The sequence below is a fragment of the Actinoallomurus rhizosphaericola genome, from assembly GCF_024055675.1.
In the GTDB taxonomy this organism is placed as follows: Bacteria; Actinomycetota; Actinomycetes; order Streptosporangiales; family Streptosporangiaceae; genus Actinoallomurus; species Actinoallomurus soli.
In genome coordinates, this window is the sequence record NZ_JAMXMW010000002.1 from 1 (window position 1) to 56,124 (window position 56,124).

Genomic DNA, 56,124 nt, shown 5'->3' on the forward strand with positions numbered 1-56,124 from the left:
AGGCACTGCTGGCTCTCGCGCGTCGACGCCTCAACGTCCTGTGGGCGATGATCCGTGACGGACAGTGCTATCAAGAGTCACCTCCCGTCACACTCGCGGCTTGACAACACGATTGGGAAGTTCCTTCCGATCGAGGAAAGGGGAGGCTTCGAGCGAGCAGGCCGCATGACGCCGAGGAAGGTGCGCCGCTCGGGTGCCTCGCAACTCCTAGAGAAGCAGACCGGGTAGAAAAGTGCAACAAGTCAACTTAGTAATCAACACAACCAGTGAACTCGCTGCGGCCTTGGTGGGATTGGTCGTGGCCTGTCGACGGCGCCGGCAGTGCCGGGCTTCGCTACGACGCGGTGAGCGTCCACTCGACGTGCGAAGGGCCGGGCACATCGGCCTGTGTGTTGATCACCAGGTGATGTGAGCCCGGCGCGAGACCGGGAAGCAACACCCAGAACCCGCGATCGGTGACGCTCTCCTCGTCGGCCACTCCGCTCAAGGCGCCACCACGGACCGCCTTGAGGGTGTACGGCCGGGAGTTGTCCACTCCGGTCGGCTTCAGGGACTCGCCGTCGAGCCGTACGTCCATGGACCTTACGGCCAAGGGCAGCATCGGTCGCGGGCCGTGGGATATCAGCTCGTTCACGACCGGCGCGAGGATCGGCCGGTGTGCGGGTACGGCACACCGGCGTTGGGTCCGCCCCTTGGGCGCACCTCCCCCGAGCAGCCAGACATCGGCCGGTTGCTGCGATCCGCAGCGCTTCGGGTCGAAATACTCACTCGCCGGGATCGCAGCGGCTCGCCGATACCACCGGCGAACGGCGAGTTGAAGATCCACGGTCGGCGTCGAGGCGACGGTGGCCGGCGTGTGGACCGCTTTGGACGTCGCGGTCCGCGCAGGCCCGTCGGCCTCGTGCCGCGAGCACCCGGCCACCACGATGAGCATCGTCGCGACCGCCGCATGGCGCGACACGACCCGGGCGGCCCTCCACCGCGGACTCCACCACCGGTTCGACATCCTGCCCCGCTCTTCGGAGATCCCGCGCCCGCGCGCGGACGGCACTGTCCGCAGGGAAGGACGCGCACAGCGGGAGTCCGGTCTACCGCACTCGCGATCACGTTCCCGCATCGGACGGCTCCCGCGCCGGTGGGAGGCTTCGCCGCCGGAAGCGCCGAGACTGTTGAACATCTGGCAGGAAGAGTGATCAGGGGCTGGTCGCGAATACCCAGCGGTTGGCGGCCAGGGCGTCGGGGCGGTCGGGCTCGGCAAGAGGGCCGCGGCCGTATTCACGGGTGAAGTCGAACGCGGTGTGGACCGACGTGTGCCAGCCCCGGGCGGTCAGGTCCGCGGCGGAGTCGGGCCGTGGCCCCCGGGCGAACAGGGCGAGGAGGTCGATGCCGGTCCGTTCGGCCACCGAGTAGATCGGGCTCTCGCGGACGGCCGTCGACTCGGGGCTGAGCTTGACCTCGTAGGCGAGGGCGCTCCCGGGCGCGCTCAGCGCGTCCACCGCCGCGATGAGAGCACGCTCGGCGGCGTCGGGCAGGTAGAGCAGCAGTCCCTCGGCGAACCAGACGGCCGGTGCGGCCGGGTCGAAGCCCGCGCCGGTCAGCGCCGAGGTCCATTCGAGGCGCAGGTCGCACGCGATCGTGACGCGCTCGGTCTTCGGCACGGCGCCCAGCCCCTCGAGCACGCGGGCCTTGAACGCGAGGACACCCCTCTGGTCGATCTCGAAGATCCTGCAGCCGGGCGGCCAGTCCAGCCGGTACGCCCGCGTGTCGAGGCCGGCCCCGAGCAGCACCACCTGCCGGATCCCCGCGCCGGTCCGCCGCAGGACGAAGTCGTCGAAGACCCGCGTCCGCAGGCCGAAGTAACGCCCCAGCCGGCCCCACAGGGGATCGACCTCGCCGTCCGGGACCTGCCGCGGACGCACCGGCCAGTCCGCGGACGCCCGGGCCGCGCGCACGAAGTGCTCGGCGTAGACGTCCTGCGCCAGCGTGTCGTGGCGGTGCGTCTCGATCGCCCGTGCCGCGGCGACCATGAGGGCGGTCAGCCCGACGCCTTCCTCCACACCGGTGATGTCGGCCATGGGTGCTCCTCTCCGAGTCCTCCGCGCGGTCGACTCGCCGCCGAGCCGCGAAATGACGGCCGGTACGTACGTCGGGCCGATATCCGCCTCGGACATCGGCCCGACGTCGACCGGGCGCGGCGCGCGTCAGACCAACGTGTCGCCGACGGCGTGGCCGCCTCGGGCGAGGAAGTACTCCTCGATGGCCGTCCGCCACTCGCCGACGGCGACCCGGCCGGTCCCGTGGGGGTCGAACGCCCGGAAGAGCGCCTCGACGTTCTCCTCGGGGAATCCGACGGCCCGAAGGCCCCGGACGAAGTCGGCGTGCTGGACGAAGCCGTCGTCGTCCCGGTCGCAGATCCCGGTCAGCGCCTCCGCGTACGGCCGGACGTTCACCTCGTAGCCGGCCGGTTCGTGGAACCGGGCGTACTCCTCGTAGGTCAGCTTTCCGTCGTTGTTCTGGTCGAGGGCGCCGACCAGGCCCTGCCAGTAGCGCCGGCAGCCCGTGCGGAGCGCCTGGGCCTTGGCCGAGTTCTCCGGCACGTCCAGGGCGTGGGTGATCCGGTGCGCGAGCCGGTCGAAGTCGTCCGCCTCCAGGTAGCCGTTCGCGTCCGTGTCGAGCGCGTTGAACGCGGCCTTGATCCGATCCAGACGTGCATCCATCGGGAACCTCCAGGGAGGGTGTGATGCCATGACGCGGACAGTGAGACCATAGCTACATAAAGTGATCAATCACATGTCTTCCGGCTTGGTCGGCCGACATCGGCCACCCGAGGCCGTACGGCCGCCGTCGACCCAGCCGGTCACCGCCACGACCTCGCGGGCGATGTCGATCACCGACCGCTCGTCGGTCGTGACCCGCACGGTGTCCGGGGGCGCCCCCGCGTCGAGCAGCCGTGACCTGCGGGAACTCGCCGCCAGGCCCTCCTGCAACTCGGATCCGAGTTCCCGGCCCGTCAGGCGCCGGGCGGCCGTGGCGTCGGAGGCGGTGAGCAGGACCCGGATCATCCGCACGTCCGCCCCCATGGCGCGCTCGAACATGCCCGCCGTCTCCGGCAGCACGCACACGGTGTTGACGTAGATGAGGCGGCGATGGCCGAGCGCGGCGAAATTGCCCCACACCGCGGTCAGATTGCGCTCCGTCAGCCGCGACCGGTCGGGGTCGTCCTCGGGCGCCGGATGCACCTGCCCCATGAAGTCCCCGTCGATGACGGCGTGGGCGACCGCCGCGGCGCGCAGCCGCGCCGAGACCTCCCATCCCACCGTGGTCTTGCCGACGCCCGAGCGTCCTCCGATGAGCAGCACCTCCGCGTGACCCATGCCCGGAGCATGACGGCCACCGGCCGCGTCACGCCAACGCTTTCCCCGCCTCGGTCGCGGTCAGCGGTAGAAGATCGCCACTCCGCCGTGGTGGGAGCAGGCGCCCTGGTGGTGGGCGGCGTACGAGTAGGTGCCGTCGTTGCAGCGCGCCGTCGCGCCGGCCGGGTGGTCGGGCGGCTTCGGGGCCGCCGGGCGCCGCTTCGGCCGGCTCGGTACCCGATGCGGCTTCGGCACATGGGTCCGGTGCGTGGGGATCCCCCGGGCGCCCGCCCGTACGGTCGGCGTGGACGAGTTCTTCGGCGTCGGAGACGGCGGGAGGACCGTGGAGGGCGAGTCGGCCGGCGTCGCGGACACGCTGGGCCCGTCAGAGGGCGCGGCCGCCCCGCCGGCGTCGGTCGCGGTCGTGCGGCATCCGCCGAGCAGCAGTGCCGCGCCGAGGATCAGGGCCGGTGTCCGATGGCGCATCGCCGTCTCCCGTCGTAGAGGACGCGAGTTGGACGGCCGCATACTGGGGCAGGTTGCCCTGAAACCGGTAGATGGCGGCATACGGCCAATTACGCGCGATACGTAACGTGTGCGATCGGACACCGATGGACGCCGCGTTTCGCGCGCCCTCGCGTCGGGGCGGCCGGTGACGGGTGGGCGTGCGTCAGGCGGTGGTGGCGACGTCGCGGTAGTACTGGATCTTTCCGCGGAGGTGCTCCCGCTGGGAGCGCAGCGTCTCGAGCTGCCGGTCGATGCGCTCGTCGTGCGCCTCCAGCAGGGCGATGCGCTCGTCGAGCGTCGCGTCGCCGCCACGGGCCAGCTCGGCGTAGCGCCGCATCTCCGCGATCGGCATGCCGGTGTCGCGGAGGCAGCGCAGGACGCCGAGGAACCCCAGGTCGTCGGAGCTGAAGCGGCGCCGGCCCGCGGCCGTGCGGTCGATCCGGTCGAGCAGGCCGATCTTCTCGTAGTAGCGGAGCGTGTCGATGCTGAAGCCGGTCTTCTCGGCCGTCTGTGCCGGTGAGTAGAACGTCACGCCCCGATGATCACACCTGGAGCGCACTCCAGGTCAAGCTCCAGGAAACGCTCCGGCTTGACCTGGAGCGCGCTCCAGATCGCAGAGTGTGTCGCGTCCCCGATCACCTTCACGAGAGGACGCGATCATGCGGCAACGGACCCTTGCCGACGGAACGGCCGTCAGCGCGCTCTGCCTCGGTGCCATGTGGTTCGGCACCCGGACCGACGAGGCGACGTCGTTCGCCATCCTCGACCGGTTCGTCGAGGCCGGCGGCACCCTCATCGACACCGCCGACAACTACGCCTTCTGGGCGGACAACGGCGCCGGCGGGGAGAGCGAGGCGGTCCTCGGCCGCTGGCTGGCCGACCGCGGCGCGCGCGACCAGGTGGTGATCAGCACCAAGGTGGGGGCGCAGCCGACCGTCCCCGGCACGACCTGGCGGGAGAGCGGCGAAGGGCTGTCCGCCACGGCGATCCGGTCGGCGGTCGAGGGCAGCCTCCGCCGGCTGGGCACCGACCACGTCGACGTGTACTGGGCGCACGTCGAGGACCGTACGGTGCCGATCGAGGAGACGGTGGACGCGTTCGCGTCGCTCGTCGAGCAGGGCACGGCCGCCGTCGTCGGCGCCAGCAACTTCGCCCTGTGGAAGGTCGAACGGGCGCGGGCGGTCGCGCGGGGTCAGGGGCGTCCCGGCTACACCTGCCTGCAGCTCCGCCACTCCTACCTGCGGCCGCGGCTCGACGTCATCCGCCCGGACGACCACGTGTTCGGGAACGTCGACGCCGAGACCCTGGACTACGTCCGCAGCGAGCCGGACATGAGCCTGTGGGCCTACAGCCCGCTCCTCAGCGGCACCTACGCGCGTACGGACCGGCCGCTGCACCCGGTGTACGACCACCCGGGAACGCCGGCGCGGCGGGCCGCGCTGCGGGAGGTCGCGGACAAGGTCGGCGCCACGCCCAACCAGGTGGTGCTGGCCTGGCTGATGGGCGGCGACCCGCCGATCATCCCGGTCGTCGGCGTCAGCTCCGTCGAACAGCTCGACGAGGTCCTGGGAGCGGCCGACCTCGAACTCGACGACGAACTGCGCCGCAACCTCAACGCCGCGGGCGGCTTCGACCGGTGACGCCGGACGGGGCGCCCGGGTCCCCTTCGGCTCCAACGAGCCCGACCGGGTCCACGCCATGCGGCCCGTCTTCCGGCTGACCGATCTGAGCGCTTCGGCCCGGCGAGGCGACCGCGCCGCCGTGCGGGCCGGAGCGTCCGTCCGAGCCACGCCCCCGAACAGCACCGCGATCACCCGGGGATCCACGGGTCAACGACGCGGGATCGCGACCACGGTGTAGGGGGTCTCCGGGGTCGGCGTCGTGTCGAACCGGGCGTTCGGTAGGTACAACCGCGAGCCGAAGGCCATCACGGTCGACGGGACGTCGAACCGTTCGTCGCGCAACCGGCGCACCACGTGGCCCTCTGTGCCCTCCGCGTTCAGCCGCAGGACTGCCACGGCGTTCCACCGGTTCTGCACGGCGTACAGCGTCCGGCCGCGCAGGAGCAGGCCGTCACCCTCCACCAGCGTCTCACCGTGCAGGTTCACGCGACGGGTCGCGCCGGACGGCTCGACGCGGAACAGGTCCCCGGTGTTCGACTGCACGACGAGCAGGCCCCGGCCGTCCGGGGTCGGGGTGATCCCGTTGGCGTTGAAGCCGGAGCCGTACTTCATCTCGCCGGTGAGCGGGATCCGGACCGGCGGGCCAGGCATGCGATCACCGCGCAGCGGCACCTTGTAGAGGACGGGGTTGGTCGAGTCGGTGATCCACGCCGCGCCCTGGCAGAAGGCGATGTCGTTGACGAACGCCGGGCCTGTGGTCAGCCGGTCGGACGCCAGTACCCGTCCGGTGCGGGCGTCCACGATCCGCAGGTCGCCGCCCGTGCCGCCCGCCACGAACAGGTGACCGTGCCCGTCGGCGTGCAGGCCGAGCGACGGGGTGCCGGGCCCCCGGCTGAACATCGCGCCGCGTCCGGTGCGCAGGTCGGCACGGTAGATCGAGCCGTCGGCCATGGAGGTGACGTAGGCGAATGGCCCGGGCCCCGTAAGGATGCCCTCGGGCTGGAACCCGTCCGGAAGGCGGATCGTGCTCGGGAACGCGGAGGCGGTGGCGGGCGCGCTCGTCGAGGCGATCAGGCCGAGCGCGAGCAGCACGGAGGCGAGATGACGTCGCATGGTCGAAACCTCTCAACGTTGAAATGTTCAATGTTGATCGTAAGGCGGCTGATAGCTTTACGTCAAACAGTTCAACATTGAGGGGTTGTCATGGACCGCGACGCCGTCGACCGGATCGTCGAGCAGTGGGCGCGCGCCCGGCCGGATCTCGACGCGGCCCCGATGCGGGTGCTCGGCCGCCTGTCCCGGCTGACGCGGATCACCGAGCGCGAGCTCAAGGCGCTGTTCGCCCGCTTCGGGCTGGAGCGCGGTGAGTTCGACGTCCTCGCCACGCTGCGCCGGGCGGGCGCACCGGACGGCATGACCGCGGGCGAACTCGCCCGAGCGTCCATGGTGACCTCCGGAGCCGTCACCAACCGGCTCGACCGGCTGGTCGCCAAGGGCTACGTCACACGCGAAGTGGATCCGGACAACAGGCGCACCGTCGTCGTCGCGCTCACGGCCACTGGGCGCGCGTTGATCGATCGCGCGGTCACCGCGCACCTGGAGAACGAGCGGCGCATCCTGGCCGCACTCGACCAGGGCGAGCAGGACCGACTCGCCGCGACACTGCGGACCCTGCTGCTCAGCCTCGGCGACGAGGCATCCGACTAGCCCGGTCGCCGTGATCACGTGTCGGGCCCCAGAGACGAGGCCCGAGCCGGCCGCCAGGCTCCTCGGCCCCCGCGGTTCGAACGCTCGCTCAGACGGCGGGGATCGCCTCGAGAAGGGCGGCGAGGCCGTCGGCGTCGAGGAGGTCGGCGGGGCGGATCGTCCGGTTCGCCGCGACGTAGTGGAACGCGGCGCTGACCCGCTCGACCGGGACGCCGGCGAGCTCGGCCCAGGCGATGCGGTACGCCGCGAGCTGCACCGACACCACCCGCGCCTCGTCGCCGGTCGGTGGGCGGCCGGTCTTCCAGTCGACGACCTCGTACCCCCCGTCGTCCGTACGGAAGACCGCGTCCATCCGGCCCCGGATCAGGCGGTCGCCGATGGTCGTCTCGAAGGGCACCTCGACGTCGTGGGGTTCGCGGTCGGCCCAGGCGCTGCGTTCGAACGCGGCCCGCAGCGTGTCCAGCTCGTCGTCGCCTCCGGCACCCTCGTCGGAGGCGCCGGGAAGGTCGTCGAGGTCGAGCAGCCGTTGCTGGCCCCAGCGGGACTCCAGCCAGCGGTGGAACGCGGTGCCGCGCCGGGCGTACGGCGCCGGGGGCCGGGGCAGCGGCCGGCGGATCTGGCGGGCCAGGGCCGCCGGGTCGCGGGCCAGGGTGACCAGCGAGGACACCGACAGGTGGGCGGGCAGGTCGACCGCCAGGCCGTCGACGCCGCGGGAGCGGTCGCGTTCGGCCAGCAGCAGCTCGACGTCGCGGGCCCAGGCGGCCGCCCGGCGACGGTCGCGCGGGGCCAGCGGGAGGTAGCCGAGGCGGAGCCTGCCCTGCATGGCGTCCTCGACCATCCGGGCGCCCTCGGCGACCGCGTCGTACCGCTCGCCTTCGGGCAGGGCGGGCCAGGACGCGGTGTCCTGCTCGGCGAGCAGCGGGTTCTCCTCGCCCAAGGGCTCGTCGGCCCAGTAGCCGACCTGGCCGGCGCCGGCCTCGCACGCCTCCCGGATCTCCGCCAGGAACGGTGACGGCTGCAGCGGGCGGCTCGCGGTGCCCCAGCGGTATCCCGTCGCGATGAGCAGGTGCCGGGCCCGGGTGACCGCGACGTACGCCAGGCGGCGTTCCTCGCGCAGGTCGCGTTCGGAGGTCGCGGCGTTGAACGTCTCGACGTCGTCCTTCTGCAGGCCGTTCAGCGGCGGCAGGTCGGCGTGGTCGCCGCGCAGCGGGTACGGCAGGGCGCGGGCGTTCTCCGTCCAGCGGGAGGAGTTCTGCGGTTTGGCAGGGAAGACCGAGCCGGAGTTCGGAGTGTCGTTCCTGGTCGGGTTCCAGACCAGGCCGGGGATGGCGACGACGTCCCACTCCAGGCCCTTGGCGGCGTGCACGGTCAGCAGCTTGACGCTGTTGGTCTCGCCGACCCGGCCCGCCTCCAAGCCGAACTCCTCCGTCTCGGCGGCCTTCAGGTAGGCGAGGAACGCGCCCAGCGTCGGATCCTCCGCGTCGCCCGCGAAGGACGCCGCCGCGTCGACGAACGCGTCCAGGTCGGCGCGGGCGGTCACCGGGTCCAGGCCGGGCCGGGAGGCGACCTCGATGTCCAGGCCGAGGGTGCGTTCGACCTCCGTCACCAGGTCGGGCAGCGGCAGGCCGACGTGGCGGCGCAGGACGCGCAGCTCGTCGCGGAGGCGTTCGAGCCGGGCGTACCCCTCGGCGCTGAACTGCTCCGCCGGGCCCAGGTCGTCGAGGGCGTCGACGAGGCTGCCGTGCTCGTCGTTCAGCTCCTGGACGACCTGCCGGAGCGGGTCGGCGCCCGCCGGCTCCGCATCTTCGAGGGATGCGGTCTCGTGCGGATCCGCGGCGGGGCCGGCGTCGGGGTGCAGGTCGCGGGCCGCCTCGCGGGCGAGTTCGCGGGCGCGGCGGCCGAGGGCGACCAGGTCACGGGGGCCCAGGCGCCAGCGCGGCCCGGTGAGCAGCCGGGCCAGTGAGGCGCCCGCCGTCGGGTCGTGCACGACGCGGAGGGTCGCGACGACGTCCTGGACCTCCGGGACGGTGAGCAGCCCGCCGAGGCCGACGACCTCGACCGGGACGCCCCGCGCCTCCAGCGCCGCCCGGATCAGCGGGAACTGCGCCCGCTTGCGGGCGAGGACGGCGACGTCGGACGGCTGCAGGCCGGGTCCGAACCGGCTGGTCTTCTCCCAGGGCTCCCCGTCGGGCGCGAGGTCCTTCGGCTGCCGCAGCAGGCGCACGATGCGGTCGGCGAGCCGCTCGGCCTCGTCCTCGACGGTGTCCAGCAGCGCGCACTCGACCCGCCCGCGGCCCTGCTGCGCGGCGCCGGGCCACAGCCGGGGGACGTCCTTGGCCTCCTCGCGCAGCTCGCCCTGGATGCGGGCGGCCGCGTCGAGCACGCGTTCGCCGTTGCGGAAGCTGGTCGACAGCTGCCGCATCGGCGCGGGTCGTTCGCCGTTCGGGAAGTCGCGGACGAACCCGAGGAGGTTCCCGGCGCTCGCGCCCCGCCAGCCGTAGATCGACTGGCACGGGTCGCCGACGGCCGTGACCGGGTGGCCGCCGCCGAACAGCGACTTCAGCAGGACGAGCTGGGCGTGGCTGGTGTCCTGGTACTCGTCCAGGAGCACGGCGGCGTAGCGCGAGCGCTCGATCTGGCCGACCTCCGGGTGCTCGGCGGCGATCCGCGCCGCGAGCGCCATCTGGTCGCCGTGGTCGAGGACCTCCCGCCGGGCCTTGGCCCGCTGGTACGCCTCGACCAGCGGCATCAGCTGTTCGCGTGTCGCCTGGGCGTCGGTGATGCGGCCCTGGTGCTTCTTGGTGGGCTTCTTCACCTCGGCGACCCGCTCGTTCAGCCAACGGCCGATCTTCCGCACGTCCTCGGGCGTGCGCAGGTGCTCGGACAGCTCCCCCGACAGTGCGATCACGGCCTTGGTGACGGTGTCGGGCCCCCAGTCGACGGCGTCCATCGGCCCGTCGTACGCGTCGACGACCCGCGCCGCGATCTGCCAGGCCACCGCCGGGGTGACGAGCCGCATCGTGGGCTCCAGCGCCGCCCGCAGCGCGTGGTCGCCGAAGAGCCGGGCGGCGTACGCGTGGTACGTCGAGACCGTCGGCTCGCCGTCGAGGATCTCCGGGTCGATGAGGTCGTCGTGCTCGCGGAGCTGGTCGAGCCGGCGGCGTACGCGGTCGGCCAGCTCCGCCGCGGCCTTGCGGGTGAACGTCAGGCCCAGCACCCGCTCGGGCCGGATCAGGCCGTTCGCGACGAGCCACACGACGCGGGCCGCCATGGTCTCGCTCTTGCCGGAGCCCGCCCCCGCGATGACCGCCATCGGGGCGAGCGGCGCCTCGATCACGGCGGCCTGGTCCGGCGTCGGCTCGGGCACGCCGAGCCGCTGCGCCAGCTCCTGCGGACTGATCACGGCGTTCCCTCGTCGTACGGGCCGGTCACCGCGCGCCCGTCGCGGGGGACGTCACGGCGCCACCTGGCCGCCGTCGTCGTGGGCCGGGCACGACCCGCGTACGGGGCAGGTGCGGCAGTGGTTGTCGTCGCGGCGGGCCTCGAACACCGGGCTGGCCATGCCCTCGGCGACGCGATCGACGAGTTTACGCGGCCACTGGGGATCCTCGTCGGCCGACGGGGGCGGCTGGGTCTGGACGCGCACCCGCGCGGTCAGGGACGCCTTGCCGACCTGGACGAGCTCCGCGCCGCCCGGCTCGATCAGGCCCTTCTCCGCGAACGCGCCCAGCATCACGGCCAGCTGGTAGACGCCGAGCTGCGGGTGGCGGGCGAGGTCGTCCTCGGGCACCTTGGTGCCGGAGGTCTTGATGTCGACGATCCAGGCGCGGCCGTCGCCGTCGCGCTCGGCGCGGTCGATCCGGCCCCGGATCACCACCCGGCCCAGGTCGATGCTGAACGGCTCCTCGATGGAGACCAGCTCGCGGGCGTCGGCGCGCCGGTGCCAGGCCAGGAACTTGTCGATCATCTCCTGGGCCTGCTCGCGCTGCTTGTCGGAGTACCAGGCGCTGCGGAAGTCCAGGTCGTCCCAGATCTCGTCGAGCCGCTTGTCGATGTCGGCGTCGCTCACCGCCTCGTCGGTGCCGACGAGCTCGGCGACCGCGTGGATGACCCGGCCCATCGTCGCGAACTCCCCCGCGCCGCCGTCCTCCGCGCCCACGCAGGAGGCGAGCAGCCAGCGCAGCCCGCACTTCTCGAACGTGTCCACCTGCGACGGCGACAGCACCAGCTGCTCGTCCTCCCGGAACGCCGGGCCGGGGTCGGACAGCTCCGTCAGGGGGTACCAGTCGCGCGGGTCGGCGCCCTGGACCCCGGCGCGGGCGAGCCGGGCCAGGTGACCGGCCGCCGCCCGGCGAAGGGACACGGGGGTCTTCGGGTCGGCGACGGCGGAGCGCAGGTCGGCCACGAGGGCGCGCAGGGACAGCCACCGGGTCCGCTCGTCGAGCTGGGCGTGCTCGGCGTCGTCGGGGACCAGCTCGCGCAGGAACCGCGACGGCCGGTCCTCGGCGTCCTCCCCGCCGACGGCGGTCACGACGAGCCGCCTCTTGGCCCGCGTCACGGCGACGTAGAACAGCCGCCGCTCCTCCTCCAGCATCTTCGCCGCGAGGGACGCCCCTGCTTCCACCCCCGTGGCTGCGCCCCACCGCCCCCCTGTTTCCACCCCCGTGGCTGCGCCCCACCGCCCCCCGCTGCCAGGGTCGGCGACGCCGGTGGCGGCCTCGATCAGCTCCTCGCTGCCCAGCAGCGAGCCGCGCAGCCGCAGGTCGGGCCAGAGGCCCTCCTGCACGCCCGCGACGACGACCAGGTCCCATTCGAGGCCCTTGGAGCGGTGCGCGGTGAGGATCCGCACCGCCTCGCCCTGGGGCGCCTGCTCGGCGAGGGTGTCGCCGGGGATCTCCTGCGAGGCCAGGTCGTCCAGGAACACCTCCGGGCCCGCCTGCGGCAGCCGGTCGGTGAACCGCGCCGCCATGTCGAACAGCGCGACCACCGCGTCGAGGTCCCGGTCGGCCGCCGCGCCCCGTGCCCCCCCGCGCACGCTCTGTTCCAGGAGCCGGTCGGCCAGGCCGCTCTCCTGCCACACCGCCCACAGGACCTCCTCGGCCCCGCCGCCGCCGCGCACGGTTTCACGGGCGAGGGCGATCAGCCCGGCGACGCGCTCGGCCGGCTCACGGACCTTCGGGTGGATCAGCAGCAGCTCGCGCGGATCGTTCAGCGCCCGTACGAGCAGGCCGTCGGCCTTGTCGTCCCCGGACAGCGTGGCCAGGTCGCGCAGGGCGCGGCGGAGCCGGCGCAGGCCGAGCGCGTCCGCGCCGCCCAGCGGGCCCAGCACGAGCTCCTCGGCGGCCTCCTCGTCGAGCAGCGCGGGCCGCAGCGCCGCCCGCAGCAGCACGATGAACGGCCGGGCGCCGGGCTCGTTCACCAGCGGCACCTCGTCACCGGCCACGACGACGGGCACGCCCGCGGCGGACAGCGCACGGCGCAGCGGCGGCACCTGCCGCACCGCGGACCGTACGAGCACCGCCATCCGCGACCAGGGGACGTTCTCCAGGAGGTGGGCGCGACGCAGCTCGTCGGCGACCAGCGCGGCCTCCTGGTTCGCGCTGTCGGCCTCGACGACCCGGACCGCCCGTGTATCCGCGCCGTCGTCGTCGGCCGCCTCGACCGGGAGCAGGTCGCGGTGCTCCCCGGCGAGGGCGCCGAGCGGCAGCCGCGCGGCGACCCGGCGGGACGCCTCCAGGATCACCGGGCCCATCCGGCGGCACGTCCGCAGGGAGACGACCGGCGCCTCCTCGCCCGTCACCGTACGGAACCGTTCGGGGAACTCCAGGATCCCGCGCACGTCCGCGCCGCGGAACCCGTAGATCGACTGGTCGGGGTCGCCCACGACGATGAGGTCCCGCCCGCCCCCGGCCAGCTGCTGGAGGAGGTACTCCTGCGCCGGGTCGGTGTCCTGGTACTCATCGACGAGGACGACGTCGTACGCGGCGCGCTCGCGCCGTCGTACGTCCTCGTCGGTGAGCAGCCCGGCGGCGGCGCGGATCAGCTCCGCGTAGTCGTAGGCGATGATCGGGTCGACGTCGAAGCGCTCTTCGTACCGGTTCAGGAACCGGCCGGCGGCGTACCAGTCGTCACGGTGATGACCACGGCCCAGCGTCACCAGGTCGGCGGGGCCGAGACCGCGCTCGGCGGCCCGCAGGATGAAGTCCCGCAGCTCCTCGGCGAACCCCCGCGTCTTCAGCGTCTCGTGCAGCCGCGACGGCCAGTCCCGCGCGCCGTCCGCGACCTCGCCGTGGACCAGGCGGCGGACCTCGAGGAGGTGTTCGGGGCCGGACAGCAGCCGGGGCGGCTCGTCGCCGTCCAGGACCGCCTCGCGGCGCAGCAGCGCGTACGCGTACGAGTGAAACGTCAGGGCCAGCGGCGTCCGGGTGGTGCGCCGCAACCGGCCGGTGATGCGCTGCCGCAGCTCCCCGGCGGCCTTCCGGCCGAACGTCAGGACCAGCACCCGCTCCGGGTCGACGCCGCGGTTCTCGATCCGGTCGACGACCGTCTCGACGATCGTCGTCGTCTTCCCGGTGCCCGGCCCGGCCAGCACGAGCAGCGGCCCGCCCGCGTGCGCGACGACCCGTCGCTGGTGCTCGTCGAGCACCGGCGGCGGCGCCTGGGTGGGACCGGCGCGCCGGACGAGTCGGTAGGACGCTGATGACACATATGTGATTGCAGCAGATCATCGGGGGTGATCGTGACAGGGTTGCGCCATGTCGCCGATGTGGCAGCCGCCGATTCCCGACGCCGACGCTGGTCACGCGCCGCGAACCGCCGAGGAACGCGCGGGCGGACCGGCGGACGTTCGGGGGAGGCGCCGATGATCCTGCTGGCCGTGACGATCCTCGCGCTGGCCTGGTACGTCCTGTGCTGGCTCGGCCTGCTGTGGAGCGGCGCACGGCGGGCCGTGGACCGGCTCTCGCCGTACACCCGGTGGCTGCACGCCTGGGTCCTGTCGGCCCCGGCGACGTTCGCCTATGTCGCGGTCTTCACCGCGTTCACGCTCGTCCAGCGGACGACGCCGCCGCACCTCATCGACGTGCTCACCCGCGTCAACAGCACCAACCTCGTCCGGCTCCACCACGCCCCGCTCGCGGTGCTGGCCGACAGCGCCATGTGGGTCGCGGACCGCGGCGCGGGCCTCACCCTGTACATCCTCGCGTTCGTCACCGTCGTCGCCTGGGCCGAGCAGCGGTACGGACCTCCCCGCATGATCGTCATCGGCCTCTCCGGCCACGTCCTGGGCACCCTGCTCACCGCGCTGGTCGAGCTCCACGCGATCGAGGCGGGCCACGCGCCCCACCGCCTCGCGCACACCACCGACGTCGGGGTGAGCTACATCATGGTGGCCGGCTGCGTCGCGGCCGTCCTGCTCATGCGCGGATGGTGGCTCGTCACCGGAATCACGGCGCTCGCCGTGGGCGTGGTCTGGCCGGTGATCTCCAACCACACGATCTGGGCCCTCGGCCACCTGCTGGCCGCCCTGTGCGGGCTGGTCGTCGCCGCCCTCTGCCGGTTCCTCGGCGGGGTCAGGCGCCCCCGTGACCTGCGCCCCTGTCTGAGGGGGCCGGAGAGGATCACAACCGAGTGATCACCCACACCGACCCGATCGCGACCACGGCCAGAGAGGCGCCGAGGACCATCCGTCTGATCGAACGCCTTCCCGTCACCGGAGAGAAGAACCACGTGGAGAACCAGACGAAGAAGGCGACCAGTCCGACGGCGCCGAATCGCACCAGGTCATAGGGCAGCTCGTGCCGAGCGGTCCCCGGATCGAACACGGCGATCAGGATCAGGAACGAGCCGGCGAAGAGCGCGGCGCCGACGACCGCCGTTCCCCACTGCCAGCGGAGCCAGGTGGGGTCCTTCACATGGCGATCGGTGGCGTCCGTCTGCGTGCCGCTCACTGGTGCACCATCCTGTTCAGGTGGTCATGAGACCGGCGCCGTCGAGCTCAGTACGACGCCAGGGTACGGCACATCGCGAAGCGATCGCCATGTGACGGGCGGATGACGTCACTTCGAGTTGGCCAGCCAGAATTTCTGGAAATCTTTGTCGAGGCGAGTGGCGAATGACGCGTCGCCGTCCTTCTTCGGGTCTCCGCCTTGGTGATGGCCGCCGAGCACGCCGATTATCGTGCCTGCACCGGTGATCCAGTTATCACCGTGCGCGAGGAGCAGGCCGGATCCACTCACTCCGTCGGAGTAGTCGTTGCAGAAGAACTTGTAAGCCGACTTGTGGCCCTTGATGTCCTTCTTCGACGTGACCGCGTGACATAGAACCGGGTAGTTGTACTTGCTCGGATACCCGATGAGGTAGACCTCGTTCTGCCAGCCGGCGCTCAGCTTGTAGTTGTCCGCCCCGAGAACGTCCTGAATACGGCCGTTCTTGTGCTGCTTCACCTGGATGACACCGTAGTCGTAACTCGGGTTCGAGCGCCCCAGCAGGTCGATCCACCGACCTGGGACATGCCACGAACGTACGCCCCACTTGCCGTAGGGAGTCATGTCCGGCCCGCTCCCATATCCCGGAACGAACACCGTGAGGAGGTTACCGACCTCCGTCCCGCCTATCTGCCGCAGACAGTGCCCGGCAGTGAGGATGGAATCCCGGCCGTGACTGGTGACGATCGTTCCGGAACAACTGAAGCTGTGCCCTCCGAAATGGTAGAAGATCTTGCCCATGCGGTGCAGCCTGGACTTCGGTAGTGCAGCGGACATGGGTTTGGTCGTCGCCGTGCTTCGGGGATCGGCGAACGTATCGTCGATGGGAGTGGCTGCGCGCATCCTTTCGGGCGTCCAGTAATCCTCCGCCGCCTGCGCCTGCGCGTCGGTCGCGCGGTAGACCTCGATCCCGGCCGCCGCGGCCGGCGGACGCGGCGCGGTTGCGTCCGCCGCCGTCACGGATCCGATGGTCATACCGGCCCCGAGCAATAGCGCACCGCCGGCTTTCGCCGTCCAGTGAGAAAACATGTGATCCCCCGTCTGATCGCGTGAAGATCACCGTAGGGCCGATTGCGGATCCACCGCCACTTTTGACCCATATCGGTCAGCAGACAACACGTGTCAACGAGGATGCGAAATGACCACAGGAGGGATAAGCCCGACCGCGCACTGTTGCGCTGACCCGTTTCGTCAGGTCGTTCTCCCCGGGCTTTCAACCCTCGACGAATACCGCAGGCCCACCTGGTCGGGCACGACCTTGGGCAGTCCGCGCAGCCACTCGGGGAGATCCGCGGGCCACCAGCGGCCGGCCGCCAGGTGCGCGAGGGCGTCGCTGACCGCGGCGACGGACGCGTCCGCCGGAACGACCCGGCTCGGCGCCGCACCCGCCAGCACCCCCAGCCACCAGTGACGCCTGGTCGGCGGCATCCCCTCGGGATCCAGGACGACGTAGTAGTCCGGCAGCAGCAGCCGCTCGCCGGCCAGCCCGGCCAGCGCCGACTCGATGGCCACCTCCAGGCCCCCGTGCGGAGCGGCCTGGTCGAAGAAGTCCACCCACGCGTCGCGGACGTCGGCGAGCGGGTCGGCGTCGTGCACGACGTACGTCGTGCCGGCGCCCGCGATCGCCCGGGTCACCTCGGCGGGCGTACGGTCGCCCGCGACCAGGGCGCGTACGTTGTGCAGGGCGGCGAGCCCGGACACGACCTTGTCCGCGCCCTCCCCCGCGACCACCACCACCGTGCTGCTCGTCCGCCGCATAAGCCGGATTCTAGGCACCCGTTCGCCGTGGACACGTCGCCGCCGGCATGCGACACCTTGCCGCCGCCAGGGACACCTTGCCGCCGGCAGCCGCCCTGGCGGCGGAGATCTCCGCCGGCGCCTTCACCGCCGACCCGCTCCGATGCCGTCGGCGCAGGGTGACACCTTGCCGCCGGCAGTGACACCTTGCCGTCCGCTGTGACGCCTTGCCACCGGCAGTGACCATGCCTTGCCCGATTCGCCGCGTATGCGAGTCACTGACGACGACAACGTTCGTTGGTCATCCACAGACTTGCGCCGGGTGCCCCACGGCTCTCCTTCCCGTGGCGATGCTGCGGGTATGCGAAGGGAACTCATGGCGCTGGCCGCGGCGCAGGGCGGGGTGTTCACCCGGCGGCAGGCGCTCGCCGCCGGGTACGGAGCGCGGGCCGTCCGGAATCGGCTGGCGGCGGGCGTCTGGCTCGCCCGGCGGCGTGGCGTGTACGTGACCAGGGCACTCTGGAACGCCTCCGACGTCGGAGGCCGGCACGCCATCGACGTCGCGGCCGTGATCCTGTCGTTCCGCCGGTCCGATGCCGTCGGAAGCCACCGGTCCGCCGCAAGGATCTACGGCATCGAGGCGCCGGAGCCCGCGCGCGAGGTCGTCACCGTGACCCGTCCGGCCGGAGCGCCGGGCCGGGGGGCATCCCGAGGGGTACACGTCGAACGCTCGACCCTGCCGCGCGGACACGTGCGATGGGAGCACGGGGTGCCCCTGACCACCCCTGCGCGTACGGTGGTGGATCTGGCGCGTACGCTCCCGTTCCGGGACGGTGTCGTGGTGGCCGACTCGGCGCTGTTCCTCCGCCGGACCGGCCGCGAGGCCCTCCTTCGCGTCATCGAGGACTGCGGACGGTGGCCGGGCATCGAACGGGCCAGGGCCGTCATCGACTTCGCCGATCCCCGGGCGCGCAGCCCACTTGAGTCCGTCACGCGGGTCATGTTCGCCGAGCAGGGACTGCCGCCACCCGAGGTCGGCGTCCTGATCGGCGAAGACGACGAGATCTTCACCGAGGTCGACTTCCTCTGGTCCGACCAGCGCACCATCGCCGAGGCCGACGGACTGGCGAAGTACACCGATCCAGGCAAACTCCGGGCGGAGAAGCTCAAACAGGAGCGGCTCGAGGAGATGGGCTTCACCGTCGTACGCCTCACCTGGCGGCAGGTCACCGAACACCCGGAGGAGTCCGCGGCCCGGATCCGCCGCGCCTTCGTTCGCGGCACCGCACGCGTCGACCGCGCGGCCTGAAATGCCGTCAGGTCCGCGCCACGACGATCATTCGGCGGCTGTCAGGAGTCAGCGGGCCGCCGTCGTCACCGTGACCGGTCACGGTACGAAAGCCGGCGGCGAGCAGCCAGTCGCGCAGTTCGGTGAAGGTGAACATGCGCACGAAGAACGGGATTCGGCGGACCCGGCCCTGACGGACGACCGTGCGCTCGGTGACAACGCGGCCGGTCACCGGGTCCACGGCACGCTGGTCGATCATCAAGTCACCGTCCCGCTCGACGACGGAGGCGGGCTGGAAATTACGGATGATCCAGTCCCGGTTGTTCAGTTCGACGGCGAACCTGCCACCCGGTGAGAGGACACGTGACACCTCGGTGAGGACCCGGCGGTTGTCCTCGTCATCGAAGTAGCCGAACGCGGTGAACCAGCTGATCACCCGGTCGAACCTCCGCCCCCACGGCAGCGACCGCATGTCCCCTTCGACATAGGTGACCGGCACCCGGCGGGCGGCGGCGTCCTGCCGGGCGCGTTCGAGGAAGGCGGACGTGACGTCCAGGCCGGTCACCCGGCAGCCGCGCTCGGCCAGCCGGGCCGCGATCCGGCCGTGCCCGCAGGCGAGGTCGAGCACCTCCATGCCCGGTTCCAGGTCGAGCAGCCGCCAGATCAGGTCGGTCTCGACGTCCGCCCGCTCCTCCAGCGGCTCGGCGAAGAAGCGCAGATAGTCGTCGTCGAACAACCCGTCCGCGTCGAAGGCCTGATCGGTCATACCACCCTCCCTGTCATCGTCACCCTCCACAGTGGACGCTCAGGCATAGTGATGTCATCGGGTTTTCACCCGCGCGGGACGCGGCGTCCCCTTGGCCGCCGCCACCGCGAACGCTCCCCAATCACGACAGGCGTTCCGCCGCCACCACGCCCTCCGCCATCCCGCGAACACTCCGCCGTCGCCGCGAACACTCCGCCGCCGTCACGGACGCACTGCCGCCACCACACCCTCCGCCATCCCGCGAACACTCCCCCATCGCCGCGAACACTCCGCCGCCGTCACGGACGCACTGCCGCCGCCGCGAACACTCCGCCGCCGTCACGGACGCACTGCCGCCGTCACGGACGCACTGCCGCCGTCACGGACGCACTGCCGTCGCCGCTGACGCACTGCCGTCGCCGGCGCGCACTCTGCCGTCCCCGCTGACGCGCTGCCGTCGTCGATAGCGGTGGGAGGTCTGTGATGCCCGCCTTATCCGGGCAACAGCGGCGGCGACTCGGACCGGAACCGGGTTCTGCCGAGGTGCGTCTCAGAGGCGATCAATCCCGTTTTGCACCTTTCTCAGGAGCGTCGGTGGCCGATTCGAAAAAGATCCCTCGTCTCTCCGGACGCATCAGCCGTGGCAAGGCGATCGCCGCAGCGGTGGTGCTCCTCGTCGTCGCGGTGCCGACGCTGAACGGCTTCTTCGGGTCGTTCGAGCGCACCTCCGGAGGTGATGTGGCGGTCATCCGCAACGGCGGGATGCTCGACAACAACAAGATCCGCCAGATCATCGACCCCGGGTCCGGGATGACCTGGATCGGGTGGTGGTCGCACGCCCACAAGTACCCCGCGCAGCAGCGGTTCTACACGATCACCGCCGACTCCGGACGCGGGGATCGTACGGGCGTCGACGTCGTGACGGTGCCCAGCAGCGACGGCGTCAACATGGGCATCGAGGGCACGCTCTACTTCAACCTGAACCTCGACCACGCGACGTTGCGGAAGTTCGACGATAAGTTCGGCACTCGAAAGTTCACCGGCGCGGACGGCAAGCCGCGGTACGCGTACGACGGCGACGAGGGGTGGTCCGGGTTCCTGGACCAGATCGTCCGGCCCGTCATCGAGAACGATCTGCGCACCCAGATCAACAGCTTCCGCTGCGCGGAGCTGGTCTCCTCCTGTGCCCTGGTGCAGAACAATTCCGGGGGCAAGCAGCAGCAGACGGCATTGAAGGTCCAGAGCAACAACGCCAACATCTCCAAGGTGCAGAGCGCCATCAACACGAGCCTCGAACAGGACCTGCAGCAGACCCTCGGGCTCCCCTTCCTGACGAACCTGCACTTCAACCTGGCCCGCATCACACTGCCAGCGCAGGTACAGCAGGCAGTGGACAGCGCGCAGGCGGCGTTCGCGAAGGTCACGGAGTCGCAGGCACAGGTCGCACAGGCCCGCGCGGAGGCGGAGGCCAACCGTGCCCGGCAGGAGGGCTACAACAAGTGCCCGACGTGCGCCGACATCGAGAAGCTGAAGGCGCTGCCCAAGGGCATCACGGTGTACGCGCCGGGCAACGACCACGTTTCACTCCCGTCCCGGTAGGAGGACCCGATGCGCGTCCTCGTGCTCCCGCTCGCACTGGTTCTCGTGGTTCTTCTCGCCCTCCTCATCGCCGCCTCCAGCCGGCCCGGCCGGAGGGAGCCACCGCGTTGGGAGTCCGCGACGGAACTACGGGACGGCGTGACGATCGTGCTCGTACGGCAGGTCGTCGGCGGCCGGGAGGTGGGCCGTCAGATCGTCGCCGAGATTCCGGCGGACGTCCCGGACTGGGAGACGCGTTATCACGAGGCGATGGCCGCCGCCCGGTCCCGGGCGGCGGCCTTCCGCAGCGAGGCGGACTGATCCTCCGCGACGCCGGAGACCGTGCCACCACCGTGCTCCCTGCCGCCGTGCTCCCTGCCGAGAGCCGGCGCCGCCGCACACCTTGCCTCCATCGTGGACTCTGCGCCGCCGCGGTGGGATGTTCGCCGTCGGCATGAACACTGCGACACCCGGTATGCCCGCTTCGAGAGGGCAACAACGGTGGCAGCGTCAAGCCCGCACCGGGTTTCCGCTGTCAGCCGTCGCCGTGGGCTTTTCGCCGCCGCGGTGGACTCTTCGCCGCCGCCGTTACCAGTGCGGCGCCCGATATGCCCGAGCCAGACGGCAACGGCGGCAGAGTCGGGCCGGAACCGAGTTGTGCGCTCTCCGGAATCACCGTGGGTTCCTTCCCTGGGTCACTCGGCAACTGGGGCAGCTCGGCGTTGCTGGGGGTGTTCGGCTCTGTTGCGGGTTGCTCGGTGTTCGGAGACGGGTGGGCGACCGGTACCTCCGGTTTCGGGGGCGGGTCGGCGGTGAACTGGTCTCCTGGCCGACCTGCGGGGTCAGCCGGTCTCGGCCGCGCCACCGGCCCAGCGGGATCAGCCGGGCTCGGCCGCGTCGCCGGCCCAGCGCAATCAGCCAGACTCAGCCGCGCCACCGGCCCAGCGGGATCAGCCGGGCTCGGCCGCGTCGCCGGCCCAGCGGGATCAGCCGGGCTCGGCCGCGTCGCCGGCCCAGCGGGGTCAGCCGGGCTCGGCCGCGTCGCCGGGCCAGCGAAATCAGCCAGACTCAGCCGCGTCGCCGGCCCAGCGGGATCAGTCGGTCTCGGCCGCGTCGCCGGGCCAGCGGGCGAGGCGCATGTCGACGCGCTCGCCGCGCAGCGGGGTGCCCTCGGCCCGGTAGTGCCGCATGGCCCGCTGTTCGTGGCACTGCGGGGGCGAGCCGTCCGCCCGGATGACGCGCCACCAGGGCACGCCGCCGCCCCACAGCGCCATCACTCGGCCGACCTGGCGCGGGCCGCCCTCGCCCAGGAACTCGGCCACGTCCCCGTACGCCATCACGCGGCCCGGTGGGATCCGCTCGACGACGTCGAGGACGCGTTCGGCGAACTCCGTCGGATCACCCCGCATGGTCGTCTCCCGAGTCGTGACGGACGCGTACGCGCCGGACGTACAGCACGGTCGTGGTCAGGGCGCCGGCGAACCCGAACAGCGCGGCGACGCCGACCCAGCCGCCCAGGATGACGAGGCCCGGCGGATGCTGCTCGACCTGGACCGGCCGCATCGGCCCGTCGCCGAACCGGCCGGTCTTGCCGGCCGCGGTGAGCCGGTACCCCTGCAACCGGTCGGCGGCGGCCAGCGCGGCCGGGGCGTTGACCTCGCCGAAGCCCACCTTCTCGTCGTACCCGGCGGCCGGGCGGGCCCTGGTGCTCGCGGTGATCGCCTGAGCGACCAGCGCGGGAGGCATGTCGTGGTAGCGCGCGCGGATCAGGGCGGCGACACCCGAGACGAGCGCGCCGGCCTGGCTCGTGCCCTCACCGATCCAGTAGAGGTTGCCGGGCCCGGCGCCGATGACGTCCGCGCCCGGCGCGGCGACCTGGACGCTCGCGTTGCGGTCGGAGAACTTCGCCGCGACGCCCTGGCGCGTCATCGCGGCGACCGCGATGACTCCGGGGAACGCGGCCGGATAGGACAGCCGGGTCAGGCCGTCCTTGTCGATCTTGCTGGGGCTCTTGGAATCGCCGTCGTTGCCCGCCGAGGCGACCAGGACCACGCCCTTGGAGATGGCGTAGGCCATCGCGTCGCGTTCGTCGGTGCCGGGGCGCGGGCCGCCGAGGGACATGTTGATCACATCGGCGCCGTGGTCCGCCGCGTAACGGACGGCCTTCGCCAGCGCCGAGCGGTACACCAGCGAGTCGCGGAACGACTTGTAGCCCTTCTCCCCCGGGTCGGAGATCATCCGCACCGACAGCAGGTGGGCCTCGGGCGCCACGCCGATCACTCCGTCGCCTCCGCCCTTCCCGTGCCCGTGCCCGGCGATCAGGGAGCCCATCCAGGTGCCGTGGAGCCGGCCGGGGTCGTGCGCGACGGAGCGGATGAAGTCGGGCCCCGTGGTCACCGCGCCGGACAGGTCGCGGTGCGATCCGTCGATCCCGGTGTCGAGGACGGCGACGGTGACGCCCTTGCCCTTGGTCGTGCGCCACGCCTGCGGAGCGCCGAGGGCGTCGAGCACCCACTGCTCCCGGTCGCGTACGGCGTCGGCGTGCGCGGTGGACGGCAACGCCGGCAGCAGGGCGGCCGTCAGCGCCAGCCCTGCGGCCAGCGCGCGCCTCAGCACTTCCACTCCTGCTTCTCGGCACAGTCGGGCTCGACGGGCAGCGCGAGTGCGCCGGCGATGTTCCGGCCGACCTCGGGAGCGAGCTGGAACCAGCCGCCGTGCGGCTTGTGAACGGCGGAGGCGGGACGGCCGTCGGTCTGCCCGGCCACGGTCAGCACGACGTACGGGCCGGCGCGGTCGGCGGTGGCGAACTGCCGCGCGCTCTCGGCGAACCGGGCGGCGATGGTCTGCGGGAACGCCAGCGGGTGCAGGAACGGGCCCGCCGCGCCGGGATCCGCGGGCGCCAGGGCCTCTCCGGCCAGGCCCGCGGACCGCTCGTCGGGGAAGGCGGCGATGCCCACGGTCAGGACGATGCCCTGCATCTGATCGACGTAGGTGGCCCGGAGCAGCGCCCGGCAGCCGTACCGCGCGAGAACGGCCGCGGGCGCGGCGTCGATGCCGGTGCCGCAGCCCCGCTCGGGGGCGATGCCGACCCGGCCGGCGTGCTCGATCCCGTTCTGTTCGGAGGTGTACGGGACGGAGTCGGGGAAGATCTTCTCGGCGGGCCAGGTGCGCCAGCGGTTCCGTACCTCCTCGGCCGCCGCGCGGTAGAGCTCCCACGCGGTCGGCTTGCGGTGGAACTCCCAGTAGACCCGGGCGGTCGACAGGCCTCCGACCACGAGATAGCCGACCGTCGTCACCGCCGCCACCACCAGCCACAGCCGACGACGCGCGTACCAGGGCACGGGTGCCGGCGGCGGCTCCTCCGCCGCGTGCCACGCCCCCCATCCGCCGGGCCCGGTCGTCGGCCAGCTCGGATCGGAGGTTCGCGCCATATCTGACAAGGTTACTGGTCGATCCCTCGCCGTCGGTGAGAACCGGGACAGGGGTGAACCAGCGTGACGGAGGAGGCATCCGGGGGGCTCGCCGTCCCGGAGCCCTCATCGCACGTCGGCCGCGCGGCGGAGAGCCGCGCGGCCGATCGGCGATCAGTGGATCAGTAGGTCGGGGTGCCCGTCAGTAGGACGGCTTGTCCGGCTCGATCTGGTTGATCCAGGCCAGCACTCCGCCGCCGAGGTGCACGGCGTCGGAGAACCCGGCGTTCTTGACGATCGCGAGGCACTCGGCGCTGCGGGCGCCGGACTTGCAGTGCAGCACGACGCGCTTGTCCTGCGGCAGCCGCTCCAGGGCCGCGCCGGACAGGAACTCGCCCTTCGGGATCAGCGTGGCACCGGGGATGTTCACGATCTCGTACTCGTTGGGCTCCCGGACGTCGACCAGGAAGATGTCCCCGGTGTCCAGGAGGTCCTTGAGCTCGGTCGCGCTGATCGTGGAGTCCTTGGTCGCGTCCGCGGCCTCCTCGGAGATCGCGCCGCAGAACGCCTCGTAGTCGTCGAGGAGCTCGGTGATCGTGGGGTTCTTGCCGCACAGCGGGCACTCGGGGTCCTTACGGACCTTGACGCTCCGGTAGGTCATCTCGAGGGCGTCGTAGATCATCAGGCGTCCGACGAGCGGCTCGCCGATGCCCGCGATCAGCTTGATGGCCTCGTTGACCTGGATGGAGCCGATCGACGCGCAGAGCACGCCGAGCACGCCTCCCTCGGCGCAGGACGGCACCATGCCGGGCGGCGGCGGCTCGGGGTAGAGGCAGCGGTAGCAGGGACCGTGCTCGGCCCAGAACACCGACGCCTGACCGTCGAAGCGGTAGATCGAGCCCCAGACGTACGGCTTGCCCAGCAGCACGGCGGCGTCGTTGACCATGTAGCGCGTGGCGAAGTTGTCGGTGCCGTCGACGATCAGGTCGTAGCCGCTGAAGATGTCCATGACGTTGTCGTTGGACAGCGCCTCGTTGTGGACGATGACGTCGATCAGCGGGTTGATCTCGCGGACCGAGGCGGCGGCCGACTCGGCCTTCGGCCGGCCCACGTCGGACTGGCCGTGGATGATCTGGCGCTGCAGGTTGGACTCGTCGACGACGTCGAAGTCGATGATGCCGAGGGTGCCCACGCCGGCGGCGGCGAGGTACAGCAGGGCCGGTGAGCCGAGCCCGCCCGCGCCCACACACAGCACCTTGGCGTTCTTCAGCCGCTTCTGTCCGGCCATCCCGACGTCCGGAATGATCAGGTGACGCGAATAGCGCCGGACCTCGTCGACGGAGAGCTCGCTGGCGGGCTCTACCAGTGGTGGCAACGACACGGTTGTCTCCTGCGCGTGCTGGAATTGTGATGCGGACGCCGTCGTCCTGGACTTCACAACTCTGTCACGCGCCTCCGCATTCCCGCTCCCGCGTCCTCCAGCATCGCCCGGAACTCCCGTGCCACGGCCTCGGGCCGCTCCATCTGCGCGACGTGGCCGACGTCGGGCAGCACGACCACGCGGGAGCGCTTGAACACCCGGCCCGCGCGGGCGGCCATCCGCGGGTCGACGAGCCGGTCGTGCCGGCCGTAGATCACCAGGGTCGGCGCGATGACGCGCGCGGCGTAGCGCCAGAGCGAGCGCCGCATGTAGGCGGTGACGATGCCGCGCGACGACGCGATCAGCGCCTCGGCGTTGTGGGTCAGCCCGTCCCTGCGGCGTACGTCCTCGACGAGCTCCATGACCCGGTCGGGGTGCAGGCCGGTCGGGTCCGCGAAGCACATCTCCAGCGTGCCCTGCACCCGCTGTTCGGCGGGCAGCGCGGCGAGCCGCCGGACCGCCCAGGGGCCCACGCCGGGCACGCTGGCGGCCAGGATCCGCGCCGGGCCGTACCGGGGCCGCAGGTCGGGGAGGGCCGGGGCGATCAGCGTGAGGGAGCGCACGAGGTCGGGACGGGTGCCCGCGAGCCGGGTGGCGATGGCTCCGCCGAGGGAGTTGCCGAACAGGTGGACCGGCCCCCTGCCGCGCTTCTCGATGAGCCGCGCGACGATGATCGTGTGGGCGTCGACGGAGTAGTCGTGGTCCGGGGGCGGCGGAGAGTGACCGAATCCGGGCAGGTCGACGGCCTCGCCGGCGATCTCGTCGGACAGCAGGCCCATGAGGTCGGTCCAGTTGGCCGAGGAACCCGCGAGCCCGTGCACGAACAGCGCCGGGTCGGCGTCCTCGCGCGGCGACGACGCCGTGCGCACGAAGACCTCACGGTCGCCCAGCCGGACCAGTTCGCCCGGCCATTGCGGAATCGGTGTGCTCATCCTGCTCGCGGCGTGGGGCCTCCGGCCGTCTGGTCGGAGAGGAGCCGCCGCTGCCTCCTCTCTGCTGGTACCGAACGCGGTTCCACCATAACCGCGCGGATGCGCGGCCGGGCGACCGGGCATGATCCCGCGCGCCCGCCTTGACCTGATCTTGAGGGACGCTGGGCCCCGTACCGTCGTGGTACGGGGCCCAGCGTGGGGTCAGCGCGCCGCTTCGGGGCGCGGGCGGCGGTCCTCGTACCGGCCCGCGCCGGCGCGGCCACCGGCGTGCCGTGCGGCGCCGCCGCGGCCGCCGGGACGGGCACCGCCCGGCTCCCGCCGCTGCCGGTGACCGTCACGGTGCTCGGGACGCCCCTCCCGGTGCTCACCCGAGCGCCCGTCGCGGTACTCACCGTCGAGACGGCCGTCCTGGCCGCGGCCCTCGAACCGGCCGCCGGGACGCCGGTCGCGACGGGCGCCCGTACGCGGTCCGCGGCGCTGCGGGCGCGGCTCGGGGTCGGGCGGGACCGGGATGCCGCTCGGCGGCTGCGCCCCGGTGATGCGGACGAGGGTCTCGTCGCCGGCGGCGACCTTCGACCGCAGTGCGCGCACGCCCGCGCGGCGCATCATCCGCTCGGTGTTGCGCACCTCGTTGTGTGCGACGAGCGTGGCGACGGTGCCGCGCTCGCCCGCTCGTGCGGTACGGCCCGCGCGGTGCAGGTAGTCCTTGTGGTCGGCGGCCGGGTCGACGTGCACGACCAGGCTGACGTCGTCGACGTGGATGCCGCGGGCGGCCACGTCGGTGGCGATCAGCACCCCGACCTTGCCCTCGCGGAACTCCGCGAGCGTACGGGTGCGGGCGGACTGGGTCTTGCCGCCGTGCAGCGCGCCGGCGCGGACGCCGACGTGGGCGAGCTTCTTGGCCAGCGCGTCCACGCCGTGCTTGGTGCGGACGAACATGATCGTGCGGCCTTCGCGGCCGGCGACCTCGGCGATGACGTTCTGCTTGTCGGCGCGGTCGACGATGAACAGGTGGTGGTCCATGGTCTCCACCGGCGCGGCGGCCGGGGCGATCGAGTGGGTCACCGGGTCGTGCAGGTAGCGGCGGACGAGCTTGTCGACGTCCCCGTCCAGGGTGGCGGAGAACAGCAGCCGCTGGCCGTCGGAGGGGATCTGGTCGAGCAGCTTGGAGACCGCCGGGAGGAAGCCCAGGTCGCACATGTGGTCGGCCTCGTCGAGGACCGTGATGCGCACGTCGGCGAGCGAGCACTCGCCGCGCTCGATGAGGTCGGTCAGCCGCCCGGGGGTGGCGACCAGCACGTCGACGCCGCGGCGGAGCGCCTGGATCTGCTTGGTCATCGACATGCCGCCGACGACGATCTTGGTGTGCAGCCCGAGGCTGCGGCCCAGAGGGCCGAGGGCGTCCTGGACCTGCATGGCCAGTTCGCGGGTGGGGACGAGGATGAGCGCGCGGGGCCGCGTCGGGGCGGCCTGCACGCCGGCGATCCCCGCCAGCAGCGGCAGGCCGAACGCGAGCGTCTTGCCCGATCCGGTCTGGCCGCGGCCGAGCACGTCACGCCCGGCGATCGCGTCGGGAATGCAGGCGACCTGGATGGGGAACGGCGCGGTGATGCCGCGGCGTTCGAGCGCCGACACGAGGGGGGTCGGCAGGCCGAGCTCGGCGAAAGTGGACAAGGTCGAAGGACCGTCAGTCAAGAAAGAACCTCTCGGAAATGGCCCGCCTCGAGAGGTGCCGCGAGGGTGGGGAACCCGCGGACTCTTAGCCGGCCGTAGGCGCGAGCGCGCCTGTACAGGAATCTCAGAGCTTACAGCGGTCACCAACGCGCCCGAGGGGATCTTCATTCCCGACCGGGCGGACAGGTTTTCACCGGCCCGTCGAAGGGTCTCGGACGGGTCCTCGTCGGTCTCAGGCGGTCTTGCGGGTGCCGCTCTTCGCCTTGGTCTTGGTGTCGGCGGTCTTCTTGGCCCCGGCCTTCGCACCCGTCTTGGCGCCCGTGCCCCGGCCGCCCTTGGCCGCGCCGTCCTTGCGGGCGCGGGACCCGTCCTTCGCGGATCCGGCGGCCGTGCGGGCCTCCCCGTCGCCCTTCTCCGTACGGCCCTTCTTCGCCGCCTCGACGCTCGCCCGCAACGCGCTGAGCAGGTCGGCGGCCGCAGGAGCCTCCTCGGCGGCCTCCGGCGCGACGACCTCCCGGCCCTCGACCTTGGCCTGGATGACCGCCTCCAGGGCCTCGCGGTACCGGTCCTTGTACTCGCCCGGGTCGAAGTCGCCCGTCATGGTGTCGATGAGCGAGGACGCCATCTGCAGCTCCTGGGGGCGGACGTCGACGTCCTCCTCCATGAACGGGAAGTCCGCCTCGCGCACCTCGTCCGGCCACAGCATCGTCTCGAGGACGAACACGCCGTCCCGTACGCGCAGGGTCCCGAGCGACTCGCGCTGCCGGAGCGCGACCTTGACCACCGCGACCTTGTCGGAGTCCTCGAGGGCGTCGCGCAGCAGGACGTACGGCTTGACGCCCTGGGCGTCGGGCTCGAGGTAGTAGGTCTTGGCGAAGTAGATCGGGTCGACCTGCTCCTCCGGCGTGAACTGCAGGACGTCGATGCGCCGGCTGGTCGACAGCGGCAGCTCGGCGAAGTCCTCGTCGGTGAGGACGACCATCTCCCCGGTCGGCAGCTCGTAGCCCTTGGCGATGTCGGAGTACGGCACCTCCTCGCCGTCGACCGTGCAGACGCGCTTGTACTTGATCCGGCCGCCGTCCTCGCGGTGGACCTGGTGGAACGCCACGTCACGCTGCTCGGTGGCGGAGTAGAGCTTCACCGGAATCGTGACGAGCCCGAACGAGATCGCGCCCTTCCAGATGCTGCGCATGGGGTGTCCCTACCCTCCGACCTGCCGATCTACCTGCCAGGCCGTACGAACTGCGATAACCCGAATGTATGCGCAGGTCGGGGGCGGGGCGAAGTGTCCCCCGGGTGAGCGGGCCGTTCGCGCCGCGTCACGGACGGACCCGGGCTGGTCCACGAGACCGTGTCCGTCCGGTGAAACCCGTGGCCGCGTGGCGTCAGGCCGGGGCGGCATGGGCAGAAATGATCGTATGGGTGACCCCATGCCCTCCGATGTCCAGCCGATGCTCGCGACCCCGGGCGAGCTACCGGACGACGCCGACCGCTGGGGCCTGGAGCTCAAGTGGGACGGCGTCCGCGCGATGGTGTACGTCTCCGGCGGACAGGTCCGTGCGGTCGGCCGCCGCGGCCTGGACGCGACCCGCCGCTACCCGGAACTGCAGGCCCTCGCCGACCTCCTGCCCGGACAGGCGGCGGTCGTCGACGGCGAGGTGGTGGCCTTCGACGAACGCGGCCTGCCGAGCTTCCAGCGCCTGCAGCACCGGATGCACGTCGAGCACCCGGACCCCCTGCTGGCCCGCCGGGTTCCGGTGCACTACATCGCGTTCGACCTGCTCTACCTGGACGGCTACCTGCTGTACGACATGCCCTACCGCGACCGGCGGGCCCTGCTCGACGAGCTGGAGCTGGCGGCCGGTCCCATCGAGGCGCCGCCGTACCTGCCGGGCACGGCCGTGGACCAGGTCGGTGAGTTGCTCGCCTACACGAGGGAACAGGGCCTGGAAGGGCTGATCGCCAAGCGGCTCGACTCGCCGTACCGGCCCGGCCGCCGGGTCGACTACTGGCGGAAGATCAAGAACTTCCGTACGCAGGACGTCGTCATCGGCGGCTGGAAGGAGGGGCAGGGCCGCCGGGAGGGCGGCGTCGGCTCCCTGCTGCTCGGCGTCTACGAGGACGGCGTCCTGCGCTTCGTCGGGCACGTCGGCACCGGATTCACGGACGCGGCGCTGGACGACCTGCACAAGATCATTACTCCCCTGGAGCGAGCCACCAGCCCGTACGCCGCGGAGATCCCCCGCGAGTACGCCCGGAGGGCGCACTGGGTGGAGCCCTGGCTCGTCGGCGAGGTGGAGTTCTCCCGCTGGACCCTGGACGGGATGCTGCTGCACGCCTCCTGGCGTGGCCTCCGCCCCGACCTCGACCCCGGCGAGGTGCGCGCCGACCCCTGAGCCGTACGCGGGCGCCCCGGCCCTGCGCCGAGCCTTGATCGAACGCCGGGACGCGGGGCGTGGTTGAAAGCGGCGATGCCGGGGAGATGGCCGGGTGAGTGGGCCGAGCCCCCCGAGGAGAGCCGGTGAGCGACACCAAGACGAGCGTCCGGGTCGACGGCGTCCGGCTGACGCTGTCCAACCTCGACAAGGTCATGTACCCCCGGCACGGCTTCACGAAGGGCGAGGTCATCGACTACTACGCGCGGATCGCCCCGGTCCTCCTCCCCCATCTGGAGGACCGTCCGGCGACGCGCCTGCGCTACCCCGACGGCGTGGACGGACAGACGTTCTTCGAGAAGAACGCGCCCTCCCACACCCCGGAGTGGGTGCGCACCGCCTGCCTGCCGACGCCCGGCGGGAGCCGCGATGCGGTGAACTTCGTGATCATCGACGGCCTGCCGGCCCTGGTCTGGTGCGCGAACCTGGCGGCGCTCGAACTCCACGTGCCGCAGTGGCGGGTCGGCCCGCGTGGCGGGCAGCGCGAGCCGGACCTGCTGGTCTTCGACCTCGACCCCGGGCCGCCCGCCACGATCGAGGAGGCCCGCGAGGTCGCCTGCCTGCTGCGCGACCTGCTGGAGGCCGACGGACTGCGGTCGTTCCCGAAGACGAGCGGCAAGAAGGGCCTGCACCTGTACGTCCCGATCAAGGAGACCTCCGACCAGCGGACCTCGGCGTACGCCAAGGAGGCGGCGCGCAGGCTGGAGCGCGAACACCCGGACCTGGTGGTCAGCCGGATGGAGAAGAGGCTCCGCTCCGGCAAGGTCTTCGTCGACTGGAGCCAGAACAACCGGCACAAGACCACGGTCGCGCCGTACTCTTTGCGAGCCGCCGAAGAGCCCTCCGTCTCCACGCCGGTGACGTGGGACGAGGTGGACTCCGGCGCGGAGCTGAGGTTCGGACCGGACGAGGTGCGTGAGCGCGTCGAGCGGCACGGCGACCTCTTGGAGCCGCTGCTGACGCTGCGTCAAAAGCTGCCGTGAAGGCCCGGCGGGCGTACACGAAGCTGTCCGGTGCGTCACCATTGCTCGGAGGGTCCACAATCGTGGGCGGTGGTCACGGCGCCGAAACGCCGCCGGGGCCGCCGGTGGAGGTGACACGCGCACGGCGCGTGAAATGGGGAAGGATGATCAGGTGACGGACGACGCGCAGGACAGGCGCTATGACGTCGTTGTGCTGGGCGGAGGCTCCGGCAAGAACATCGCCGCCGAACTGGCCCGGGCGGGCCGTTCGGTCGCGCTGGTGGAGGACCGCCTGGTCGGCGGGGAGTGCCCGTATTTCGCGTGCATGCCGTCCAAGACGCTGCTGCACTCGGCCCGGCTCGGCGAGACGTGGGAGCACGCGATCGCGCGGCGGGACGAGGTGACACGCCGCCTCGACGACGCGGCCACCGCCGCCCAGATGGCCGAGGCCGGCGTGACCGTCGTGCGCGGCCGCGGCCGGGTCGTACGCCCCGGCGTGGTCGAGGTCGAGGGCGCCGAGTACGGCTACACCGACCTCGTGGTGGCGACCGGCAGCGAGCCGGTACGGCCCCCGGTCGAGGGCATCGACGAGGTGCCCACCTGGACGAGCGACGAGGCCCTGACGCGGCCCGACCTGCCGCGCCGGCTGGTCGTGCTCGGGGGCGGCGCGGTCGGCTGCGAGCTGACCCAGATCTACGCGGCGTTCGGCTCGCAGGTCACGCTGGTCGAGCCGGCCGAGCGCCTGCTGGCGTCCGAGGCGCCCTTCGTGGGCGAGACGCTCGCCGACGCGCTGCGCAGGATGGGCGCCGACCTGCGACTCGGCGTGGGGGCCACGAACGCCGAGCGCACCGAGACGGGCCTGCGCGTGCGGCTGTCCGACGGCAACCACATCGACGCGGACCGGATCCTCATCGCGACGGGCCGGCGCCCGCGCGTCGCGGACCTGGGACTGGAGGCGATCGGCGTCCGCCTCGACCCGGAGCGCGGCATCCCCGTCGACGCCACCTGTCACGCCGAGATGACGTCCGAGGCCACCGACGGCACCAACGTGTGGGCGGCCGGGGACGTGACGGGGGTCGCGCCGTACACCCACACCGCGAACTACCAGGCCGCCGTGGTGGTCTCCAACGTCCTGGGCAAGCGCCGGGAGGCGGACTATCGCGCGATCCCGCGCGCCGTCTACACGACGCCATCGGTGTACGCGGTGGGCGTGTCCCCGCTGGCCGCGAGCGGGCTGGAACTGATCGCGGCGGGGTACGACCTGTCCGGGACCGCGCGCGCCGCCGTGGAGGACGACGACCGCGGCCGGGTGGAGCTGTACGCCGACCGGGCCCGTGGCGTTCTCGTGGGCGCCGCCGCGGTGGGGCTCTACGCTGAGGAATGGATGAGCGAGATCACGTTGGCCATCCGGGCCGAGACGCCGCTGCGCATCCTGACCGACGTGGTCCACGCTTTTCCGACGTACGGCGAGGCCTTCGAACCGGCCCTGCGCGAACTGGCCGAGCAGCTCTGAGAGTCTCTGGGGGAGACACCATGCCCGATGACGAGATCGAACTGAGCCTCGAGGCTCCCGAGGCCGACGCCGCCGAGCAGCTCGTGGCGGTGCGGGACACGGAGAGCCCGTGGCCGACCGCGTTCCCGGTCGAGGTCAACGAGGCCGACGCCGCGGAGCAGAGGTACGAGATCGACCTCGACGAGGACGACTACCGGTGACGACCGGGACGACCGCGCGCAGGCGCCGTACGGACGGCGCGCAGACGCGCCGCCCGGACGGCGCCGGCGTCGTCGGGTTCCCCCGGCCCGGGGTTACCCGGTCGTAGGATGGTAGCCCTCAGCGCGCGCGGCGCCACGGCGTCGCCCGGACAGGTGATCGGAGAACTCACGTGACCGCAACCCCGGACGCCCGCCCCCGGGGCACGAGGCTCCCGCGGCTGGCCCGCCGCCGCCAGCTGCTGGGCGCCGCCCAGGAGGTGTTCGTCGCGCAGGGCTACCACGCCGCCGCGATGGACGAGATCGCCGAACGCGCGGGCGTCAGCAAGCCCGTGCTGTACCAGCACTTCCCGGGCAAGCTCGAGCTGTACCTCGCGCTGCTGGACGAGCACGCCGAAGGACTCGTCCAGCGCCTGCGCGACGCGCTGGCCTCCACTCCGGACAACAAGCTGCGCGTGCAGCGCACCATCGAGGCGTTCTACGACTTCGTGGCCGGGGAGGGCGAGGCGTACCGCCTGGTGTTCGAGTCCGACCTGCGCAACGTCGCCGCCGTACGCGCACGGGTGGATCGCGCCAACCAGCAGTGCGCCGAGATGATCGCGCAGGTCATCCAGGAGGACACCGGCGTCTCCAGCGACGAGGCGCACCTCCTCGGCATGGGGCTGGTCGGCATGGCCGAGGTCAGCGCGCGCTACTGGCTGTCGCAGCGCGGCAAGATCACCAAGGACCAGGCCGAGCACCTCATCGCGCGGCTGCAGTGGCGCGGCATCAGCGGCTTCCCGCGCACCACCTGACCTCCGCATCCCCTCCCGCCCCGCCCTGCCGGGCACCGGTCCGTGCGATAGTGCCGGTGAGTCGGATCCAACCGGCCTGAGGTACACCAGGGGGCGGTTCGGCATCGCCCCGCGACGGAGGGAAGAACGTGCAGGTACGGATCGGTGTGCAGTCGGTGCCCAAGGAACTGGTCGTGGAGACCTCGCTGTCCGCCGACGAGGTGGAGCGGGCGGTGCACGACGCGGTGGCCGAGGAAGGCGGCGTCTTCCTGCTCCGCGGCAGGGACGGCGCCCGGGTCGTCGTGCCGGCGGACAAGCTCGCCTACGTGGAGATCGCCGAGTCGGAGCAGAGGAGCGTCGGTTTCGGCTCCTACTGATCCTCTGGCGAAGATTCGTTCCGACTTTTTCCCGAGATTGGAATGAGTCCTCCGGAGAGGGGCATACAGACCGCGCGAATCCGAAGCGCCGGACTCGATCCGGCAGGAGGTGGTCTGAGAAATGCTGATGACAATAATCTGGTTCATCATTATCGGCGCCATCATCGGGGCTCTCGCGCGTCTGGTCGTGCCCGGCCCGAACCCGATGGGCATCGCTCTGACGATTCTGATCGGAATCGTCGGCGCGGTGATCGGCGGCGTCATCGCCAACGCACTCGGTGCGGGCAGCATCATCGCCTTCATCATCTCGGTCCTTGTGGCCGCCGCCGGTGTCGCGCTGATCAGCGGTCGCGGCCGGTGGGGCTCGCGTCGCGGCGTGTACTGATCGGTCCGCCACGGGCCCGTCCACGCCGAACCTGACCTGACCCCCAGCGAGGCCCCCGCCCACCGGGCGGGGGCCTCCGCGCGTCCGCGGTCCCCAGAAGGCTCGGGGTAGGCCCGGGGAGCTCGGGGAGGCCCCCAAAGGGCCCGGAAAGCCCGTAGAAGACCGGGAAGGCCCCGAGGAGACGGAGAACCCTCGCCGTGCGTTCAGGAGTGCGACGGCGTGGGGGTGACGGTCTTCGTCGCCGTCCCCGCCCGTGACGCCCTGGCCGTCGCCGCGAGCTCCGGGCGGACGTACGCGCCCAGCCGTGCGTACGGCACGTCGAACGCCCGTGCGACGTCGGAGTGCGGGCACCCGAGGTCGATCCAGTTGCGGATCGTGAACGTGATGCCGGTCACGGTCGGGGCGATCCCGAGGTTGCGGCCCAGGTCGTGCCCGGTCAGGGGACGGCCGGGCGCGCAGACGCCGCCGTTGCCCTGCGGATCGAGGATCCGCGCGAGACCGCGCGCCCCCGTCACCGTCCGCGCGGTGGGGAGGAGCAGATCCGTGACCCCCAGCGCCCGGCCCGTTGCCAGGTCCAGCACGACGGTGACCAGGGAACTGGCGGGGATCTCCCGGTTCGCATCGCTGCTGTCCGCGAACGTGTACGTCACCGAGAGCAGTTTCGGGCCGCCCAGTCCCACCGTCGCGGCCGACTCCAGCGTTCCGGTCGGCGCGCTGAACCCGTCGCCCGACGACGTGACGAACGCGGTCTTGAACTGGGCGAGAGTCTGGTCGACCGGCGCGCGCAGCGCCTTGTTGACCTTCGCCTGCACGGCGGGGTCCTTCAGGCCGCTCACCTGGACGTACCGTGTGATCATGATGCGTCCGCGGCGGAGCGTCCTGCTGGAGGACGCGACGTTCACGGTGAGGGGCTGGGCGGCGGCCGCCGGGCGCGTCGGCCTGACCGCCGGGTGCTCGTCCCCTCCCCGTGACGCGACGACGACGGCGGTTCCGGCCGATCCGACGACGACGGCACCGGCGATCGCGACCGCCGCCTTGGCCCCGACGCTCGCCAGGAGGCCCTTCCCCGCCCCCTGAGCGACACTCCCGGCCTGCCCCGCGCCCCCGGCCGCGTGCGCCCCGCCACCCGCCGCGTGCGCCCCACCGCCGACCGCGTGCGCCCCACCGCCGACCGCGTGCGCCCCGCCACCGGCTCCGGTGGCTCCGCCACCGGCCGTGGTGCCCGTGCCTCCGACACCGGAACCGGCACCACCGGCCGCACCGCTCCCGGCGGCACCGCTCCCGGCGGCACCGCTCCCGGCGGCACCGCTTCCGGCCACAGCGCTTCCGGCCGCACCGCTGCCTACGGCGCTGCCACCGGCCGCCGCGCCGCTGCCAGCGGCGCCGGCCGCGGCGAAGCCGCCCACCGGCGCACCCGAGCCGCTCGCGAGGATCGCCGCGAGGGGGAACAGGGCCGCCAGCCCGGCGGCCGCCTCGGCCAGCCGCCGCCATCCGTCGGACTCCCAGTCCGGTCCGTACGCGTCCGCGGCCACCCGATCCAGCTCGGTCACGAACGCCGCCGCCCCGGCCGGCCGTTCGGCGGGGTGCTTGGCCATGCCCCGGGCGACCAGCCCGCGTACCGCCTCCGGGAGTTCGTGGAGGGGAACCCGCGCGTTGGTGTGCTGGCTGCGGTAGGCCTGGGCGGTGTCACCCTGGAAGGGAGTGTGACCGGTAACACACTCGAAGAAGACGCAGGTCGCCGCGTAAACGTCGGTGGCGGCGGCCGCGGGCGCGCCCTGCCACTGCTCCGGCGCCATGTAGGGCGGCGTGCCCAGGATCTCCCCGCTCTGCCCGGATCGCAGCGCGATGCCGAAGTCGATCAGTTTGCTCTGACCGTCGGCCTGCACCAGGACGTTCGGGGGCTTGTAGTCGCGGTGCACGACGCCGCGCTCATGCGCCGTTCCCAGGCCGAGGAGGGAGCCCTTGAGCACCGCCAGGGCGGCCTGCGGTTCGAGCGGGGCGTCCCGCTCCAGCAGTTCGCGCAGCGCGATGCCGTCGACCGCCTCCATCACGATCGCCGCGCCCTGGCCGGACTCGACGAAGTCGTACAGGCGCGCGATGTGCGGGCTGTCGAGCTGCCGCAGTATCCGCGCCTCGGCCCGGAAGCCGCTGACGAACCGCTGGTCGGCGAGGAGGTCGGCGGTCAGGTACTTGATCGCCACATGCGCGCCGGAGGCATCGTGCCGGGCGAGCACGACCCGTCCGAATCCGCCCTTGCCAAGCTCACGCACTTCCGAGTAGCCGGGAAGCGCCCAATCGCCCAAGTTCGTCCTCCTCCGTCAGGAGGGGGAAGGTACTGGATACGTACGGTCACCGGAAGGAACGCCACGCGCCATCTGCGATCAACGTCAGTCGCGCAGGACGACGGCCCGCATCCGCGCCTGGTGCCGGTCGACGATCCGGCCGAACATCGCCGCCACGCCCTCGTCGCCGAACAGCGCCCCCACCTCGGGGTTCTCCTCGGCGATCCCGTGGGCCTGGCTGAGCGCCTCGCCCACCAGACGCCGGGCCCACAGTCCCAGCCGGGACGCCAGGCGGGTGTCGTTCTCCGCGGCCGCGCGCAGCCGTTCGGTGAGGATCTCCGCGTGGCCGGAATCGGCCAACGACTCGTGGACCACCGCACGCGTGTCGGGGTCGGCCTTCTCCACGGCCTCGCGGTAGAGGTCGGCCAGGATGGAGTCGGCGACGTACACCTTGGTCAGCGCCTCCATGGCGTCGGCGGGCCGCGCGCGCTCGTGGAACGCGCTGATCGCGTCCTGGTACGGCCGCATCGCCTCGTACGGGTCCGCACCGGCCTCGATCAGCCGGTCACGCAGCCGCTCGAACTGACTGAACGCCCCGGTCGCCAGGCCGGCGAGCACGACCTTGTCCTCGTAGGAGGCCGCCCGGCGCGCGTCCGCCGCACGCTCCTCGAACGCGGTCAGCCGCACGCACGCCAGCAGCCCGTAGAGGGCACGCGGCCGGGCGGGAGAGGGGGATACGGCCGAAGACATGAAATGAAATCGTACGCTGAGGCGTTGACGAGAACAGCGGGGGCTTTCGAATTCCGCTCCCGACCGCTACACTGCGTGGCGAACTGTGACCGGTCGCTGCAGAGCGCGACCCCAACCCGGTCACACCCTAGGAAGAATTTGTCGGCTGGTCCCTCCCGCGCGAAAGCGCGACCGAATGCGACGACCGGCGGGTGCCGTGAAGCCCTGCCGGAGACGGCGCATGAGGCGCAACCGCGAGACGGCTCGCCGCGCCACCGGTCACGGTGCGCACGCGGCGTTGAGCGGACCCGCACACTGGAGGCTGAAGGCCCTGACGACGTTCCATGAGCTCGGGGTTGTCCCCGAAATAGCAGACGCCCTCCAAACCGAGGGCATCATCGAACCGTTCCCGATCCAACTGCTCGCGATCCCCATCGGACTCGGCGGGCACGACATCATCGGCCAGGCGCGCACGGGCACCGGCAAGACCCTGGCCTTCGGCATCCCGCTGCTGCAGCGCATCGAGCACGGCGGGAAGAAGCCGCAGGCCCTGGTCATCGTTCCGACGCGCGAGCTGGCCGTCCAGGTCACCGACGACCTGACCACGGCCGGCGGCAAGCTCGGCAGCCGGGTCCTGTCGGTGTACGGCGGCCGCGCGTACGAGCCGCAGATCGACGCCCTGAAGAACGGCGTCGAGGTGGTCGTCGGCACGCCCGGCCGGCTGCTCGACCTGGTCAAGCAGAAGTACCTCGACCTGTCCCAGGTCTCGGTGCTCGTCCTGGACGAGGCCGACCGCATGCTCGACCTCGGCTTCCTGCCCGACATCGAGCGTCTCGTCGCCAAGGTGCCCGAGCGGCGCCAGACGATGCTGTTCTCGGCCACCATGCCCGGCGAGATCGTCGCGCTGTCGCGCAAGTACCTCACCCGGCCGACGAACGTACGCGCCGAGTCGCACGAGGAGTCCGAGACCACCCCGCAGGTCACGCAGCACGTCTTCCAGGCGCACCAGATGGACAAGCCGGAGCTGCTCTCCCGGGTCCTGCAGGCGCGCGGCCGCGGCCTGACGATGGTGTTCTGCCAGACCAAGCGCGCCTGTGACCGCGTCGCCGAGGACCTCACCCGGCGCGGCTTCGCCGCCGCCGCCGTGCACGGGGACCTCGGGCAGGGGCAGCGCGAGCGCGCCCTGCGCGCCTTCCGGTCCGGCAAGATCGATGTGCTCGTCGCCACGGACGTGGCGGCGCGCGGTCTCGACGTCGACGACGTCACGCACGTCGTCAACTACGAGTGCCCGGACGCCGCCGAGACCTACGTGCACCGCATCGGCCGTACCGGCCGCGCGGGCAAGGAGGGCATCGCGGTCACGCTCGTCGACTGGTCGGACCTGCAGCGCTGGAAGCTGATCAACAGCGCGCTCGGCCTGGACTTCGCCGAGCCGGCCGAGACCTACTCCACCTCCGAGCACCTCTACGAGATGCTGGACATCCCGTCCGACGTCTCCGGCATCCTGCCGAAGGCCCAGCGGGACCGGGCCGGCCTGGAGGCCGAAGAGGTCGAGGACATCGGTGAGACCGGGCGCACCCGGTCGCACGGCCGCCAGGAGGAGCCGCGCCGCCCACCGGCACGGCAGCGCAGCCGCTCGCGGCAGCGCACGCGCGGCGGCCAGCCGTTGGGCCACGACGGTGACGCGGCCGCGGCGGAGGAGACGGCCCGGCGGCACACCCGCCGTCCGGTGGAGCCGGTGACGCATCCGGCCGAGCCGGAGCCGGTCCCCGCCGACGTGACGGCCGAGGCGCCCGAGGTCCCCGCGGAGCCGCAGGAGGTCCCCGCGCAGCCGCAGGAGGTCCCCGCGGCCACGCAGGAGACCACCAGGCCCGCACGCCGTACGCGCCGGCGCGCCACCGAGCCGCAGGAGACGACGGCGGCCGACACGAGCGCCGACGCCGTGGAGACGGTGGAGGCCGGCAGGGTCGACGAGGTTCCGGCGGCGTTCGACGCGGACGACTCGGTGCCCGAGGCGCCCGCGCCACGGTCGGAGCCGCGGCCCGAGCCGGTCACGGCTCCCGTGGTGATCAGCCCGGCGGGCATCCCGATGGTGCAGTTCCTGCCGCCGCCGATCGACGTGACGGACGAGACGCCGGAGTACGTCGAGCCGGTGCGTCCGACGGCGCGGAAGAAGCGCCGCACGCGGACCGGCGGAGCGCGCGAGTCCGTCTGACGGACGGCGAGGAGAAGGGGCGTGGTCACGGTCACGCCCCTTATTCATGCCCTGCGGCGGGCTCTCATCCGGCGGTGGACAGGCCCGCCTGGCGCAGGCGCAGGGCGTAGCGCGGCCGGTCGGTGATCAGGACGGTCACCCGCTCGTCGCCGAGGAACCGTCGCATCCTCGGCTCGTCGTTGACGGTCCAGACCATGGCGGGGATCCCCAGCCGGCCGCACATGCGCAGCACGGTGGCCCGCGCCAGCCTGCGGTGGACGGCGAGCCAGTCGGCGCCGCACTCGCGCATGCGGCGCAGCGGATACAGCTCCTGGATCCGGGTCGGCGCCTTCATCAGCCAGGAGACCTCGCGAAGGCTGCGGCCCAGCGAAAGGGCCGCGGTGACCTGGGGGAACTCCCGCTTGATCCGGGCGATCGAGGAGTCCTCCAGCGTGGTCGCGACGAAACCGTCCGGACCGAGGGTGTCGAGGGCGAGGGTGATGATCTCAGCCTCGTCGCCGATCTCCTTGAGGTCCAGGTGTCCCTTCATGCGGCCCGCGATCAGCGACATGACGTCGCGGACGCACGGAACGCGGAAACCGGCCCCGGCGCACAGCTCGTCATACGTCAGCCCCGCCACGGGGTGGTTCCGGACGCGTGGATCGTGGAAGACGACGAACTCTCCGTCGCGGGTGCGACGGATGTCGAACTCGACGTACTCCGCGCCCGTCGTCAACGCGCTTTCGTACGCCTCCCAGGTGGCGGCCCGGGCGACCTCGGATCCGCCCTTGTGGGCGGAGACGGCAGCCGTCATGCCTCGAGAGTACCTTCGCGATCCCCGGCGGATCACCGGCCAACTCGCTACGATGGTGTCGATATTGGCATGTGCAAGTAAGCTCCTGCCAGTGAGTACGCCCCGGTTCCTCAGCCTGCCTCCCGGCGTTCGCCGCACGGAGATCCACACCTCGCGCGGCACGTTCGCCGTTCTCGAGGCGCTTCCGGGCTCCGGCGTCTGCGAGCGCGGACCGGCGCTGCTGGTGCCCGGCTTCACGGGCAGCAAAGAGGACTTCATCGCGGTCCTGCAGACGCTCGCGGGCGGCGGACGCCGCGTCGTCGCGCTCGACATGCGCGGTCAGCACGAGACTCCCGGCCCGGACGATCCGGCGGCCTACAGCTGCGCCGCGCTCGGCGCGGACATCGCCGCCGTCCTGGAGTACTTCGACGACCAGGTGCACCTCGTCGGGCACTCCTTCGGCGGGCTCGTGACGCGCGAGGCGGTGATGAGCGATCCCGCACTGCTGGCGTCGTACACGCTGATGAGCTCGGGGCCGGCGGCGATCGGCGGGTCGCGCGAGGTCGAGGGCCGCGTCCTGCTCGCGGCACTGCCCAAGGTGGGCCTGGAGCACCTGTGGTCGACCCGGATCGAGCCCGAGGTGATCACCAAGGGGGTCGCTCCGGAGATCGTGTCGTTCCTGCGCCGGCGGATGTTCATGAACTCCCCCGCCGGCCTGATGGCCATGGCCCACGAGGTCCTCTCCAGCCCCGACCGGGTCGACGACCTGGCCAAGGTGACCGAGGACGCCGGTCTGCCGGTGCTCGTCCTGTACGGCGAGAACGACGACGGCTGGGAGCCCCGCGAGCAGGCCGCCATGGCCGAGCGTCTGGGCGCCCGCAAGGTCGTCATCCCCGGCGCGGCCCACTCCCCCGCCGTCGAGGCTCCGGAGACGACCGCGAGCGCGCTGACCTCCTTCTGGAACGACGCCGAGCGCGCCTGACCCCTACCCGCCTCCGGCGTGAGACAGGAAACACCTGGCGTCTCATGTAATCGAACACTTACCATGACGGCATGGAAGCGACCGTCCAGCCTCCCCAGAGCGTGACCTGGCAGGTCCACATCGACCGGTCGATGTGGGTCGGCGGGGTCCGCGGTCTCATGTTGCAGGCGCTGCACCCGCTCGCCATGCGCGGCGTCTGGCAGAACTCCAACTTCCAGGAGGACCCGATCGGCCGGCTGCAGCGCACGGCCGACTTCGTCGGCGTGGTGACCTGGGGGACGCCCGAAGAGGCCGACCGCATCGGCCGCCGGGTCAGGGACATCCACCGGGCGTTGCGGATCAAGGACCCGGACACCGGGCGCGTCCACCGCGTCGACGACCCCGAACTGCTGCTGTGGGTGCACTGCGCGGAGGTCTCCTCCTACCTGGAGGTCGCGCGCCGCTCCGGGCTGCGGCTCACCGACCGGCAGGCCGACCGTTACCTCGCCGAGCAGCGCCGCAGCGCCACCTACGTCGGCCTGCACGAGGAGGACGTCCCGGGCAGCCTGGCGGAGATGGACGCCTTCTTCGCGGAGATGCGCCCGCGGCTGAAGGTCACGCCGGAGGCCCGCTCGACCGTGCGGTTCCTGCTGTGGCCGAGGCTGCCCGAGGAGATGCGGTGGCTGTCGGCCGGCAAGCCGATGTACGTGCCGTTCGGCGCGCTGTGCTACTACTCCCTGCCCCGATGGGCCCGGCGGATGTACGGGATCCTGCCCGAGATGCCGGGGCCGGTCGTGACGGCGGCGCTCAGGTCGTTCCGTCTGGCGGCGAACGCTCTTCCGGAGAAGGTCCACGACCTGACGTTCCAGCAGGCGACCAAGGACATGCTCGAGGGGGCCCGGCAGCGGCTCGCGGCCGAGGGCTACGACCTCGGCAGGGGCCTGCAGGGCCTGCGCGACCCCCGCCGCTGGCCGCAGGCCGCCGCCTGAGCCTCCGCGCCGCCGACCACTACCAGGTCTTGCCGGCCTGCTCCCGGATCGTCCGGTTGATCCGGTTGAAGAAGTTGGTCAGCGCGACCTCCATGATGATCGCGGACAGCTGCCGCTCATCGAAGTGGGCGGCGGCGGCGTCCCAGATCTCGTCGGTCACTCCCGGCGCGCCGTCCTGGAGCCGGGTGGCGGCCTCGGCCAGCGCGAGCGCCGCCCGCTCCTCCTCGGTGAAGAAGGGCGTCTCGCGCCACGCCGCCACGCCGTGCAGCCGCTCCTCGCTCTCCCCCTGCTTCTTCGCCGTCTCGACCGCGCCGAACACGCACGGGCTGCAGCCGTTGATCTGGCTGGCCCGCAGGTGGACCAGGGACAGCAGGAGCGGGTCGACGCCACCGGCGTGGATGGCCTTGTAGAGGTGCTGGATCGCGGTGTTCACGTCGGGGTTCGACCGGCTCTTCATGCGTGCTTCCATCGGTCCTGCTCCTTCATCGGTTACCTGGGCCCGTTCGGGCCCGTCATTCCAATGACGGAGCAGATCCGAGGAAGGTAACGACATGCCCGACACCAGCCCGACGGATCCGGTCGCCGAGGCGTTCGAGGCCCAGCGCGACCGGCTGCGCGCGGTCGCGTACCGCATGCTCGGGTCGCACGCCGACGCCGAGGACGCGGTTCAGGAGGCCTGGCTGCGGCTCTCTCGCCAGGACACGGCGACCATCCACAACCTCACCGGCTGGCTGACCACCGTGGTCGGCCGGATCAGCCTCGACGTTCTGCGAACGCGTCAGGCGCGTCCCGAGGCCTCCTACGACGACCGGCTGCCCGAACTCGCGAGGACGGTCGACGGCGGCCCCGTGCCGGAGGACGACGTGGCGCTCACCGACTCGGTCGGGCTCGCCCTCCTCGTCGTCCTCGACTCGCTGGGGCCCAGCGAGCGGCTGGCGTTCGCCCTGCACGACCTGTTCGCGGTGCCGTTCGACGAGATCGGCCGGATCCTCGGCAGGTCCGGCGACGCCGCCAAGATGCTCGCCAGCCGCGCCCGGCGGAAGGTACGGGCCACCGAACGGCCGGCGGTCGTCGGGCGTGAGCAGCGAGAGGTGGTCCAGGCGTTCCTGGCAGCGGCCCGCGACGGCGACTTCGAGGGGTTGCTGCGCCTCCTCGACCCCGGGGTGAGGCTGACCGCCGAGACCCCCGACGGCGAGGTCGTCGTCCTCGGCGCCACCGAGGTCGCCGCCGGCGCGCGGCGGTCCGCCGGCGCGGCCGCGGGAGGGCAGGCGGTGCTCGTGGGCGGCCTGCCCGGGGTCGTGGCATGGCGCGAGGACGGCGTCCCGCTGGCGGCCATCGCCTTCACCGTCGTCGGCGGCCGGATCGCCGGCATCAGGATCGTGACCGACCCGGCCCGGCTCGCGTCGATGGACCTTCCGGAGCCGGAGTGAGCCGCCGGGCCTGGCCGCCGGCCCGGCAGCGGCGGCCTGCCACCGCCGAGCGGCTACTGGCCGACTCGGCCGTCGACGCGCTCGCGCAGGAGGTCGGCGTGGCCGTTGTGCCGGGCGTACTCCTCGATCATGTGCACCAGCAGCTCGCGCAGGGCGATCGTCCCGTTGCCCGTGATGCCGGTGACGCCGAGGTCGGGCGCCTCCTCCACGAACCGCTCGGCGAACGCCACCTCGTCCCGCCAGGTACGCCACGCCTCCGCGACGACCTCCGGGTCCGCGACCGCGCCGTTGAAGGCGCCGTCGCGGTCCGCCTCGGAGCGATAGTGCGGCGGCGCGTCCTGCCCGGCCATCACCCGCCGGAACCACCCTCGCTCGACGTCCGCCAGGTGGCGCACCAGGCCGAGCAGTGACAGGTTCGAGGGCGGCACCGCGCGGCGGGCCAGGGCGGCGGCGTCGAGATCGGCGCACTTCAGCTGGAGTGTGAGGCGCTGGTCACGCAGGTAGCCGATGAGTGTGGCACGCTCCCCGTCGAACGAACCGTCCGTCCGGGGATCCTCGTCCGGGTGAAGGAACATGTCCGACCATCCGAAACGACGGACAGGCCGGTCGCCCGTGTCGTCGACAGGTCGTTCCGCGGAGTTCGTCATGGGCCCGAGCATTCCGGGTCGGCGCCGCGCCCACCACTTCTTTACCGGGCGGATCGCGGCCAGCGGCCGATCCTCAGTCCGCGAGAGCGGACCAGGGATCGCGGGCGGGGGCGGCGGCGCGGCCCTCCGGGCAGTGGCGCGCGTAGTCGCACCAGGCGCAGAGCACGCCGGGCCGCGGAGGGAACCGCTCGTCGAAGAGCGCGTGGCGGCGCTCCGGCGGCAGGACCTGGGCGTCCACCGGACGCGCGTGGGCGCGGTACCACTCGTCCGCCTCGCCGCACTCCTCGGCGATCTGCTCGGCGCGGCGAAGGTGACGGTCGAGGGAGTCGTCGGTGTGCTCCCAGACCGCGACCTCCCCGGTCGGCAGGTGATGGAGCTCGACGAGGCGGCACCGGGTCCGCATCATCCGATGGGCTGCGGCGGCGTACAGCGCGAGGGCCAGGGACGCGCGGGCGTCGTCGGAGGTGAGCGGCCGGCGGCCGGTCTTGTAGTCGACGACCACGAGCTCGTCGCCGCGCCGGTCCAGCCGGTCGACCCGCCCCTGGACGGTGATCAGGTGGGTCTTCATCGAGACCGTGCGCTCGACGCCGACCGGCTCGTCCTCCGGGTCGAGCCCGGCGGTGTAGCGCAGGACCATCTCCCGGGCACGGTGGCGCCACTCGGCGGACTGAGCGTCGTCACGGAAGCCGTCGGTCAGCCAGCCCGCGTCGAGCAGCCGACCGGCGGCCTCCGTGGTGCGCTCCTCGATGGGCAGCCGCCACCAGCCGGCCAGGGCGTTGTGGACGCTGGCCCCGACGCTGTTGTGCGCCCACGGCGGACCCTTCTCCGGCTTCGGCCGGTCGAGGTAGGTCATCCGGTAGCGGCGCGGACAGTCCAGCCAGGTGTTCAGCCGTGAGGGCGTGCACGGGTAGAGCCGCCTCGGCATCCCCTCGAATCCGAGCTGCTCGGCCGCCATCGCGTCAGTCCTCGGTGCTCGGCTCCTGCGCGAGCGCGAACCAGCTCTCCCACTGGGCGTCCTCGTCGCCGACCGTGGTCTCCTCGCCCTGGCCGGGCAGCACCCGCGTGTCCTTGGGCAGCGGGCCGAGCAGCGACCCGATGGAGTTCAGCTGGTCCTGCAGGTCGTGGTACTCCTCCCCGACCAGGCCCGGCCGCCCCTTGTGCAGGGTGTCGCCGGAGAACAGCACACCGAGCTGCTCGCTGTAGAGGCAGATGCTGCCGGGCGTGTGCCCGGGCGTGTGCATGACCTCCAGCTGCGCGCCGCCGATCTCGAAGACGCCGCCGTCCTCGATGTCGATGTCCGGCGTGAGGTCCTTCATGAACTCCGAGTCCTCGTCCCGCTTGGCGAGGGCGCGGAAGTACTGACGCCACAGGAGACGGTCCCGCGAGTGCAGCCCGATCGGCGCCGGGTCGTCCTCGTCGGCCTCGGCGATCTCCAGGACCGCGCCGAGATGGTGATCGCGGCCGTCGGTGCAGATGACGGCCATCACCTCGCGCTCGCCGATCTCCTTGAGGATCGCCTCGGGGTCGTTGGCGGGGTCGATCACGATCACCGCGTCGTCGTCCCCGACGATGTAGGTGTTGCTCTCGATGTCGTATTCGGTGTCGTCGACCGTGACCTTGCCCGACGTCACCACTTTGTCGATACGCGCGTCCACACCGGAACCTTACCGACTTCCCACCCCTGACGCGCAGCGCGCGGCCCGATCCGTACGCGAGGCCGCCGCCGGACCACGCCCGACGGGATCGGCCCGGCGAAACACGCGTGAAACAGGGCCCCTCTAACCTCCGCATCGAACATCCGTCGCGAAGGAGCCGATCAGTGCACGAATCAGGCGAGGACCGCCGATGGGCGAGGTGATCTGGCTCGGTGTGCTGCTCGGCGTCGGCGCGGCCCTGTCCGTGGGCCCCATCTTCGTCACCATCCTGAACGAGGCCGCGACGCGCGGCTTCGGCGCCGCGTTCCGCGTGATCCTCGGCTCCGCGACCGCCGACGTCGTCCTTCTCCTGCCGGCGCTGGCCTTCGCCTGGGTCATCGCGGCCGTCGCCCGGGCGGCGTTCTGGGTGGGACTGGCCGGCGCGGCGTTCTTCCTCTGGCTGGCCGTCGGCGCCGTACGGGACGCCGTACGCCTGTGGCGCGCGGAGACGGCCCCGCGCGCCGAGGGATGGGCGTTCTGGAAGGGCGTGGTCGGGAACCTCGCCAACCCGCTGACGTGGACGTTCTGGCTGGCCACCGGCACGCCCGCCATGCTCCGCGCCGAGCACCTCGCCGGCTCCGCCGGCCTGGTGGCCTTCACCGTGACCTGGTTCGTGGTGGCGTCCGGACTGGAGGCGGTCATCGCCCTGGCGGTGGCCCGCTCGGGCCGCCGCATCGGCCACCGCGGACAGGGCGCCTTCACCGCCCTGTCCGGAGTCGTCTTCGTGGCCCTGGCGGGGCTGATGCTGACCCGTTCCACAGGCTGATCCCTGGCATCCACTGCCCCCTATCCGCAGTGACCGCCAGTCATCAGGGGTCCCCAAGGGGCCGCTTATCAGGGTCCCGAAGGGGCCGCGCCGCGCGGCCCTCAACGGGGCCCCGGTCAGCGTTCTACGACGCGGGCCGGTCTGCGCCGGTGGCCTGGGACAGAAGCGCCTCGTAGGCCTCCGGGGCCGTGGTCTCGGCGCCGAGGCGGTGACCGGTGAGGGCGCCGTGGTCGTCGCTCGCGCCGGTCGTGAACAGGCCCAGGTCCGCCGCCAGCCCCCACAGGCGGGCGCGGTCCGCCGCGGCGTGGTCCGGGTGGTCGGCCTCGACGCCGGCGAGACCGGCGCGGGCGAGCAGCGCGATCTCCTCGTCGGTGAACACATAGCCGCCCCGGGCCGCGCGGGGGTGCGCCAGCACGGGCACGCCGCCGGCCGCGCGGACCAGCCCCACCGCGACGACGGCGTCCAGGGCGTACCGGTCGACGTACGCGCGGCCGCCCGTGCCGATCCACTCCCGCGTGAACGCCTCCTGCACGCTCGGCACCACTCCGGCCTCGACCATGGCACGGGCGATGTGCGGCCGGCCGGGGACCGAGTCCCCGGTGATCCGCTGGACCAGCTCCCAGGTGACGGGCGTGCCGAGCCGGCCGAGGCGCTCGACCATGCCGCGCGCCCGGTGGGCGCGGTCGTCGCGGATGCGCCTGCGCTCGGCCGCCAGCCGGGGCTCGTCCGGGTCGAACAGGTAGGCCAGCAGGTGGAGGCTGCGCCCGCCGAGGCGGCAGGACAGTTCCATGCCGCGGATGATGGTCATTCCGGGCGGCAGCGCGCGTACGGCCTCGGGGTGGCCGGCGACGGTGTCGTGGTCGGTGAGGGCCAGGACGTCGACGCCCGCGGCGTGGGCGCGGCGGACGACGTCCGCGGGCGGCTGGGTGCCGTCCGAGACGGAGCTGTGGGAGTGCAGGTCGATGCGCACGGTCCGATCATGCACCCAGCCGGGGGGACGCCGCCCCGTACGGCAGGTCGAGGTCGACCTCGCGCAGGTCGCTGAGGCGCAGATCCTCCAGCATCAGCGCGCCGGCCGGGGCGGGCCAGAGCACGGCCCACAGCCAGTTGCCGAGCGCCTCGCCGGCGAACGCCGCCGTGTCGGCGCCGGGCACGGCCCACAGCGGCAGCGGATGCCCGTCGATGTGCACCTTGGCGGCGGGCGTCGAGGTCCCGAACCCGTGTCCGGGGTCGGGGCCGGGCAGGCCGGCGTACGACGCGCCGAGGCCGATGCCGGGCTCCTCGGCGACGAGGACGAGGTCGGCGGGGCCGCCGACCGGCGACGGGCCGGACAGCGCGACCGCGACGGCCCGGCCTCCGCTGCGGTCGTCGCCGACGTCGGCGAAGCCGGTGACGAGCCAGCCGAGCGGCAGGGGCCACAGGACCCAGACCGGGACCCGGGCCTGGTCGCGGACGACCTGGAGTCCCTCCGGGCAGGGCCGCCGGGGCGGCCGCATGGGGCACACCTCACCGTGCACCGCGCAGGTCCAGGCGCTGGACCAGGCGTTCGGCGGGGTCACCGGCCCGCGGCACCGCGGGCAGATGGGCGCGGCCCTCATGTTCCCTCACGCTCCCGCTCCGAGAGGGGCCGGTCACGGTTTCCGGATGTCCTAAAAAGACTACTCGGGGGGCGTGAACTCCTTCGTGCGCCGCAGGCCGGCGGCACGGCCCTTCGCGGCGATCACCAGGGCCATCTTCCGGGACGCCTCGTCGATCATCTCGTCGCCGAGCATCGCCGCGCCCCGCCCCTGGACCCGGGTCGCGTGGTCGTACGCGTCGAGGATCAGTTCGGCGTGGTCGTAGTCGTCCTGGGACGGGGAGAACACCTCGTTGCAGGCCTCCACCTGGGCGGGGTGCAGCACCCACTTGCCGTCGAAGCCGAGCGCGGCGCTGCGCCGCGCGGCCCGCGTGAAGGCCTCCACGTCACGGACGTTGAAGTACGGCCCGTCGATGGCCTGCAGGTCACGTGCCCGGGCGGCGATGAGGATGCGCATCAGGATGTGGTGGTACGCGTCGCCCTCGGTGTAGCCGGGCGGCTGCTCGCCCACGACCAGCGTCTTCATGTTGAGCGAGGCCATGAGGTCGCCCGGTCCGAAGATCAGCGCCTCCAGGCGGGGCGACGCGGCGGCGATCTCGTCGATGCGGGTGAGCCCCCGCGCGTCCTCGATCTGCGCCTCGATCCCGATCCGGCCGGCCGGCAGGCCGGTCGCCCGCTCGATCTGGGTCAGCAGCACGTCCAGCCAGACGACGTCGCCGGGCGCGGTGACCTTCGGCAGCATCAGGCAGTCGAGGTCGGCCCCCGCGCCCTCCACCACCTCGACCACGTCGCGGTAGGCGAACCCGGTCGTCGCGTCGTTGATCCGGACGACGCGGACCTTGTCCTCCCAGCCGCCGTCGCGGAGCGCGGCCACGGCGTTCGCGCGGGCCTCCGCCTTGGCCGACGGCGCGACGGCGTCCTCCAGGTCGAGGAAGAACTCGTCGACCGGCAGCCCCCGTGCCTTCTCGATGAACCGCGGATTGCTGGCGGGTACGGCGAGGGTGCTCCGTCGGGCGCGCATCGGCATGCTCCCGGATGGTATCGGCCCGCCGCTCGCCGGCCGGCGGGCTCACCCCGTTCCCGCTCGCCCGGCCCGGCTCCGCGGCGGCGCGCTCCACCACCGCGCCGGGAGAGCGCCTTACCAGACCTCTCGCGGGCCGTCAGAAAGGCGGGGGGCCCACCGGTTTCACCGGTAGGACACCCTGCCGCCACGGCGTTGACGCCGGTCACGGGTTTTCTCCATCCCGCCCCCACCTTCCGGGGAGCGGGATGGAGAAGGACGATGAAGCACAACGCAAGGCGCGTGGTCACGACCGGGGCGGTCCTCAGCGTCCTCGTGGCGCTCGGCGCGGGCGCGGCGGACGCCTCGGGGGGCGTCGACCGCTGGGCGTCGGTGCCCGCGACCGCCAAGGCGACCGGGGTGACCGCGCCGAACGCGCTCTCGCCGGGACTGGCGGAGCGCGCCGTGGCGCAGGGCTCGAACCGGCTGGAGAACCCGGCCGGGGACGCGGCGTACTACGGCTACCACGCGGACGGCCCGCTACTGCCGCAGCCCGGCGCCACGCAGTCCTCCGGCCACAACGTCGAGGCCACCAAGTCCGAGCCGGACAAGAACACCTACCTGCGGCTCCGCGGCCTGCACGGCGCCGACCCGAAGTACGACTACGGCACGCACTTCCTGTTCCAGGGGCATGAGCACGGCCCCGGCTACATCACCCGGATCAACCTGGACGCGGACGCCGCGCACCGGGTGACGCTGCTGGCCACGAAGACCACCGACGGCGCGGAGTTGCCCGCCTTCGACGGGTCGACGTGGAACCCGTTCGCCAAGAAGTTGCTGCTGACCTCCGAGGAGGGCACGAACGGCGGCGTCTGGCAGAGCGACCCCGACGTCGGCGCCAAGGTGCAGGACATCTCGAACCTCCTCGGGCGCGGCGGGTACGAGGGCATCCAGACCGACCCGGCCGGGAACCTGTGGATCGTCGAGGACGCCGGTGGCGCGACCCCCTCGGGAACCTCCGCCAAGCTGCCCAACAGCTTCGTCTACCGTTTCGTGCCCACGGACAAGAGCGACCTGACCAAGGGCGGCACGCTGCAGGTCCTCCAGGTGATCTCCCGGCGCACCGGGCAGCCGATCGGCTTCACGCCCGTCGACGCGACGCACCCGACCGGCGCGGTGTTCTCCGACGACACCAAGGACCTGCACACCTACGGGACCGTCTTCGAGACCCGCTGGGTGGCGCTCCACCACGGTGACGCCTCGAGCACCCCGTTCGACGCGAACGCCCTGGCCAAGGCGGCGAAGGCGACACCGTTCAAGCGGCCGGAGAACGGCGTGTTCCGCCCGGGCGCCGACTTCCGCGAGTTCTTCTTCACCGAGACCGGTGACACGAACGCGACGAGCAAGGCCAACGGCGCGTACGGCGGCTGGGGCGGGATCTATCGGCTCACCCAGACCGACCCGGCCGCCGACCAGGGCAAGCTGACGATCTTCTACAACGGCGACCAGGAGCACACCGGCCTGGACAACATCGCGTTCGTCGACCGGGACCACGTGGCCGCGGTCGAGGACGCCGGTGACACGTTGCACTCCCAGCGCGGGGCGTTCGACTCGGCGTACCTCTTCGACCTGAACGCCGACTACGCGAAGGGCCGGCAGCCCGTACGGTTCCTGGCGGAGGGCCGCGACCCGTCGGCGACGATCGACTCGGCCTGGTCGGCCCTGGGCAACGGCTTCCAGAACGACGGCGACAACGAGATCACCGGGATCCACGTCTCCGACGGCGACCCGACCGTCGCCGGGCTCCTCGGGGAGAACAGGCCCCGGCCGTTCCACGGCGACTGGCGGATCTTCTGGACCCAGCAGCACGGCGACAACACCACCTGGGAGATCACTCAGGACTGATCCGCGACGGTCCCAGTGCGCGGGGCCCGCCGGCGGCGGGTCCCGCGCCGCGCGTCCGCCGTGAAAAGGTGGGATTCATGAGCGATTCCGCGAACGCGCTCGTCGAAGAGGCCACCCGGCGGTCGGGGCTGATCTGGCTGACCCTGCCCGACCTCCCCCAGCCGCGCGCCGCCTGGCACCTCTGGCACGACGGGGCGGCGTACGTCGTGACCGGCGGCATCGAGCAGCCGCTGCCGGGGCTGCCGGAGGCCGAGCGCGTCACCGTCACCGTCCGCAGCAAGGACAAGGGCGGCCGCGTCGTCTCCTGGGTCGCCGCGGTCAGCGAGGCCAAGCCGTACTCGGAGGAGTGGGAGGCGGTGGTCCCGCTGCTGGCCAAGGAGCGCCTGAACGCCCCGGACGGCGAGGCGCAGACCGAGCGCTGGGCGAACGAGGCGTACGTCATGCGGCTGACGCCGACCGGCGAGGTCACCGAGGCGCCCGGGGAGATGCCCGCCGACTACGCCGCCGTACGCCCGGTGCCCAGCCCCGCGACCTCCGTGGGCAGGCCGCCGTTCATGGTCGGCGGCCGCCGCCGCCCCTCCGACCGCTGACGGCGTCTCCAGGGCGGGTCCGGCGATTCGCGGGGCCGGGCGGGTGGAACGTCAGTACCCGGAGCGGGCGATGAACGGCCGCATGGTGTCCTCATCGCCGGTCGCGCCCACCGCCCACATCCCGCCGCCCGGAATGGGCGACAGCGCCGTGATGGACGCCCGGCCCGGCACGGGGAGCGGCGCGGGTGTCCAGCCGTCGCCGGTCCAGCGCCGCGCGTAGGCCTCGTACTCGGTGTCCAGCGGCGACCAGGTGTCGCCGGCCGCCAGGACCGTACGACCGTCGGCCGCGACGTCGAACAGGTCGCCGCGTTCCTCCGGTGCGTGGGTGTCGGCCCACGCGGCGCCATTCCAGTGCAGGACCAGCGGACGGCGGATGTCGTTCCCGTCCGGGACGCGCTGGCCTACGACGGCGAGCCACACGTCGTCGCCGGCGACCACACGGACACGGACCACGTGTTTGCGCCACATGGTGTTCGCGGGCTCGGAGAAACGTCTCCAGCCGTGGCCGTTCCAGTGCAGGAGCAGGAGCCGCTCGGCGTGGGTCTCATAGCCGGTGGAGTCCGTGCCCGCGACCCAGACGTCCTGGGATCCACGCGCGTCGAGGCCACCGATGTCGTACTCGTCGCCGAGCGGGGGAAGCGGGACGAGCCGCCACCGTGAGCCGTCCCAGTGCTGGACGAAGCCGTGAGTGTTCCCCGTCGTGCCGTCCCACGCCGATCCGGACAGCCAGACGTCGTCCGCGCCGACGGCCTTGATCCCGGTGAAGGAGGAGCCGTCCGTGCCCGGGATCGCGACAGGCGATGTCCGCGCCCAGGTCCGGCCGTCCCAGTGCAGCACGCCGCAGTCCCCCGTCGCCCACACGTTCGCCGGTCCCGACGCGCTGACCGAGGTGAGGCGTCCCAGGTCGGGGACCGGCGCCTGACTCCATGCCGCGCCGTCCCAGTGCAGGGCCAGCGACGGAAGACCGTGGTCATCGCACTGGTCCGCCTGGAGGACGGCCCGCGTCCGGCCGGTGACGGCGGACGGCTTCGTCGCCTCGGCGGGAGCCGCCTTGCCGGTGACGGTGAAACCGACGGCCCACGCGTCGTCACGGTTCACCGCCGTGACACCGACCAGGTTGGCCCGGCCCTGGACCGGTACGTCGTCGAGCCGCCATTGCGGTGCGGTCGTCGCCGCGGCCGCCGGGGACGCCGCTCCGGCCGCCGCGGCGTCTCTCAGCGGGTCGCCCGACGCGACCGGTACGACCGCCGTCAGCGCGGCCGCCACGATCGCCATGACGCCCACGGCGTTCCGTCGAATGGACATGCGGATTCCTCTCTCGTAGGTGGTCGGTGCGCTCTCGCGACCCGCTACCGGCTTCCCGGCCGGTCGACGAGCTTCACGACAGGGCGGAGCCGTGAACTCACCAGGGCTCCGGCCGGCGGAACGCGGTAGTTGGCCGGATCACCGGCCCACGCGTCCCAGGCCCTGCGCTTGGCCGGGGACAGTCCCGCCGGCGACTGCGGGCGCTTCTTCTGGACGCCGTCGCTCACCGTCCGCCCGCCCAGGTACCGATAGGTCTGCGGATCGAAGAGGATCTCCTCCGTGTGGGGCAGGGACAGCCCGACCGCGGGCTCCCCGACGGCGTCCGGAGCCCTGTCGACGCGGACGCCAGGCAGTGTGGCCAGCGCCCGGTACAGAGCGGACTGCACCTTCGGGGGCGCTCCCAGCGGAGAGTTCCACAGCAGTTCGGCGGCGCCCGCGAACGCCCGCTCGTCGGCCGAGGCGGCGCCGTCCGGGGACAGGTCCGGCTGATCGCGCAGTGCGGCCAGCATCTTCCGGGGCTCGGTCGGCAGCCCGGCGAGTCGGCGCCACGCGCCCAGCGGCGTGGAGACCTCTGGCTCGGAGCCGGTCGGGCCGCTGATGACGATCCGCCCTCCGATCCGGCTCGCGTCCTGCCGGCCGTCGAGCCGTTGCCAGCCCTCGCCGCGATAGACCGGGTCCTTCCGCTTGGGGTCGTAACCGGCGAACCGGTAGTAGACCCACTGGCCCGGCCGGGGGGTCAGCGCCGGCTCTCGCTGCGCGCTGCTCGCGGCCCTGGAGAGCACCTCCTGCGCGGCGCTCAGGCGGATCGACGGTCGTGGGGCCGGGTCGCCCGATCCGCCGCTCCCCACGGCCACCACGGCGACGGTGGCCGCCGCCGCGCCCAGGGCGACGCCGGCGGCCCAGAACGGCGCGGCCCGCCGCGTACGGCGGCGCGTACCGCGGGCGACCCGTTCGCGGCCGGCGGCGATCACCGACGGCTCGGGCCGGGGCTCGGCGAACATCTGCTTCACGATCTCGAGTTCCTCCATCAGTTCTCCTTCGCGGGGTTCACATCGCCGAGGACCCGGCGCAGTTCTCGCCTGGCCCGGTTGAGGCGGGAGCCGACGGTCCCGGTGGGGATGCCGAGGGCCTCGGCGACCTCCTGGTAGCCGAGTCCGCCCAGCGCGGTCAGGAACAGCACGTCCCGGTCGGCCGGGGACAGTTCCCTGATGGCGTTCACCAGTCGCGGCCCGGCCCGCTGGGCCGCCACCCGGGCGGTGACACGGTCCTCATGGCCGTCGGTCGCCTGCTCGGCGTTCATCCGGGCCAGCGCCTTCAGCCGGCGGCCCTCACTCCGCCGATGCCGATACACGATCTTGGTCGCGATCCCGAACAGCCAGGGCTTGAGGGAACCGCGTGCCGGGTCGAACGACGACCTCTTGCGGAACGCGACCAGGAACACGTCGGCGGTCAGGTCATCGGCGTGCTCCCGCCCCAGGCGTCCGGCGATGTACCGGTGGACGTCCTCGGCGTACCGGTCGTACAGGACGGTGAACCACTCGGGATCGTCCCGATCGAGAGCAACGGTCTGCTGTTTCAACAGGCATCGGCTTCCTTCGGAGGGTGCGGTCATCCGGTACTCGCCCGCTGCCGTGATCCTCTTCATCTCGCCCACGGCTCACGGCGGCCCAGAGCCTTCCGCCGCGTTCGCAGCCCGCATATTCCACGGCGATCGATCGCCATCGCTCCTAGATTGAGCCGCAGGAGTCGACTGTCGGGGAGGATTTCGTGGCCGTGCTCAAGGGGAAGACCGCCGTCGTCACCGGAGGGTCGCGAGGCATCGGCCGCGCGATCGTGGAACGTCTGGCCCGCGACGGAGCGGTGGTCGTGTTCAACTACGCGCGGAACGGCGACGCCGCGGACGAGGTGGTGCGCGCGGTCCAGGAGACGGGCGGCAGCGCCCACGGCGTGCGGCTCGACCTCGCCGAGGAGGGCGCGGCCGAGCGGTTGATGATGATCGCCGAACAGAACCTGGGCGGCCTGGACATCGTCGTGAACAACGCCGCGCTCAGCTTCACGCCGACGCCCATCGCGGAGATCGATGAGGAGCTCTTCGACCGCGTGATGACCGTCAACGTCAAGTCGGCCTTCTCGACCATCCGGTACGCCGCCACGAACATGCGCGACGGCGGGCGGATCATCAACATCTCCAGCCTCAACACCGTTCGCCCGGTGCCCGGCATCGCCCCCTACATCGTCAGCAAGGGCGCGCTGGAGCAGCTGACCGCCGTGGCGGCCCTGGAGTTCGGGGGGCGCGGCATCACCGTCAACACGGTGTCGCCCGGTGCGACGGACACCGATCTGCTGCGCGGGACGAATTCGGCCGAGGCCCTGCGGCGGGTCGCCGCGATGACCCCTCTCGGCCGGCTCGGGCAGCCGTCGGACGTGGCCGACGTCGTCGCGTTCCTCGCCGGCCCGGACGGCCGCTGGGTGACCGGCCAGAACATCCGGGCCGCCGGAGGCCTGGTCTGACGGGGACCGGAACCCTCCGACCTGCGCGCTTCATCTCCCGGCTCCCCGGGAATAGATCGGCCTTTACCTGGAGACAGGGCGCGTATAGATAGCCTTCCAACCATGACCGGAACGCCGTCGCGCGTCTTCATCGCGCGCCTGGCGGGAATCGC

Annotated in this window: 55 protein-coding genes (1 of these 55 only partly in view); 22 read left to right on the top strand and 33 right to left on the bottom strand. The window is 72.3% G+C overall.

The genetic code is table 11. The features are described from left to right. Positions 1–334: 334 nt before the first annotated feature. From NE234_RS03900 to NE234_RS03925, 6 genes are all read right to left on the bottom strand, one after another. Entirely contained in the window at positions 335–592 is a 258-nt protein-coding gene (locus NE234_RS03900; RefSeq protein WP_252777422.1) for a hypothetical protein, read from the bottom strand. A 601-nt stretch (positions 593–1,193) separates the two neighbouring features. Further along, entirely contained in the window at positions 1,194–2,075 is an 882-nt protein-coding gene (locus NE234_RS03905) for a class I SAM-dependent methyltransferase (RefSeq protein WP_252777423.1), read from the bottom strand. Positions 2,076–2,201: 126 nt separating this feature from the next. Continuing rightward, positions 2,202–2,717, bottom strand: coding sequence for an EF-hand domain-containing protein (locus NE234_RS03910; protein ID WP_252777424.1), 516 nt, complete (start codon positions 2,715–2,717; stop codon positions 2,202–2,204). A gap of 69 nt (positions 2,718–2,786) precedes the next feature. Next, on the bottom strand, positions 2,787–3,374 hold the full coding sequence (locus NE234_RS03915; protein ID WP_252777425.1) for an AAA family ATPase: 588 nt from the start codon (positions 3,372–3,374) through the stop codon (positions 2,787–2,789). Positions 3,375–3,434: 60 nt separating this feature from the next. Beyond that, positions 3,435–3,839: a DUF3761 domain-containing protein gene (locus NE234_RS03920; RefSeq protein WP_252777426.1), complete on the bottom strand. Its 405-nt coding sequence runs from the start codon at positions 3,837–3,839 to the stop codon at positions 3,435–3,437. A 184-nt stretch (positions 3,840–4,023) separates the two neighbouring features. Beyond that, positions 4,024–4,392, bottom strand: coding sequence for a MerR family transcriptional regulator (locus tag NE234_RS03925; protein ID WP_252777427.1), 369 nt, complete (start codon positions 4,390–4,392; stop codon positions 4,024–4,026). Positions 4,393–4,519: 127 nt separating this feature from the next. Between NE234_RS03925 and NE234_RS03930 the strand changes: the two genes are divergently transcribed. After that, positions 4,520–5,500, top strand: coding sequence for an aldo/keto reductase (locus NE234_RS03930; protein ID WP_252777428.1), 981 nt, complete (start codon positions 4,520–4,522; stop codon positions 5,498–5,500). A 189-nt stretch (positions 5,501–5,689) separates the two neighbouring features. Here NE234_RS03930 and NE234_RS03935 read toward each other — a convergent pair whose 3' ends face one another. Then, entirely contained in the window at positions 5,690–6,595 is a 906-nt protein-coding gene (locus NE234_RS03935; protein ID WP_252777429.1) for an SMP-30/gluconolactonase/LRE family protein, read from the bottom strand. 90 nt (positions 6,596–6,685) lie between these two features. Here NE234_RS03935 and NE234_RS03940 point away from each other — a divergent pair, with 90 nt between their 5' ends. Then, complete coding sequence (locus tag NE234_RS03940) at positions 6,686–7,189, top strand: MarR family winged helix-turn-helix transcriptional regulator (RefSeq protein WP_252777430.1); 504 nt, start codon at positions 6,686–6,688, stop codon at positions 7,187–7,189. A gap of 88 nt (positions 7,190–7,277) precedes the next feature. Here the strand turns inward: NE234_RS03940 and NE234_RS03945 are convergent, their stop codons facing one another. Then, a complete protein-coding gene (locus NE234_RS03945; protein ID WP_252777431.1) occupies positions 7,278–10,592 on the bottom strand; it encodes an ATP-dependent helicase in 3,315 nt (1,104 codons plus the stop codon). 51 nt (positions 10,593–10,643) lie between these two features. After that, positions 10,644–13,895, bottom strand: coding sequence for an ATP-dependent helicase (locus tag NE234_RS03950; RefSeq protein ID WP_252777432.1), 3,252 nt, complete (start codon positions 13,893–13,895; stop codon positions 10,644–10,646). A 156-nt stretch (positions 13,896–14,051) separates the two neighbouring features. Between NE234_RS03950 and NE234_RS03955 the strand changes: the two genes are divergently transcribed. Further along, complete coding sequence (locus tag NE234_RS03955) at positions 14,052–14,822, top strand: rhomboid-like protein (protein ID WP_252777434.1); 771 nt, start codon at positions 14,052–14,054, stop codon at positions 14,820–14,822. Here NE234_RS03955 and NE234_RS03960 read toward each other — a convergent pair. The 3 genes from NE234_RS03960 to NE234_RS03970 form a co-directional block, all read right to left on the bottom strand. Beyond that, positions 14,809–15,138 carry a P-loop NTPase family protein gene (locus tag NE234_RS03960; RefSeq protein WP_252777437.1) on the bottom strand — a complete coding sequence of 110 codons (330 nt, stop codon included), beginning with the start codon at positions 15,136–15,138 and terminating at the stop codon, positions 14,809–14,811. The genes NE234_RS03955 and NE234_RS03960 overlap by 14 nt on opposite strands. A gap of 108 nt (positions 15,139–15,246) precedes the next feature. Further along, positions 15,247–16,134 (bottom strand): trypsin-like serine peptidase, encoded by an 888-nt coding sequence (locus NE234_RS03965; RefSeq protein WP_252777438.1) that lies wholly within the window; start codon positions 16,132–16,134, stop codon positions 15,247–15,249. A gap of 231 nt (positions 16,135–16,365) precedes the next feature. Then, complete coding sequence (locus NE234_RS03970; RefSeq protein WP_252777439.1) at positions 16,366–16,932, bottom strand: hypothetical protein; 567 nt, start codon at positions 16,930–16,932, stop codon at positions 16,366–16,368. A 340-nt stretch (positions 16,933–17,272) separates the two neighbouring features. On the opposite strand from NE234_RS03970, the gene NE234_RS03975 reads away from it, so the two are divergent. Continuing rightward, positions 17,273–18,220, top strand: a complete 948-nt coding sequence (locus NE234_RS03975; RefSeq protein WP_252777441.1) for a type IV toxin-antitoxin system AbiEi family antitoxin domain-containing protein — start codon at positions 17,273–17,275, stop codon at positions 18,218–18,220. Between the two features lie 7 nt (positions 18,221–18,227). Here the strand turns inward: NE234_RS03975 and NE234_RS03980 are convergent, their stop codons facing one another. Continuing rightward, on the bottom strand, positions 18,228–18,965 hold the full coding sequence (locus tag NE234_RS03980) for an SAM-dependent methyltransferase (protein WP_252777443.1): 738 nt from the start codon (positions 18,963–18,965) through the stop codon (positions 18,228–18,230). 573 nt (positions 18,966–19,538) lie between these two features. Between NE234_RS03980 and NE234_RS03985 the strand changes: the two genes are divergently transcribed. Further along, entirely contained in the window at positions 19,539–20,543 is a 1,005-nt protein-coding gene (locus tag NE234_RS03985) for an SPFH domain-containing protein (protein ID WP_252777444.1), read from the top strand. 9 nt (positions 20,544–20,552) lie between these two features. Then, a complete protein-coding gene (locus tag NE234_RS03990; protein ID WP_252777447.1) occupies positions 20,553–20,843 on the top strand; it encodes a hypothetical protein in 291 nt (96 codons plus the stop codon). A 773-nt stretch (positions 20,844–21,616) separates the two neighbouring features. Here NE234_RS03990 and NE234_RS03995 read toward each other — a convergent pair. The 7 genes from NE234_RS03995 to ku form a co-directional block, all read right to left on the bottom strand. Then, positions 21,617–21,931, bottom strand: coding sequence for an MGMT family protein (locus NE234_RS03995; RefSeq protein WP_252777449.1), 315 nt, complete (start codon positions 21,929–21,931; stop codon positions 21,617–21,619). Continuing rightward, on the bottom strand, positions 21,921–23,144 hold the full coding sequence (locus tag NE234_RS04000) for a S8 family serine peptidase (protein WP_252777451.1): 1,224 nt from the start codon (positions 23,142–23,144) through the stop codon (positions 21,921–21,923). Before NE234_RS04000 ends, NE234_RS03995 begins: the two co-directional genes overlap by 11 nt. Continuing rightward, positions 23,132–23,953 (bottom strand): hypothetical protein, encoded by an 822-nt coding sequence (locus NE234_RS04005; protein ID WP_252777452.1) that lies wholly within the window; start codon positions 23,951–23,953, stop codon positions 23,132–23,134. Before NE234_RS04005 ends, NE234_RS04000 begins: the two co-directional genes overlap by 13 nt. Before the next feature lie 181 nt (positions 23,954–24,134). Beyond that, complete coding sequence (gene moeZ, locus NE234_RS04010; protein ID WP_252777456.1) at positions 24,135–25,313, bottom strand: adenylyltransferase/sulfurtransferase MoeZ; 1,179 nt, start codon at positions 25,311–25,313, stop codon at positions 24,135–24,137. 53 nt (positions 25,314–25,366) lie between these two features. Continuing rightward, on the bottom strand, positions 25,367–26,284 hold the full coding sequence (locus tag NE234_RS04015) for an alpha/beta fold hydrolase (RefSeq protein ID WP_252777457.1): 918 nt from the start codon (positions 26,282–26,284) through the stop codon (positions 25,367–25,369). A gap of 201 nt (positions 26,285–26,485) precedes the next feature. Further along, on the bottom strand, positions 26,486–27,958 hold the full coding sequence (locus NE234_RS04020) for a DEAD/DEAH box helicase (protein WP_252777458.1): 1,473 nt from the start codon (positions 27,956–27,958) through the stop codon (positions 26,486–26,488). 232 nt (positions 27,959–28,190) lie between these two features. Continuing rightward, positions 28,191–29,150 (bottom strand): non-homologous end joining protein Ku, encoded by a 960-nt coding sequence (gene ku / locus NE234_RS04025; RefSeq protein WP_252777459.1) that lies wholly within the window; start codon positions 29,148–29,150, stop codon positions 28,191–28,193. A gap of 238 nt (positions 29,151–29,388) precedes the next feature. Here ku and ligD (NE234_RS04030) point away from each other — a divergent pair, with 238 nt between their 5' ends. From ligD (NE234_RS04030) to NE234_RS04060, 7 genes are all read left to right on the top strand, one after another. Continuing rightward, positions 29,389–30,354: a non-homologous end-joining DNA ligase gene (ligD, locus tag NE234_RS04030; protein ID WP_252777460.1), complete on the top strand. Its 966-nt coding sequence runs from the start codon at positions 29,389–29,391 to the stop codon at positions 30,352–30,354. 125 nt (positions 30,355–30,479) lie between these two features. Beyond that, entirely contained in the window at positions 30,480–31,376 is an 897-nt protein-coding gene (gene ligD / locus NE234_RS04035; protein ID WP_252777466.1) for a non-homologous end-joining DNA ligase, read from the top strand. Positions 31,377–31,527: 151 nt separating this feature from the next. Beyond that, entirely contained in the window at positions 31,528–32,868 is a 1,341-nt protein-coding gene (locus NE234_RS04040; protein ID WP_252777467.1) for a dihydrolipoyl dehydrogenase family protein, read from the top strand. 20 nt (positions 32,869–32,888) lie between these two features. Next, on the top strand, positions 32,889–33,068 hold the full coding sequence (locus tag NE234_RS04045; RefSeq protein WP_252777468.1) for a hypothetical protein: 180 nt from the start codon (positions 32,889–32,891) through the stop codon (positions 33,066–33,068). A 170-nt stretch (positions 33,069–33,238) separates the two neighbouring features. Continuing rightward, entirely contained in the window at positions 33,239–33,859 is a 621-nt protein-coding gene (locus NE234_RS04050) for a TetR/AcrR family transcriptional regulator (protein WP_252777469.1), read from the top strand. A 128-nt stretch (positions 33,860–33,987) separates the two neighbouring features. Further along, complete coding sequence (locus NE234_RS04055) at positions 33,988–34,215, top strand: DUF3107 domain-containing protein (protein WP_252777470.1); 228 nt, start codon at positions 33,988–33,990, stop codon at positions 34,213–34,215. Between the two features lie 121 nt (positions 34,216–34,336). Beyond that, complete coding sequence (locus NE234_RS04060) at positions 34,337–34,600, top strand: GlsB/YeaQ/YmgE family stress response membrane protein (RefSeq protein ID WP_252777471.1); 264 nt, start codon at positions 34,337–34,339, stop codon at positions 34,598–34,600. 203 nt (positions 34,601–34,803) lie between these two features. On the opposite strand, the gene NE234_RS04065 is transcribed toward NE234_RS04060, so the two are convergent. Then, on the bottom strand, positions 34,804–36,903 hold the full coding sequence (locus tag NE234_RS04065; protein ID WP_252777472.1) for a serine/threonine-protein kinase: 2,100 nt from the start codon (positions 36,901–36,903) through the stop codon (positions 34,804–34,806). 84 nt (positions 36,904–36,987) lie between these two features. After that, positions 36,988–37,632 carry a ferritin-like fold-containing protein gene (locus tag NE234_RS04070; protein WP_252777473.1) on the bottom strand — a complete coding sequence of 215 codons (645 nt, stop codon included), beginning with the start codon at positions 37,630–37,632 and terminating at the stop codon, positions 36,988–36,990. Between the two features lie 220 nt (positions 37,633–37,852). Between NE234_RS04070 and NE234_RS04075 the strand changes: the two genes are divergently transcribed. Next, positions 37,853–39,826: a DEAD/DEAH box helicase gene (locus NE234_RS04075; RefSeq protein WP_252777474.1), complete on the top strand. Its 1,974-nt coding sequence runs from the start codon at positions 37,853–37,855 to the stop codon at positions 39,824–39,826. Between the two features lie 64 nt (positions 39,827–39,890). Here the strand turns inward: NE234_RS04075 and NE234_RS04080 are convergent, their stop codons facing one another. Beyond that, positions 39,891–40,619 (bottom strand): glycerophosphodiester phosphodiesterase, encoded by a 729-nt coding sequence (locus NE234_RS04080; RefSeq protein WP_252777475.1) that lies wholly within the window; start codon positions 40,617–40,619, stop codon positions 39,891–39,893. Between the two features lie 91 nt (positions 40,620–40,710). On the opposite strand from NE234_RS04080, the gene NE234_RS04085 reads away from it, so the two are divergent. Both NE234_RS04085 and NE234_RS04090 read left to right on the top strand, forming a co-directional pair. After that, positions 40,711–41,580 carry an alpha/beta fold hydrolase gene (locus tag NE234_RS04085; RefSeq protein WP_252777476.1) on the top strand — a complete coding sequence of 290 codons (870 nt, stop codon included), beginning with the start codon at positions 40,711–40,713 and terminating at the stop codon, positions 41,578–41,580. 71 nt (positions 41,581–41,651) lie between these two features. Then, a complete protein-coding gene (locus NE234_RS04090; protein WP_252777477.1) occupies positions 41,652–42,548 on the top strand; it encodes an oxygenase MpaB family protein in 897 nt (298 codons plus the stop codon). 19 nt (positions 42,549–42,567) lie between these two features. On the opposite strand, the gene NE234_RS04095 is transcribed toward NE234_RS04090, so the two are convergent. Then, entirely contained in the window at positions 42,568–43,017 is a 450-nt protein-coding gene (locus NE234_RS04095; RefSeq protein ID WP_252777478.1) for a carboxymuconolactone decarboxylase family protein, read from the bottom strand. Between the two features lie 82 nt (positions 43,018–43,099). Here NE234_RS04095 and NE234_RS04100 point away from each other — a divergent pair, with 82 nt between their 5' ends. Next, on the top strand, positions 43,100–43,978 hold the full coding sequence (locus tag NE234_RS04100) for a sigma-70 family RNA polymerase sigma factor (protein ID WP_252777479.1): 879 nt from the start codon (positions 43,100–43,102) through the stop codon (positions 43,976–43,978). A gap of 53 nt (positions 43,979–44,031) precedes the next feature. Here NE234_RS04100 and NE234_RS04105 read toward each other — a convergent pair whose 3' ends face one another. From NE234_RS04105 to NE234_RS04115, 3 genes are all read right to left on the bottom strand, one after another. After that, positions 44,032–44,553 carry a DinB family protein gene (locus tag NE234_RS04105; protein WP_252777480.1) on the bottom strand — a complete coding sequence of 174 codons (522 nt, stop codon included), beginning with the start codon at positions 44,551–44,553 and terminating at the stop codon, positions 44,032–44,034. 145 nt (positions 44,554–44,698) lie between these two features. Next, positions 44,699–45,580: a RecB family exonuclease gene (locus NE234_RS04110; RefSeq protein WP_252777481.1), complete on the bottom strand. Its 882-nt coding sequence runs from the start codon at positions 45,578–45,580 to the stop codon at positions 44,699–44,701. 4 nt (positions 45,581–45,584) lie between these two features. Next, positions 45,585–46,280: an MBL fold metallo-hydrolase gene (locus tag NE234_RS04115; RefSeq protein ID WP_252777482.1), complete on the bottom strand. Its 696-nt coding sequence runs from the start codon at positions 46,278–46,280 to the stop codon at positions 45,585–45,587. Between the two features lie 190 nt (positions 46,281–46,470). On the opposite strand from NE234_RS04115, the gene NE234_RS04120 reads away from it, so the two are divergent. Further along, entirely contained in the window at positions 46,471–47,085 is a 615-nt protein-coding gene (locus NE234_RS04120; RefSeq protein ID WP_252777483.1) for a LysE family translocator, read from the top strand. A gap of 124 nt (positions 47,086–47,209) precedes the next feature. Here NE234_RS04120 and NE234_RS04125 read toward each other — a convergent pair whose 3' ends face one another. Genes NE234_RS04125 through NE234_RS04135 form a run of 3 tightly spaced genes read right to left on the bottom strand, consistent with a single transcriptional unit; the run spans position 47,210 to position 49,682 of the window. After that, a complete protein-coding gene (locus NE234_RS04125) occupies positions 47,210–48,055 on the bottom strand; it encodes a PHP domain-containing protein (protein ID WP_252777484.1) in 846 nt (281 codons plus the stop codon). Between the two features lie 7 nt (positions 48,056–48,062). Beyond that, the gene (locus tag NE234_RS04130) at positions 48,063–48,683 is read right to left on the bottom strand and encodes a DUF6758 family protein (protein ID WP_256528305.1); all 621 of its coding nucleotides are present in this window, start codon (positions 48,681–48,683) and stop codon (positions 48,063–48,065) included. 60 nt (positions 48,684–48,743) lie between these two features. Next, positions 48,744–49,682, bottom strand: coding sequence for an HpcH/HpaI aldolase/citrate lyase family protein (locus NE234_RS04135; RefSeq protein ID WP_252778156.1), 939 nt, complete (start codon positions 49,680–49,682; stop codon positions 48,744–48,746). A 261-nt stretch (positions 49,683–49,943) separates the two neighbouring features. Between NE234_RS04135 and NE234_RS04140 the strand changes: the two genes are divergently transcribed. Further along, positions 49,944–51,566, top strand: a complete 1,623-nt coding sequence (locus tag NE234_RS04140; RefSeq protein ID WP_252777486.1) for an alkaline phosphatase PhoX — start codon at positions 49,944–49,946, stop codon at positions 51,564–51,566. A gap of 77 nt (positions 51,567–51,643) precedes the next feature. Beyond that, positions 51,644–52,156: a hypothetical protein gene (locus tag NE234_RS04145; RefSeq protein ID WP_252777487.1), complete on the top strand. Its 513-nt coding sequence runs from the start codon at positions 51,644–51,646 to the stop codon at positions 52,154–52,156. 51 nt (positions 52,157–52,207) lie between these two features. Here the strand turns inward: NE234_RS04145 and NE234_RS04150 are convergent, their stop codons facing one another. The 3 genes from NE234_RS04150 to NE234_RS04160 are packed head-to-tail and all read right to left on the bottom strand — an operon-like array spanning position 52,208 to position 55,040. Next, entirely contained in the window at positions 52,208–53,461 is a 1,254-nt protein-coding gene (locus NE234_RS04150; protein WP_252777488.1) for a hypothetical protein, read from the bottom strand. A 44-nt stretch (positions 53,462–53,505) separates the two neighbouring features. Further along, positions 53,506–54,489, bottom strand: a complete 984-nt coding sequence (locus tag NE234_RS04155; RefSeq protein ID WP_252777489.1) for a CU044_5270 family protein — start codon at positions 54,487–54,489, stop codon at positions 53,506–53,508. Further along, complete coding sequence (locus tag NE234_RS04160) at positions 54,489–55,040, bottom strand: RNA polymerase sigma factor (RefSeq protein ID WP_252777490.1); 552 nt, start codon at positions 55,038–55,040, stop codon at positions 54,489–54,491. The genes NE234_RS04155 and NE234_RS04160 overlap by 1 nt, the downstream gene beginning before the upstream one ends. Positions 55,041–55,228: 188 nt before the next feature. Here NE234_RS04160 and NE234_RS04165 point away from each other — a divergent pair, with 188 nt between their 5' ends. Next, on the top strand, positions 55,229–55,972 hold the full coding sequence (locus NE234_RS04165; protein ID WP_252777491.1) for a glucose 1-dehydrogenase: 744 nt from the start codon (positions 55,229–55,231) through the stop codon (positions 55,970–55,972). 102 nt (positions 55,973–56,074) lie between these two features. Then, positions 56,075–56,124: the beginning of a magnesium transporter MgtE N-terminal domain-containing protein gene (locus NE234_RS04170; RefSeq protein ID WP_252777492.1), read on the top strand. It continues 1,318 nt past the right edge of the window; 50 of the gene's 1,368 nt are visible here — the first part of the coding sequence; it begins with the start codon at positions 56,075–56,077; the stop codon falls past the right edge of the window.

Bases quoted from the DNA above. Each gene is read 5' to 3' on its own strand.
- NE234_RS04070 (WP_252777473.1), bottom strand. From the start codon at position 37,632: ATGTCTTCGGCCGTATCCCCCTCTCCCGCCCGGCCGCGTGCCCTCTAC.
- NE234_RS04150 (WP_252777488.1), bottom strand. From the start codon at position 53,461: ATGTCCATTCGACGGAACGCCGTGGGCGTCATGGCGATCGTGGCGGCC.
- NE234_RS03975 (WP_252777441.1), top strand. From the start codon at position 17,273: ATGCGAAGGGAACTCATGGCGCTGGCCGCGGCGCAGGGCGGGGTGTTC.
- NE234_RS03920 (WP_252777426.1), bottom strand. From the start codon at position 3,839: ATGCGCCATCGGACACCGGCCCTGATCCTCGGCGCGGCACTGCTGCTC.
- NE234_RS03990 (WP_252777447.1), top strand. From the start codon at position 20,553: ATGCGCGTCCTCGTGCTCCCGCTCGCACTGGTTCTCGTGGTTCTTCTC.
- NE234_RS03910 (WP_252777424.1), bottom strand. From the start codon at position 2,717: ATGGATGCACGTCTGGATCGGATCAAGGCCGCGTTCAACGCGCTCGAC.
- NE234_RS04140 (WP_252777486.1), top strand. From the start codon at position 49,944: ATGAAGCACAACGCAAGGCGCGTGGTCACGACCGGGGCGGTCCTCAGC.
- NE234_RS04005 (WP_252777452.1), bottom strand. From the start codon at position 23,953: ATGGCGCGAACCTCCGATCCGAGCTGGCCGACGACCGGGCCCGGCGGA.
- NE234_RS04045 (WP_252777468.1), top strand. From the start codon at position 32,889: ATGCCCGATGACGAGATCGAACTGAGCCTCGAGGCTCCCGAGGCCGAC.
- NE234_RS04130 (WP_256528305.1), bottom strand. From the start codon at position 48,683: ATGAGGGCCGCGCCCATCTGCCCGCGGTGCCGCGGGCCGGTGACCCCG.
- NE234_RS04155 (WP_252777489.1), bottom strand. From the start codon at position 54,489: ATGGAGGAACTCGAGATCGTGAAGCAGATGTTCGCCGAGCCCCGGCCC.
- NE234_RS04015 (WP_252777457.1), bottom strand. From the start codon at position 26,284: ATGAGCACACCGATTCCGCAATGGCCGGGCGAACTGGTCCGGCTGGGC.
- NE234_RS04060 (WP_252777471.1), top strand. From the start codon at position 34,337: ATGCTGATGACAATAATCTGGTTCATCATTATCGGCGCCATCATCGGG.
- NE234_RS04145 (WP_252777487.1), top strand. From the start codon at position 51,644: ATGAGCGATTCCGCGAACGCGCTCGTCGAAGAGGCCACCCGGCGGTCG.
- NE234_RS04095 (WP_252777478.1), bottom strand. From the start codon at position 43,017: ATGGAAGCACGCATGAAGAGCCGGTCGAACCCCGACGTGAACACCGCG.
- ligD (WP_252777460.1), top strand. From the start codon at position 29,389: ATGCCCTCCGATGTCCAGCCGATGCTCGCGACCCCGGGCGAGCTACCG.
- NE234_RS03955 (WP_252777434.1), top strand. From the start codon at position 14,052: ATGATCCTGCTGGCCGTGACGATCCTCGCGCTGGCCTGGTACGTCCTG.
- NE234_RS03970 (WP_252777439.1), bottom strand. From the start codon at position 16,932: ATGCGGCGGACGAGCAGCACGGTGGTGGTGGTCGCGGGGGAGGGCGCG.
- NE234_RS04120 (WP_252777483.1), top strand. From the start codon at position 46,471: ATGGGCGAGGTGATCTGGCTCGGTGTGCTGCTCGGCGTCGGCGCGGCC.
- NE234_RS03915 (WP_252777425.1), bottom strand. From the start codon at position 3,374: ATGGGTCACGCGGAGGTGCTGCTCATCGGAGGACGCTCGGGCGTCGGC.
- NE234_RS04100 (WP_252777479.1), top strand. From the start codon at position 43,100: ATGCCCGACACCAGCCCGACGGATCCGGTCGCCGAGGCGTTCGAGGCC.
- NE234_RS03980 (WP_252777443.1), bottom strand. From the start codon at position 18,965: ATGACCGATCAGGCCTTCGACGCGGACGGGTTGTTCGACGACGACTAT.
- NE234_RS03995 (WP_252777449.1), bottom strand. From the start codon at position 21,931: ATGCGGGGTGATCCGACGGAGTTCGCCGAACGCGTCCTCGACGTCGTC.
- NE234_RS04090 (WP_252777477.1), top strand. From the start codon at position 41,652: ATGGAAGCGACCGTCCAGCCTCCCCAGAGCGTGACCTGGCAGGTCCAC.
- NE234_RS04135 (WP_252778156.1), bottom strand. From the start codon at position 49,682: ATGCGCGCCCGACGGAGCACCCTCGCCGTACCCGCCAGCAATCCGCGG.
- ku (WP_252777459.1), bottom strand. From the start codon at position 29,150: ATGCGCAGCATCTGGAAGGGCGCGATCTCGTTCGGGCTCGTCACGATT.
- NE234_RS03905 (WP_252777423.1), bottom strand. From the start codon at position 2,075: ATGGCCGACATCACCGGTGTGGAGGAAGGCGTCGGGCTGACCGCCCTC.
- NE234_RS04080 (WP_252777475.1), bottom strand. From the start codon at position 40,619: ATGACGGCTGCCGTCTCCGCCCACAAGGGCGGATCCGAGGTCGCCCGG.
- NE234_RS04075 (WP_252777474.1), top strand. From the start codon at position 37,853: ATGAGGCGCAACCGCGAGACGGCTCGCCGCGCCACCGGTCACGGTGCG.
- NE234_RS03935 (WP_252777429.1), bottom strand. From the start codon at position 6,595: ATGCGACGTCATCTCGCCTCCGTGCTGCTCGCGCTCGGCCTGATCGCC.
- NE234_RS04105 (WP_252777480.1), bottom strand. From the start codon at position 44,553: ATGTTCCTTCACCCGGACGAGGATCCCCGGACGGACGGTTCGTTCGAC.
- NE234_RS03930 (WP_252777428.1), top strand. From the start codon at position 4,520: ATGCGGCAACGGACCCTTGCCGACGGAACGGCCGTCAGCGCGCTCTGC.
- NE234_RS04110 (WP_252777481.1), bottom strand. From the start codon at position 45,580: ATGGCGGCCGAGCAGCTCGGATTCGAGGGGATGCCGAGGCGGCTCTAC.
- NE234_RS03940 (WP_252777430.1), top strand. From the start codon at position 6,686: ATGGACCGCGACGCCGTCGACCGGATCGTCGAGCAGTGGGCGCGCGCC.